The sequence below is a fragment of the Phenylobacterium sp. genome (genome assembly GCF_030646615.1).
In the GTDB taxonomy this organism is placed as follows: domain Bacteria; phylum Pseudomonadota; class Alphaproteobacteria; order Caulobacterales; family Caulobacteraceae; genus Phenylobacterium.
This window is the reverse complement of record NZ_JAUSLG010000047.1, coordinates 1-55,370: the sequence shown is the minus strand read 5'-3', so window position 1 is coordinate 55,370 and position 55,370 is coordinate 1. Positions and strand designations below refer to the sequence as shown.

Genomic DNA, 55,370 nt, shown 5'->3' with positions numbered 1-55,370 from the left:
CCGGCGGGGCCCTGGGAGGACGACGGCCGCGATCGGTGCGATAGTCCGGCCTCCAGCTGATGGGGGTCCGATGGAAAGCGATCTGATTGACCGCATCTACGAGTGCTCGGTGGCGCCGGAACTGTGGCCCTCGGTGCTCGATGATCTGGCGGAGCGTACCGAGTCCCGGGGCGGCCTGCTGTTCTCCGCCCGCAAGGCGCTCTGCTGGACCGCGTCGGGGTCCATCCGCGAGGTCTTCGAGGCCTATGTGAATGATGGCTGGTTCCACCGTTGTCCCCGCCGCACCTGCATCATGAGCCAGTCCGATCCCGCCTTCTTCGTGGAGCAGGATTTCTGGAGCGAAGACCAGATCAAGATCGATCCGATCTATCGGGACTTCTTCCACCCCCGCGGCCTGGGCTGGTCGGCCGGCACGGGGCTGCAGGTGCCCACAGGCGATTCCATTGTCTTCAGCATCGAACGGACCCTGGAGCGCGGCCCGATCGAGCCCGAACATGTGGCGATGCTCAACAGCCTGCGCCCGCACCTGGCGCGAAGCGCCCTGGTCAGCGCCCGCCTGGGCCTGCAACGGGCCCGGGGCGCCACCGAAGCGCTGAGCGGCCTGCGGCTGCCGGCCCTGCTGCTCACCGAAGGCGGCGTGGTCGTCGAGGCCAATGAATGGATGGTGCCGCTCGCCGGCGAGGTGCGGTTCGGGGCCGGAAATCGACTGGCGCTGAACGACAAGGCCGCCCAGCAGATGCTGACGGACGCCCTGAAGACCGTCGACGCCGCGCCGGGCCTGGGGCGCTGCACCTTTCCCCTGCGCGATGAGCTGGGCAGGGCGACCCTGGTGCTCCACCTCATTCCGATCAAACGCTCGGCCCACGACATCTTCGGCGAGAGCTTCGCCCTGCTGATGATGACGCCGGTCAGCAGTGAGCGGACCCCGTCGCTGAACCTCATGCGCTCACTGTTCGACCTCACCGCGGCCGAGGCGCGCGTGGCCCAGGGCATCGCCGCAGGCAAGACCCTGGAGGACCTGGCGCAGGCCGGCGAGGTCTCGATCAACACGGTCCGCAACCAGCTACGCCGGGTGCTGGAAAAGACTGGCTGCGCCCGGCAGGCCGAACTCGCCGCCCTGCTCTCCAGCGTCGCCGTAGGGGCTGCCGAATAGCCGAGGCCTGTCCGCCGGGGGCATCCGAGTTTCGCCACATTGGCGCTCTAGCTGCGTAAGGTGGAGCTTCGGGGGGTGGACGATGAGATCATTCGGCTTGACCGTAATCCTGGCGACGGCGGCGCTGCTCGTCGCGGCCTGCGCCGAACGGGCCGACGCCCCGGCCCCGCCCGTCGCTGACGCCGCGCCTCCCGAAGGAGGCCCCTATGTCCTCGCAGGAACCCAGGTCTGGACCGTGCCCGACCCGGCCTCGGGCCGTGACTACGAGGTCTTTGTCAGCCTGCCGGCCAGCTACGAAGCCGAGCCGCAGCGGCGCTACCCCACCCTCTATGTCACCGACGCCGACTACGGCTTTCCCATCCTCCGCCAGATCGCTCGCCGGGTGAATCTGGATGGGCCGGCGCTCGAGGAGTTCATCCTCATCGGCCTGTCCTATGCGAAGGGCGAAGGCGGTGCGGCGTCCCGCAGCCGCGACTACACGCCGATCCCCTGCAAGCCGGAAAGCCGCTGCGGCCTGGCCCATGGGGGCGGCGGCGCCTATCAGGCCTATCTGAAGGATCAGGTCCTGCCCTTCATCGAGGGGCGGTTCCGCGCCGATCCCGGCGCCCGCGTGCTTCTGGGCCACTCCTATGGCGGCCTGCTGGGCGCACAGATCCTGTTCACCGATCCCCAGATGTTCCAGGCCTATGTGCTGGGCAGCCCCTCCTTCTGGTTCGGCCAGCGCCACATCATGCGGATGGAGGCCGACTATGCCCGCGCGCGCACCGATCTGCCGGCCGAGGTCTTCATGTATATCGGCGGCTTCGAGACCCCCGGCCCCACCCCGCGCCACGCCTCGCGCTATGACATGGTCGGCGACATGGCCGCGATGGAACAGGCCCTGAAATCCCGCGCCTATCCAAGCCTGAGCCTGCAATCGACCGTGCTGACTGACGAAGACCACCTGACCGTGGCCCCGGCCGGCTTCACCCGCGCCCTGCTGGCTGTCCTGCCGGCCAAGCCGTGAAGCCGTAGCGGGCTGAGCGCCGCCGCTTTACACCGCCACCGGCACGGGTCCGCTGGCCCGCAGCCGGGCGGCGTCGCGGGCGGGTGGGGCGCCGAACAGGCGGGCATATTCGCGGGAGAACTGGGAGGGGCTCTCATAGCCCACCTGGAAGCCGGCGGCCTGGGCGTCGGCGGCCTGGCCGAGCATGAGGCGGCGGGCCTCCTGCAGGCGGATCTGCTTCTGGTACTGCAGCGGGCTCATGGCGGTCACCGCCTTGAAGTGATGGTGCAGGGCCGAGGGGCTCATCCCCGCCACCTGTGACACCCGCTCGATGCTGAAAGGCTGATCAAAGTTATCGCGGATCCAGGCGATGGCGCGGCTGACCTGGGACAGCCGGCTGTCCGGCGCGCCGATCTGGCGCACGATGCCCGCCTGATCGCCGGTCAGCAGCCAGTAGTGGATCTCCCGCCGGATCATAGGCGCCAGCACCGCCACATCCTGCGGCCGGTCCAACAGGCGCAGGAGGCGGGCCACCGCATCGGTGAGCTCGGGCGTGTTGCGGCTGAGATGCAGGCCCCGCGAGGTTTCGGCCCCCGCCGCGGGCGGCCGCTCGAGCATCAGCTCCCGCAGCAGGGCCGGGTCCAGATCCACCCGGACGCAGAGATAGGGCCGCTCCGCCGTGGCCTCCACCACCTGGCCGGTGAGCGGCAGGTCGACCGAGACCACCAGGTGGCTGGCCGTGTCATAGCGAAAAGCTTCATCGGCCAGCATCACCACCTTGGCGCCTTGCGCGATAATGCAGACCGCCGGCTGGTGGAGCACCGGCACGCGATCGGTGGGCGCGCCAAAGCGTATGACGGCCAGGCCGGGAACAGGCATGTCGTGCATGCCGTCCTGGGGCGCGTGACGCGCGATCAATGCGGCGAGATTCTCCATGATCCTCGCTCCCATAGGGAAGGCCTACGCGCAAGCGGCGCGGCGCCCATTCAGGAGGATCATGCAAGAACAGCGGAGGACTGGTCTACCGCCTGATCCTCCACCAGCTGCATCTCTGGTCTCGCCAAACGCAAGGAGACGGCCATGACTGAGATTGCAAACAAGGTGGTGCTGGTGACCGGCGCGAGCAGCGGCATCGGCGAGGCCACGGCTCGCGAACTGGCGGCCGCGGGCGCGACCGTGGTGCTGGGCGCGCGCCGGGTCGAGCGGCTGGAAGCCCTGAAGCGCCAGATTGAGGCCGACGGCGGCCAGGCCATGGTCCACGGCCTGGACGTCACCTCCCGTGACGAGGTGAAGGCCTTCGTCGAAGCGGCGCAGGCGCAGTTCGGCCGGGTGGACGTGATCGTCAACAACGCCGGCGTCATGCCGCTCTCGCCGCTCTCCGCCCTGAAGGTGGACGAGTGGGACCAGATGATCGACGTGAACATCAAGGGCGTGCTGCACGGCATCGCCGCGGCCCTGCCGATCATGGAGGCCCAGGGCCACGGCCAGATCATCAACATCGCCTCGACGGCCGGCCACCAGATCCTGCCGAGCGCGGCGGTCTATTGCGCCACCAAGTTCGCGGTGCGGGTGATCTCCGAGGCCCTGCGCCAGGAGACCGACAAGGTGCGGGTGACCGTGGTCTCGCCGGGCGTCACCACTTCGGAGCTGGCCGAGACCATCACCCATGCGGAGACCGCAGCCTTCATCGACGAGTACCGCAAGACGGCGATCCCCGCCGAAGCCATCGCCCGGGCCGTCCGCTTCGCCATCGAACAGCCGCCGGAGGTGGATGTCAGCGAAATCATCGTGCGGCCGACCTCGACCACCGCCTGACCCTCGCGGATCTGGCCCCTCGCCGATTTGACGAGACCAGGAACCTTCGCCATCAGGGCGTGTTAGCAGCGCGCACATGTCCCGCCTGATCATCCGCCACGAAACCCGCTACGCCTATGAGCGCCCGGTCGCCTTTGGGCCGCACCAGCTGTTGGTGCGGCCCAGGGGGGGCCACGCCCTGCGGGTGGTGAAGGGCGCCCTGACCTTCTCGCCCCGGGGCGAGACCCGCTGGCGCTACGACGCCTATGGCAACTGCGTCTGCCAGCTCAATGTCAGCGAGGAATCCGACGAGTTCTTCATCCTGAGCGAGCTGGAGATCGAACGCTTCCCCGCGCCCCTGGAGCCGCAGGAGGTGGATGATCCCCGCACCGCGACGCCCATCGTCTATCCCCCCAGCGACCGGGCGGTCCTGGGTCCCTATATCGAACCCGCCACCCTGGATCCCGAGGGACTGCTGCTGCGCTGGCTGCATGGCCTGGCGCCGACCGTCGGCGAGCCGGCGCTCGACTATGTGCTGCGCCTCAACCGGGCCATCCACCAACAGTTCGACTATGAGGCCCGCCACGAGGAAGGCACCCAGGCGCCGCACGAGACGGTGGCGCTTGGCCGGGGCACCTGCCGGGACTTCGCCTGGCTGATGGTGGAGACCCTGCGCCGGGTGGGCTTCGCCGCCCGTTTCGTCAGCGGCTATCTCTACTCGCCGGGCCTCGACGGCGTGCGCGGCGCCGGCGCCACCCACGCCTGGTGCGAGGCCTTCCTGCCGGCCTTCGGGTGGATGGATTTCGACCCGACCAACGGCCTGGCCGAGGCCGCCGACCTGATCCCGGTAGCGGTCAGCCGGACCCCGGCCGAGGCCGCCCCCATCAGCGGCTCCATCCTGGGCGATCCCGGCGCCAGCCGCATGGTGGTCAAGGTTGACGTCACCCTGGCCGCCCCTCTGGCGAGCGCCGCCTGAAGCCCCAGCTTGGCTGTTGGCCCAATTTTGGCGCGGGCGAGAAATCCGCTTTTCAGGTCGAAGGACTCTGCTAGGACGGAGCTATTGTTTTAGCAGATCATAATTTTGGGGAGCCGCCGCGCGACCCTTTGCGACCCCCGCGCGGCAGGGACGCTATTGGAAAAGATCAACGAGGAACCACCGATCGCCGATGAGGCGGTCGTGATCCATGCTGACGACGACGGCAAGACGCTGGCCGAGCGCGAAGTCGAATATGAAAAGTTCGTCTGGGCCAATCTGAAGCGCAACTATATCGCCCACTACCTGCACGGCATGCTGGGCATGACCGGCTTCCGGCTGGTCAATGCGCCCACCTTCCTGCCGGCCTATCTCTACCTGATCTCCGGCTCCAGCTTCATCGTCGGCCTGGGGCTGGCCCTGCAGCAGGTGGGCGGGATGATCTCGCCGATCTTCGGCGCCACCCAGATCGAACATCGCAAGCGGGTCATGCCGGCCGCCGTCTGGATGGGCGGCCTGGCGCGGGTCCAGATCCTGGGCATGGCGCTCGCCGGCTGGTTCCTGTCGGGCCAGACCCTGGTGGTGGCGATCCTGGCCTTCATGTTCATGTTCGGGCTGTTCATGGGCACCCAGCGGGTCGTCTTCTCCCTCCTCATGGCCAAGGTGATCCCGATCAGCCGCCGGGGTCGTCTACAGGCCTGGCGTAACGCCACCGGGGGCGTCATCGCCGCGGCGCTCGCCTGGGTGGCGGGCAAGTACTTCATCGAAGGCAATATGTTGGGGAACGGCTACGCCACCACCTTCCTGTTCGCCACCATCCTGACCTCGCTCGGCCTGTGGGCGCTGCAGTTCCTGATGATCGAGCCCGAGCCGCCGACCACCCGGGTGCAGACCCCGTTCTTCGAACGACTGAAGGACTTCCCACGGCTGATCTCGCAGGACCGGGGCTATATGTTCTTCCTGATCGTCCAGATGCTGACCATCACCGGTCGGATGGCGACACCGTTTTACATCCTCTATGTCAGCACCACGATCGAGCTGACCGGCGCCAATATCGGCCTGCTCACCCTCGCCTTCCTGGGCGCCGACACCCTGTCCAACCTGGTCTGGGGCTATCTGGGCGACAAGACCGGCTTCCGCGTCGTGTTGGTCAGCTCCCTGGTGATCTGGATCTGCGCCACGGTGCTGCTGATGAATGTGGACGGCGTGACCGCCATCTTCTTCGCCTTCTTCGGCCTCGGCGCGTCCCAGTCGGGCTACATGATGAGCGCCCAGACCATGATTCTGGAGTTCGGCTCGCGGGACGAGATGCCCATGCGCATCGCGCTGTCCTCCACCGCCGAAGGGATCATGGCCTCGGCGGGGCCCCTGGTGGGCGGCATCATGGCCGCCACCCTGGGTTATGAGAGCGTGTTCGGAACCTCCATCGCCTTCCTGGTGGCGGGGCTCCTGCTGCTGCTCTTCATGGTTCGGGAGCCGCGGAAGGACCGCCTGGGGTCGGTCTGAGGCGAAGCCAGACGCCCTATTGGGCGGCGAGGACGCTGCGCCCGCGGGCGATCCGCTCGCGGGCCATCTCGCCGGCCACCTCGTGGGTCGGGCGACGCTCGGCGATGGAGCGGTCGAGCACCTCCTGGAGGGTGAGCATCAGGCGCGAGAGCTTGCCCTCGACCCAGGCGGGATCGAAGGCCTGGCCGGCGTCCAGGGCGCGGATCTCGCCGGCCACATTGATGATGCCGCCGCCATTGATCACATAGTCCGGCGCATAGAGCAGGCCGAGGTCGAACAGGGTCTGGCCGATCACGGGGTCCGCCAGCTGGTTGTTGGCGCCGCCGGCGATGATCCTCGCGCGCAGCCGCGGCAGGGTCTCGGCGCTGATCGCGCCCCCCAGGGCGCAGGGGGCGAAGACATCGGCCTCCACGTCGAAGATCTCGTCCGGCGCCACGATCATCGCGCCGGTCTGGGCGGCCACCTGGGCCAGGGCCTCGCGGTTGACGTCGGTGATCACCAGCCGCGCGCCGGCCGCGCTCAGCTTGGCGGCCAGATAGGCGCCCACATGGCCGACCCCCTGGATGGCGACCGTCACCCCCGACAGGTCCCGGTCCATCGCCCGGCGCACGCACAGGCTGATGCCGCGGAAGACCCCTTCGGCGGTCACCGGGCTCGGATCGCCGGACGCCGCCGCATGACCCTCCAGGCCCGCCACGAAGCGGGTGTGCCGGCGGGCGTGCATCAGGTCGGTGGGCGAGACGCCCACATCCTCGGCGGTCCAATAGGCGCCGCCCACGGCCTCGACCGCCCGGCCGAAGGCCTCGAACAGGGCCGGCGACTTCTGGGTGCGGGAGTCGCCGATGATCACCGCCTTGCCGCCGCCCAGGTCCAGGTCGGCCATGGCGTTCTTGTAGGACATGGCCCGCGACAGGCGGAGCGCATCCTGCAGGGCGTCGGCCGAGGTCGGGAAGGGCCACATGCGGCAGCCGCCCGCCGCGGGGCCTCTGGCCGTGGAATGGACCGCAATGATGCAGCGCAGCCCCGTGGCCTCGTCGGAAAAGGCGTGAACGGCCTCGTGGCCATCGAAGTCGGGGGAATCGAACAGGGTCATGCGCTCACGGAATCGTTGCGTTTGAAACCAATTTCATCGGCTCTAGAGCGCGTTCCGATAGGTGGGAACCGGTTATCGGACCAAACGCGCCCAGGACTTAGGATTTAGAGCCTGATTCAACGATCAGACGGTTCCGTCTGATCGCATCAGGCTCTAGCCCGCAGGCTGCGCCGTCACAAGCCCGCCGTCGCATGCTCGGCGAGCGGCGTCCCGTCGTCGCCGCCCGGGGCGGTGGGAATGGGCGGCGCGCCGGACGGCAGCGACGCCTCGGGATCCTCGATGAAGGCCAGGATGTCGGCCATCACCGCCTGCCCCTGCAGGTCGCGGGTCAACAGGTGCCAGCCCTGGGCGTAATAGGCCGAGCGGTCGGTGGGCTTGATCCGGGCCGCGGCCTGGAAGGCCGGCCGTTCGGGAATGATCTCGTCGTTCTGGCCATAGAGATAGAGCACCGGAACCTGCAGGCGCTCGATGTCGCGCCAGGCGTTCTCCATCAGGTCCACCAGGCCATAGAGGGTGTCCGATCGCGCGCCCCAGATCATCAGCTCGTCGGCCCCCATGGCCCGCAACTCGGCCATGTTGTCGGTGGGCTTCACCCGGTCGGTGACCCAGCTCGGCGGCGTATAGACCTTCGGGCCGGTGACGTGGGCGGCGAACCACAGGGCGGTCTTGTAAGGCAAGGGCTGGGTCGACCAGCCCCAGACCGCCGGCGCCATCAGCACCAGCCGGTGGGCCGCAGGCGGCCGCTCCGAGGCGAAGGCGCGGATGGCCACGGCGCCGCCCATGCTCTCGCCGGCCACCACCACCAGGGCGTGGGGATGGCGCGCGCGGACCAGCGAGACCAGGGTCCGCAGGTCCTCCTGCAGCACGGCCTCATCGGGCCAGACGCCGCGATTGGGCGACCGGCCGAAACCCCGCTGGTCATAGGCGTAGGTGGTCACCCCGTTCTCGGCCCAGTAGGGCGCCGCCAGGTGGAAGGCGTTGGCGTAGTCGTTCATGCCGTGGACGGCGACGACCACGGCGTCCGGCGCGCCGTCCTGCGCCTCCCAGGTCGTCAGGCCCAGCCGCGCCCCATCGAAGCTGACGAAGCGGTCGCCGGCCAGGCGCGGCCCTTCGAACCCCAGGGGCGGCTCACCAGCGGTCTGGACCATGAGCGGCGTGCAGGCTCCGAGCATCAGGGCGAACAGAAGGACAGTCACACGAATCATGCGCGCAGAAGAACCTCCACCCTTTGGCGAAGATAGGGCGTGACCTCGGCCTCGAACCAGGGATTGCGCTTCAGCCAGGCGGTGTTGCGCCACGATGGATGTGGCAGCGGCAGGATGCCCGGCCCATACTCAGCCCACGCCGCCACGGTCTCGGTCATCGTGGCCTTGCGCGCCGCCCCCAGCGCCCAGGCCTGGGCATAGGACCCCACCAGCAGGGTCAGCTCGACCTGGGGCAAATGCGCCAGAAGCTGGCGCCGCCAGAGCTGGGCGCAGCGGGCCGGCGGTGGAAAGTCCCCGCCCTTAGGATTGGTCCCGGGAAAGCAGAAGGCCATGGCCGCCACGCCGATCGCCGGGTGATCATAGAAGGTGTCCCGGTCGATCCCCATCCAGCCGCGCAGGCGCACGCCGGAGGGGTCGTTGAACGGCAGGCCAGTCTCATGCACCAGCCGACCCGGCGCCTGGCCGCAGATCAGCAGCCGAGTCTCCGCCCGCACGCGCACCACCGGCCGCGGCTCGGGCACAAGGTCGCCGGCGCAGGCCCGGCAGGCGGCGATGTCGCTGAGCAGCGTCTGAAGGCCGGACGGGAAAGCCATGACGTCGATGTAGGGGCGGCAGGTCTCCGCCGCCATGTCGGGCGCTCCGAATGCGGTGCGACAACCTGCCCACCGTGATCGGCGGCGGTTCAAGCCCTGTTAACCGAGTATCCAGGCTCCTGGCCCAGGATCGCGCCATCTCCTGCTGGCGGTCGGGCGCCTGAGTCGCGATCTGAACGAGTGACATGTCGATGCTGAATACGATCAAGGGCCGCATGCGCCTCTCCTGGGGCGTGGGCATGGTCTCGATGCTGGCCCTGGCGGGGCTCAACGTCACCCTCCTGCATATGGTCGCCGAGGCCGGCGGCGGGGCCGAAGCCGACCGCATCCTGGGGATGGCCACCACCATCAGCGTCGGGATCGGCATCGCCGCCGTGGTCGGCGTGGTGCTGGGCGCCCTCTATTTCGAAAGCCTGGTGATCACCGCCCTCTCCCGCATGAGCGCCGTCATGCGGCGGCTGGCGGCCGGCGAAAGCGTCGAGGCCATTCCCGGCGCCGAGCGAGGCGACGAAATCGGCCAGATGGCCGCCAGCGTCGTGGTGTTCCGCGAGAACGCCGAGGTCCGGGCGCGGCTGGAGGACGAGGCTCAGGCGGCGCGGGGAGAACTGGATCGCCGGTTGGCCGCCGCCGAAGCGGCCTTTGAGCGCGCCAGCCAGGATCAGAAGGCGCTGGTGGAGGCCATGGCCAAGGCGCTGTCACGTCTGGCCCGCGGCGATCTGGGAGCCCGGATCGAGGTCGTGGTGGCGCAGGACTATCAGGCCCTGAAGTCGGACTTCAACGCCGCGGTCAGCCAGCTGGAAGGCGCCTTCGGCGCGATCGCCACAGCCACCGGCGAGATCCGCGCCGGCTCGCAGGAAATCGCCACCGCCGTGGACGACCTCTCCCACCGCACCGAGCGACAGGCCGCCAGCCTGCAGCAGACTGCGGCGGCCCTGGATGAGATCACGGCCACGGTTCGCAACACGGCGTCCGGCGCCCACCAGGCCAACGGGGCGATGGCTGCGGCCCGCGGCGACGCCGCCCGCAGCGGCCAGGTGGTCGACCAGGCCGTCACCGCCATGGGCCAGATCGCCACCTCGGCCCAGGAGATCAGCAAGATCATCGGGGTGATCGACGAGATCGCCTTCCAGACCAACCTGCTGGCCCTCAACGCCGGGGTCGAGGCCGCCCGGGCCGGAGAGTCCGGCCGCGGCTTCGCCGTGGTCGCCTCGGAAGTCCGCGCCCTGGCTCAGCGCTCGGCGGACGCCGCCAAGGAGATCAAGGGCCTGATCGAGGCCTCGGGCCAACAGGTCCAGAGCGGCGTCGACCTGGTCGGCCAGACAGGCGAGGTCCTCAATGGCATCGTCAGCAAGGTCAGCGAGATTTCCGAGGTCATCGCCGTCATCGCCGCCTCGGCCGAGCAACAGTCGGTGGGCCTGGCCCAGGTGAACACCGCCATCAACGAGATGGACAAGGTCACCCAGCAGAACGCGGCCATGGTCGAGGAGGCCAACGCCGCCACCCGCACCCTGGACCAGCACGCCGCAGCCCTCGCCGAGTCCGTCGATCGGTTCCAGCTCTCAGGATCGACCACCAACCCGGTCCATGCCCAGCAGGCGCGGCTGGCGGCCCTGGCCGCCGGACGCTGAGCCCCTATTCCGTGGCGGGCGCTTCGGAGGGCTCGGGATCGGGCGGCGCCAGGACGCCTGGCAGAACCTCGCCCGCGATCGGCAGGCGCAGGCGGTAGACGCCCTTGAACGTGCTGGGATCGGCCGGCTTGCCGTGGCGGGTGATCACCAGACGGCCTTCGCGGGCCAGGCCCACTGAGACCGTCCGCACCCGCGACAGCCACCGATGCCAGCCCTCGGGGTCCGCCGCCCGGGCCGCCTGTTCCGGCGAGATGGACTTGCCTGGCGCCAGCGGCGTCAAAAGATCGAAGATCGCCGTTTCGATAGGATCGGACATCAACCGCCACGCTTCAGGGTTTCGCGGGCGATGACCACCTGCTGGATCTGACTGGTGCCCTCATAGATGCGGAAGATGCGCACGTCGCGATAGAAGCGCTCAATCCCGTAATCGGCGACATAGCCGGCGCCGCCGAAGATCTGCACCGCCTTGTCGGCCACCCGGCCGACCATCTCCGAGGCGAAGTACTTCGAGGCCGCGGCCTCCATGGTCACGCTGTGGCCGGCGTCGCGCTTGCGGGCGGTCTCCATGGTCAGGGCCTTGGCGGCCAGGGCCTCGGTCTTGCAGTCGGCGATCATCCCCTGGACCAGCTGGAACTGGCTGATGGCCTGGCCGAACTGCTTGCGCTCGCTGGCATAGGTGACGCAGTCGGTGATCAGCCGCTCGGCCACGCCGACACAGACCGCCGAGATGTGCAGCCGGCCGCGATCCAGCACCTGCATGGCCACCTTGAAGCCCTCGCCCTCGGCGCCCAGGCGGTTCTCCACCGGGACGCGGACATTGTCGAAGGTGACGTCGCAGATATGGGCGCCCTGCTGGCCCATCTTCTTCTCGGGCTTGCCCACTGACAGGCCCGGCAGGTCGCGGGGCACGAGGAAGGCCGAGACCCCGCCGCCGCCCGGCTTGGACGGATCGGTGCGGGCCATCACCGTAAACAGGTGGGCCTTGTTGGCGTTGGTGATGTAGCGCTTGGAGCCGTTCAGCACATAGGCGTCGCCGTCCAGGGTCGCCCGGGTCTGGACCGCGGCGGAGTCCGAGCCGGCCTCGGGCTCGGTGAGCGCGAAGGAGGTGATGATCTCCCCCGAGGCGATGCCGGGCAGATACTTCGCCTTCTGCTCATCGCTCCCGAACATCACCAGGCCCTGGCTGCCAATGCCCACATTGGTGCCGAACGCCGAGCGGAAGGCCGGGCTGGTGCGGCCGAGCTCCACGGCCACCAGGCATTCCTCCTCCATGGAAAGGTCAAGCCCGCCGTATTCCGCCGGGATGGAGAGGCCAAACAGGCCCAGCTCCTTCATCTCGGCCACCACGTCGTCGGGCATGGCGTCGGTCTCCGACACCTGAGCCTCCAGGGGGCGCAGCCGTTCGGTGACGAAGCGGCGGACGGTGTCGATCAGCTGGTCGCGAGTTTCGGCGTCGAGAGCCATGGTCTTCGTCTTTCCTGGAAGGTCTTAAGCTTGGCCTGGAAGGTCTTAGGCTTTGGCCAGGGCCAGGGCCGAGCCCTGGCCGACGCCGACGCACATGGTGGCCAGCGCCCGGGCGCCGCCCCGCTCGTTCATCGCCCGCGCCGCCGTGAGCGCGATGCGTGCGCCCGACGCGCCCAGAGGATGGCCGATGGCGATGGCGCCCCCGTGCGGGTTCACATGCTCGGCGTCGTCGGCCAGCCCCCAGGCCCGGGTGCAGGCCAGGGCCTGGGCGGCGAAGGCCTCATTCAGCTCGACCACGTCGAAGTCCTTGGGGCTGAGACCCAGGCGGCCGCACAGCTTCTCCACCGCCGGCACCGGGCCATAGCCCATGACCCGTGGCGGCACGCCGCCTGAGGCCCCGCCCTCGATCCGGGCCAGCGGCTCGAGGCCCAGCTTCTGCACCATCTCGGCCGAGGCCAGCAGCAGGGCTGCGGCGCCGTCATTGACGCCGGACGCATTGCCCGCCGTCACCGTGCCGTCGGGACGGACAATGGGCTTCAGCCCCTGGAGCGCCTCCAGCGTGGTGTCGGGGCGGGGGTGCTCGTCCTTGGAGACCACGGTCTCGCCCTTGCGGTCCTTCAGCGTGATCGGCGCGATCTCGCCTTCGAAATAGCCGCGGGCTTGCGCTGCCCCATAGCGCTGCTGGCTGCGAGCGGCGAAGGCGTCCTGATCGCCCCGGGCGATCTGATAGTCCGTCGCCACATTCTCGGCGGTCTCCGGCATGGAGTCGACGCCGTAGTCTTTCTGCATCTGGGGGTTCACGAACCGCCAGCCGATGGTGGTGTCGAAGATTTCCGCCGAGCGGGAGAAGGCCGAGTCGGCCTTGCCCATGACGAAGGGCGAGCGGGTCATGCTTTCGACCCCGCCGGCGATGATCAGCTCGGCCTCGCCCACCGCGATGGCGCGCGCCCCTGCGATGACAGCGTCGAGACCCGAGGCGCAGAGCCGGTTGACGGTCAGCCCTGGGACCGAGCTCGGCATGCCGGCCAGCAGCAGCGCCATGCGCGCCACATTGCGGTTGTCCTCGCCGGCCTGGTTGACGCAGCCATAGACCACCTCGTCCACCTCTTCCCAGTCGACGCTGGGCAGGCTGGCCATCAGGGCGCGGATCGGATGGGCGGCCAGGTCGTCGGCGCGCACCTTGGCCAGCGCCCCGCCATAACGGCCAATGGGGCTGCGCAGACCTGCACAGAGATAAACGGTCCGGCCTTCCATGGTCGCGCCTCGCAGACTTTGGTTTCAGAGGGGTGGAAACTAGTGACAGAGGCGACGCCGGGCAAACCCTTCGGCGCCATTCCGGAATGGACGCGCGGGCCGCGGCGACAAATGAGTCCTTTCGCCCCGGGCGGGGCGGCGGTTAAGGAGCGGCGGGTTCGATCTTTCTTTTACGGGGTAGACGCATGGATGGCGGCGGCGAAGCGCAGAACGGCCTGGTGACCGAAGGCGAATGGGCCGGCTGGCGCACCTGGGAGGGCTCCGACCCCTTCGAGGATCATGCCGGGCCATTCTATTTCCGCCACGACCCCGACGGCGCGCCCCGCTGCGCCTTCCGGGCGGAAAAGAAGCACATGAACGGCGGCGGCTTCATGCACGGCGGCTGCATCATGACCTTCGCCGACTACTGCCTGTTCGTGATCGCCCGTGAGGCCCTGCAGGGCAACCACTCGGTGACCGCCACCCTGAACGGCGAGTTCGTCGGCGCCGTGCCGCTCGGCGCCCTGGTCGAATGCACCGGCGAGGTGGTCAAGGCCGCCCGCTCCATGGTCTTCGTCCGCGGGCTCATCACCACCGGCGGCGAGAACGTCATGAGCTTTTCCGGGGTCATCAAGAAGCGCGGGCCCAGGACCTGAGCCTTGTGTCCCATCGCCGCGACGCCATGTTGAGAGCCTCGCCCATCCGTCAGGAGTTCCCATGAGCCAGCCCGCCAAACGCAATCTGGGCCAGATCGCCATGGGGGCGGCGCTCGCCCTGCTGGCTGGCCCTGTGGCCCTGTTCAAGGCGTTCGAGCTCGCCTTCTTCCTGACCGGCGTCGCGCCGCGCCAGTGGATGACATCGGCCGAGCCCACGGCCATGCCGGTCTCCATCGTCGTGCTGATCTTCGCCGGCCTCGTCGCCGCCTATGGCGTGCGCATGGTGTTCCGCGAGCTGAAGACGCCCACCTCGTGACGCGGCTTTCGGTCCTCGACCTCTCGCCGGTGGGCGCGGGCGTCACCCAGGCCCAGGCCGTCCGCCAGACGCTGGAGGTGGCCAAGGCCGCCGAGCGGCTGGGCTATGACCGGTTCTGGGTGGCCGAGCACCACAATATCGAGGGCCTCGCCTCCCCCGCGCCGGAAATCCTCATCGCGGCCCTGACCCAGGTCACCTCCACCATCCGCCTGGGTTCGGGCGGGGTGATGCTGGTCAACTATTCGCCCTTGAAGGTCGCCGAGGTGTTCATGGAGCTGGAGGCCCTGGCGCCGGGGCGGATCGACCTGGGGGTAGGCCGGGCCCTGGGCGCCGACGGCCGCACGGGGGCGGCCCTGCGTTCGGCCTCGTCGGAAGCCTTCCCGCATTATTTCGCCCTGCTGAACGCCTGGCTGCTGGATGCGTCAGGCCAGGAGCTGATCGGCCCCGATCATCCGGCGCGGGAGATCCGCGCCCACCCCAGAGGGCCATCGCATCCGGACCTGTTCATGCTGTGCTCGTCGCCCGACAGCGCCGACTTCGCGGGGCGGGCGGGTGTGGGGATGGTGTTTGCGGAATTCATCGCCCGCGCCGACGGGGCGCCGGCGGTCGAGGCCTACCGGCGCGCCTTCACCCCTTCGCCCTTCCGGCAGACGCCCATGGCCGCCATCGCCACCATCGCGCTAGCGGCGGAAACCGAGGCCGAGGCCCTGCGGCTGGACGCGCCGCGGCGCGCCTCGACGCTGGCCACCGCCCTGGGGCGACGTCAGCGCTTCCCGGTCATCCCCGAGGCGCAGGCCTTCCTGGCCGAACACGCCGGCGATCCGCGCCTTGTGGACATCGAGACGCGTAGCATCGCCGGCTCGGCCGAACAGGTTCGGGCGCGTCTGGCGGACAAGGCCAGGGCCAGCGGGGCCGACGAGATCTTCGTCATGGCGTCCGGACCCAGCCTGGAAAGCCGCATCCGGTCGCTGGAACTGATCAAGCCCGCCTGAACCTGGCGCTAGAAGAGTCCGGCGCGCTGGGCGATGACCACCAGGGCGATGACCACCAGAAGGGCCTGGATGATCCCGTTCAGGGGGCCCGGGATGGGCAGGAGGCGCACGGCGTAGAGGGCGAGGCCGAGCACGACGAGGATGATGACGATGGTGATGAGCAATGACATGCCATCCTAACCTCTGCCTTGGGGAAAGGTTCCGGTCGCCCCCTCGCAATCTCAGACTGGCGAACCGCGGGTTTGCAGCCTAGCTTGTCGGCCATGGCCAGTCTCAACAACAACACCAGCCGCGAACGCCTCAACGACGCCAATTTCGGCAAGCTTCCGGGGCATTTGGGGCTTGAGATTCTCGAGACGGACAACGGCCGCGTGGTGGGTCGCTTCCGCGTGCGCGAGGACCTGGTCGCCCACACCGGATTCCTCCTGGCCGGCGCGGTGCTCACCGTCGCCGACATCCTCTGCGCCTATGGAGTCTCCACCGCCTGGCCCGAGGGCGCCAGCGGCTTCACCACCGCCGAGGTGAAGTGCAACTTCGTCGGCACCCTGCGCGAGGGCGAGGTGCTGTGCACCGCCACCCTGCTGCACGGCGGCCGCACCACCCAGGTCTGGGACGCCCGGGTCGAGGACGCCGCCACCGGCAAGCTGATGGCCGCCTTCCGCTGCACCCAGATCATCCTCTACCCGCGGGCCTGAGCCTCAGTCGGCGATCCGGTAGTCCATGGCCACCACCTGGCGGACGCTGCGCCAGGACTTGATGTCGTCGGCGATCACCAGGCGCCGGGGCCCTTCCCGCTCGGGCAGCGGCTGACCATCGAGGGTGTCGGCCAGGATGGCCACGTCCTTGTGCAGGTCCTTGTCGGCCTCGACGGCGGACACCACGGCGGCGTAGCCGTCGGCGCCGCGGACCACGAGATAACCCCGCATCGGGTCCCCGTGGGCGCGCATGCCCACCGGCAGGCCGGCGGCGCGCATCACATAGGCCAGGGGCGGACCTTCATAGAGGCTGGGGCCGGCGTCGCCGGGCACGGTCACCTGGGCCCGGGGCAGGTCGGCCAGCGCCGCGGCGCTGAGGGTCACCTGCGTCCCGTCAGCCTTCGAGATGGTCACGTCCTGGGCGGCTGCGGGCGCGGCGAAGGCCAGGAGCAGGCCGGCGAACAACAGGGATTTCATAGGGCGGTCTTTACTGAGTCACGGGTGCGCATGGCCTCAAGCCAGCGGTTCACATGGGTCAGGTCCTCCGGCGGGCGGAACTTGATCATGCGGGCGAAGTCGATGGAGGCGAAGGCGACGATGTCGGCGATGGTCAGGCGATCGGCGGCGATCCATTCGCTCTCGGCCAGGCGGCGGTCGAACAGCTTCAGGGCCCGGGTCCCGCTCTGGGCGTTGGCCTCGCCGATGGCGGGATTCTGTTTTTCGAGCACGCCCAGGGCCGGGTGGGTGTGGCGTACGGCCATCATCAGCGGCGTGGCCACCATCATCTCGGCCCGCCTGGTCCACATCTCGATGATCGCCGTCTCCTTGGGGTCGCGCCCCATCAGGTTCGGCTCGGGATAGACGCTCTCCAGGTAGCGGCAGATGGCCAGGGACTCGGTGATGCAGGTGCCGTCGTCCATCTCCAGCATCGGCACATTGGCCAGGCCCGCCTTGGCCAGGTAGTCCGGCTGCTTGTGGGCGCCTTCCAGCAGGCTGACCGGGACGATCTCGACGTCCTCGATGCCCTTTTCGATCATGAACAGGCGAACCCGGCGGGGATTGGGCGCGCGCTGGGTGTCATAGATCTTCATGGCGACTCCTCCTGGATGGTCAGGCGTCGAAAAGAGGCGCCCTGACGCCGCGGCGGTCAAGCGGCGGACCTTAAAGGCCGAACAGCTCCCGGGGCATGGCCCCGACCACGGCGGCGGTCATGCAGGTGGCCAGGAAGCCGGCCAGCAGGGCCTTCCAGACCATGCCGATGATCTCGGCCCGGCGCTCGGGCATCAGCACCCCCATGCCGGTGACGGTGATCCCCACCGAGCCGATATTGGCGAACCCGCAGAGCGCATAGGTCATGATCATCCGGGTGCGCTCGCTCATGGCCTCGGCCGGCACGCCGCCCAGCTGGATGAAGGCGATGAACTCGGTGAGCATCAGCTTGACCCCCAGCAGGTAGCCCGCCTGGGGCGCCTCGGACCAGGGCACGCCGATCAGCCAGGCCAGGGGGGAGAAGACCACGCCCAGCACCCGCTCGATGGTCAGGGGCGCCCCCAGCACATCGGGAAAGGCGCTGAGCAGGCCGTTGCCGATGGCTACGAAGGAGACGAAGACGATCAGGATGGCCGAGATGTTCAGGGCCACGGTGAGGCCGTCCATCGTGCCCTTGGAGATGGCGTCGATGGAGCTGTCATACTTCAGCAGCGAGCCGTAGTCGGCGAAATAGCCCCCCTGCCCCTTCTTCTCCGGCACGATGATCCTGGCCAGCAGCACGCCGGCCGGGGCCGAGACGATGGAGGCCACCAGCACATGGGCCGCCGCATTGGGCAGCACCTCGCGCAGGATGGTGGCGTAGGCGACCATGGTGGAGCCGGCGACGGTCGCCAGGCCGACCACGATCATCAGGAAGACCTCCGAGCGGGTCAGCTTGTCGAGATAGGCGCGGATCACGATCGGGCTTTCGATCATGCCGAGGAAGATGTTCACCGCCACCGCAAGCGCCGAGGCGCCGCCCAGGCCCATGGTCTTCTGGAACACGAAGCCGAAGCCCTGGGTGATCCACTTCAGGATCTTCCAGTGCCACAGCAGGGCCGACAGCGCCGAGATCACCAGGATCAGCGGCAGGACCTGGAAGGCGAAGACGAACAGGGCGCCCGGATCGGTGACCGGATAGGGCTGGGCCCCTCCGGCCATGTAGCCGAACACGAACTGGGTCCCCTGGGCGGTGGCCGCGGCCAGGCCATCGACGCCGGCATTGATCCCACGGACCACCGAGCGCGCGCCCGGCAGGCCGAACAGGCCCAGGACCAGCAGGATCTGGACGGTCAGGGCCCCCAGGGCCAGGCGCCAGGGAAAGCGCGAGCGGTCCTCCGACAGGGCCCAGCAGACCACGAGGACGAGAACGAGGCCCAGAAGGCTCTGGGCGTTTTCCGGTCGGAACATCAAGCCTCCCCAGCCCGCGCCCGAGTCGTGGCGCCGTCGCCATGTCCTTGAAGAGCAAGGCCTTGTCCGGCGCAAGGGATGACACGTCGCAGAAAGTCCGGCGCCTCCCCTTGAAGCATATTAGATTGTACACAATCTAATTGTCTGAGATTGAAAAGGAGCTTCCCATGTCCCACCTCTATGAAACCAGCGCCCGCGCCGTCGGCGGCCGTGACGGCCACGTCGAGACCACCGATGGTCAGTTCAAGGCCGACCTCGCCATGCCCAAGGCCCTGGGCGGCAACGGCAACGGCGCCAATCCCGAACAGCTGTTCGCCGCCGGCTACGCCGCCTGTTTCGAGAGCGCCGTGCGCCACGTCGCGCGCCAGCAGAAGCTTGGCCTGAAGGACGCCGCGGTGACCGCCACCGTCCAGCTCTACCCCAAGGATGGCGGCGGTTTCCGCCTGGGCGTGGCCCTGGCCGCCGAGATCGAGGGCCTGGACGAGGGTCCGGCGCGCGAACTGGTGGAGACAGCCCACCAGGTTTGCCCCTATTCCAATGCGGTGCGCGGCAATATCGACGTGCAGCTGACCACGACGGTGCGGTGAACCAGGACGCCACCAGACAGGACAAGGCCCCCAGGGTCGCAGGAGGCGAAGGGGTCAACCCCCTTCGCCTCGACCTGCAGCTCTGCTTCGCCCTCTATGGCGCCAGCAACCGGGTGACGCGGCTCTATCGCACCCTGCTGGCGCCCCTGGGCCTCACCTACCCCCAGTACCTGGTCATGCTGGCCCTGTGGGAGACCGCGCCGCGCAGCGTCGGCGACCTCGGCCAGGCCCTGGACCTGGATAGCGGCACGCTCACCCCCCTGCTCAAGCGGCTGGAGGCCCAGGGCCTTGTGGATCGCGCCCGCGATCCCAGAGACGAGCGCCGGGTGATCATTTCCCTGACCTCGGAGGGCGCAGCCCTGCGGGATAAGGCCCAGCCCATCCCAGGCGAGGTGGTCTGCCGTCTCGGGGGCGACCTCGGGGAACTCGGCGCCCTGCGCGAGGCGCTCGGCGCGCTGCAGCAGCGGCTGGATGCGGTCCCGGCGCGGCGGAAGGCGTCCGGCCCTTAGTCCGAGGCCGCCTGCGCCCGTCACTGGCGCCCGGCCAAGCAAGACGCCCGAAACGGGCGGCCTTTAACCCGCTGACAGATTTTGCCACTAGAATGCCACGACGTCCGGCCATGCCCGCGCCAGACGTCTACGGGAACCCGATATGGAATCCATGCTTGAGCCGGTCGCGGACTTCATCCGCGTCAATCACGGTTGGGCCGGCCTCGTGCTGGGCCTGTTCATCATGCTGGAATCCATGGTGATTCTCGGCGCCTTCATTCCGGCGACGCCGATGCTGGTGCTGACCGGCGGCCTGTTGGCGACCGGGGTTCTGGATCCGGTGTCGGTGTTGCTGGGCTGCATCACCGGGGCGATCATCGGCGACGCCATCTCCTATTTCATCGGCCGCAGGCTGGGGACCCGAGTGCTGCGCCACCGCTGGCTGAGGCGCCACCGCCGGCAGTTCGCCCTCACCCGCCTCTATTGCCGGCGATTTGGCGTGATCTCGGTCTATGCCGGCCGATTTATCGGCCCGATGCGCGCCTTTGTTCCGGCGGTGCTGGGCATCATGCAGATGCCGGTGCGCCGGTTTCAGATCGCCAATGTGATCTCAGCGGTGATCTGGGTCTTCGCCGCCCTGGCGCCGGGCTATCTCACAGCCAAGGGCCTGGAGCAGTTGGACATCCTCGACCACGTCGATCCCCTGACCCTGGGCCTGATCGCCCTGGTCGTGGCCGGCACGGTGGGAACGCTCGGCTGGCGGCTGCTGCGCAAGCGCGCCAAGCGTCGCGTGCCGGTGCTCAACGCCCCCGGGGTCTGAGGGCCCCTGCGGACGGGGCCAGGCCCCGCCCGCAGACCTCGCCTCAGCGGTCCAGCAGTTCGTCCAGCAGGCCGGTCAGGCCATAGACCTTCTCCAGGGCCTCGGTGGCCGCCGATGTGGCCGCCACGACGGTGCGGTTGATGGTCCCGTCATAGCCGTAGTCGCCGCCCAGGGAGTGGATGTTGCCGTCGAAGGCCGCGCCCAGCACCTCGCCCTGCGCATTGACCACCGGCGAGCCGGAATTGCCGCCGATGATGTCGTTGGTGGTGACGAAATTATAGACCGTGTCGGGGTTCAGCTGGTCCTGCGCGGCGATCCAGCGAGGCGCCAGGGCGTAGGGCTCGGCGCCCGTGGCCCGTTCATAGAGCCCTGAGAAGCTGGTGGTCGCCGGGATGGTGCGGCCCCGATGGGTCCAGCCCTGAACCTGCCCATAGGACAGCCGCAGGGTGAAGGTGGCGTCGGGATAGACCGCGTCCCCATAGGCGGCGAAGCGGGCCGCGGCCACGCGTTCGGCGGCCCGCGCCGTCGGCGCCTCCACCTGCGTCTCCCAGGTGTCGCGCAGGGTGCGCGCCATGGGATCCATCCGCAGGGCCAGCCGGATCAGCGGATCGTCGGAGGCTTCGATGGCCGCCATCCCGCCGCTCCACAGGGCCTGGCGCACCGCCGGGTCATCGAGCTTGGATCGGGCGACCAGCCGCTCGGCCAGACCTTCGGGGCTGTCCTTGCCCAGCAGCAGTTGGGTCGCCGGGTCGTCGGTGGTCAGATATTCGCGGGTCTTGGACAGCCAGAAGCTGAGATACATCTCCTCCAGCGGCTTATCGATCGGGCGGACGTCCAGCAGCCGCTTCTCCAGGAGCGGCAGGCGAGCATCGGCGAATTCCGCCAGACGCTCGGTATTGGGCTTGGTCCGCTCCTGGGCCGCGCGCACCAGGGTGCGGGCATAGCCAAACAGGCTCGAGCCGCCGCCGGCGGCGGCCTCCATCTGACGATAGGGCAGGTAGGCCTCCGCATAGGCGGCCTGGACGGCCTCGATCTCGCTCCAGGGATCACCGATCTCGCGGGCCAGGGCCGGGTCGGCGGCGACCTTGGCCTTCAGCTCGGCCTCGGCGGAGCGCTTGTCGGCCATGAAGGCCGGATCGTTCAGGGCGAACTGGCGGCCGAAGAAGACCTTGAAGCTGTTCTCCACGCCAAACAGCGGATCGGTGGCGATGCGCTTGTTCTCCGCGCTCTCCTCCGAGAAGCGGATCAGCCGGCCGCGCAGCTCGGCCCGCTGCAGCTGGCTCACCGGAATGGCCAGGTCCCGCTGGCTCTCCAGCTGGGCCACGGTCAGCAGACGATCGGTGGAGCCGGGATTGCCCGAGACGAAGGTCGGTTCGCCCTCCCGCGGGGCGCGGGCGACCCAGGTCAGATGCTCGGGGGTCTCGACCACCTTGCCGTCCTCATAGAGGCGCAGGAAGGCCATATCGAGGTTGAAGCGGGGGAAGTTGAAATTGTCCGGGTCGCCGCCGAAGAAGGCCGTGGCGATCTCCGGCGCGAAGACCAGGCGCACGTCGGCGTAGCGGCGGTACCTGTAGAGCTTGTACTGGCCGCCGCGATACAGGCTCACCACCTGGCAGCGATAGCGCTCATCGCCAGCGCAGGTCTCCTGCTCCAGCCTGGCCACGGCGGCGTCACGGGCGCGGTTGAAGGCCTGGCCCGACAGACCCTCGCCGGCGGTGCGGATGGTGTCGGTGACGTCGGTGATCTCGGTCAGGATCTCGGCCTGCTGGCCGGGGCAGGTGCGCTCCTGCTCGCGGCCGGTGGTCAGGAAGCCCTCCTGCACATAGTCGGTCTGCGCGCTGGAGAGGTCCTGGACGCAGGAGACCACGCAGTGATGGTTGGTCAGCACCAGGCCCTGGTCGGAGACCACCGAGGCCGAGCAACCGTTGGTCAGGCGCACGGACGCGGCCTGCACCCGGTCGAGCCAGGCCTGGTCGATGGTCACGCCATAGGCGGCCTGGACCTTGTCGGCGGGGAAGTTGTCGAAGGTCCACATGCCTTCGTCGGCCTGGGCCTGGCCGGCGCTCAGGGAAAAAAGGGCGCCACAGGCGCTGGCGGCGAGAAGAGCTGCTTTCATCGTCCTCGGGTCTCTTTGGGCGTCCCGGGCCCTTAAGGGCCCACCTGTAACCGCCGTAACAGGGCAAGCCCTGATTGGCTACGCCAGCCGCCTCGCCTTACCTCGAATTAACTTGGGTTGCAGCCCCGGCCCGGCCACTCCTTCCAGGCGAGGAGGACGGGCATGTCACTGGCTCTGGCCACATTGATCTATGAATGGCGCCGCTATCTGGCGGCGGTGATCGCGCTCGCCTTTTCGGGCCTGCTGATCCTCGCCCAGGTCGGCATGTTCACCGGGATCGTCCAGGCGGCCACCGCCACCATCGACCGGTCGCGGGCCGAGCTCATGGTCCTGCCCGCCAAGTCCGAGAGCCTGATCAATTCCGGCTCCAATGGCCTGCCCAGGCGTTTGGCGCCGGAGATGTACCTGCATCCCGAAGTGGTCCAGGTCGCCAGCCTGGACGGATCGGGCGGGCGCTGGATGAACACCCCTGAGGCCGGCGAAAAACAGGTCACCCAGTGGATCCAGCTCGACATCGTCGATCCGATCCCTGGCGCAGTCACCCTGCCGGTGGACTATCCCGAGACGGTGCGCATCGCGCTGCTGGAGCCCTTCGCCGCGGTGATCGACCGCAGCGCCCAGGCCCGGCTCGGCGTCGCCCTCAATGACAAGGCGACCATCAACGGCAAGACCGTCACCATCCGCGCCTTCCTCGACGGCTATCCCTCGATCAACCAGCCCTCCGTCGTGGTGTCCCGCGACACCCTGCGGCTGCTGGGCATGGCCGACGACGGCGAGAAGGTCGGACCGCTGATGGTTCAGATCAAGGACGCCGCCCGCGCGGTCCAGGTCCGCGACGACCTCAACGCGGTGGCGGACGGGCGCTACCGCGCCTGGACTCGTCAGGAGCTGGCCCAGGCCAATGAGGGCGCCCTGATGAAGGAGCAGATCATCGGCATCATGCTCGGCTTCTCGGTCTTCCTCGGCTTCCTGATCGGGGTCGGCATCACCTCCCAGACCCTGCGCGGGGCGATCATGGCCAATATCAAGGAGTTCGCCAGCCTGCGGGCCCTGGGCGTCTCCATGGGCGCCCTGCGGCTGATCGTGCTGGAGCTGTCCTTCTGGGTCGGCCTGGCGGGCCTGGCGGCCACGGCGGTCTTCACCTTCCTGGTCTCGCTGCTGGCCAAGGGCGCGGGGCTGCCCATGGGCTTCCCCATGGGCTGGGTGGTCGGCGTGGCCATCCTGCTTCTCGTCATCTCCCTGGCCTCGGGTCTGATGTCCCTGGGCGTCCTGAAGAAGAGCCAACCGGCGGACCTGCTGCGATGACCTCTGCGCCCCATCCGAAAGACGCCATCCGCGCCACGGGCCTCTCCAAGCGCTTCAAGACCGGCCGGTCCTATATTGAGGTGCTCAAGTCGGTGGACTTCGACGCCCGCCACGGGGACCTGACCATGGTCATGGGACCGTCCGGCTCGGGCAAGTCGACCCTGGTGGCGGCGCTCTCGGGCCTGCTGCGCCCGGACGCCGGCCAGGTGACCGCCCTGGGCCAGGACCTCTGGTCTCTGCCCACCGGCCGGATCGACCGCTTCCGGCTGGACCATTGCGGCTTCATCTTCCAGGGCTTCAACCTGTTCTCGGCGCTCAGCGCCATGGAGCAGGTGACCACCGTCCTCAAGCATACGGGCCTGTCCAAGGCCGAGGCCCGCCAGCGGGCGACCGTGGCGCTGACGGAGGTGGGCCTCGGCCACCGGCTGAACCAGCGTCCGGCCGAACTCTCCGGCGGCGAGAAGCAGCGGGTGGCGATCGCCCGGGCCCTGGCCAAGGATCCGAAACTGCTGTTCGCCGACGAACCCACCTCGGCCCTGGACGGCGAGAACGGCCAGATCGTCATCAAGCTCCTGCAACGGGCCGCCAAGGACCATGGGGCGGCGGTGATCTGCGTCACCCACGACCCGCGGCTGGAGGCCTATGCCGACCGCATCATCCATATCGAGGACGGCGAGATCCTGGACGACCGGCGGGTGACCCCGGACGGCGCCGCCCGCCAACCTCAACTCACCGAGGCCTGACCCATGACCGCCCTGCTCCGCCGCCCCGCCCTCTGGATCGCCGTCGTCGCCGTGCTGGCGCTGGGCGGGGGCGGCCTGTTCCTGAAATCCCAGTCCGACGCCAGGAAGGCGGCCGAGGCCGCCGAGGCCAAGGCCGCGCCGGTCAGTCCCTATGTGGCGATCGCCAACGGCAAGGCTGACGTCGAAGGCGGCCTCATCCAGGTCGCCGCCCGCAGCGCCGGCGTTGTCCGCGAGGTCCTGGTCCAGGAAGGCGACCAGGTGACCGAGGGCCAGATCCTCGCGCGTCTGGAGGACGATGAGCCTCGCCTGGCCGCCGCCCGCGCCCGGGCGGAGGTGGAGCAGGCCCGCGCCCAGATCGCGCTCACCGAGGTGGAGATCTCCACCGCCAACCGGGAATATGAGCGGCTGCAGGCCCTGGCGCCGTCCAACTTCGTCGCCGGCCAGCGCCTCGACCAGGCCCAGGACGGCATGCGCCAGGCCCAGGCGAGGCTGCGCGCCCAGCGGGCCGCCGTCGCCACCGCGCAGGCGCGTCTGGCCGAGGCCGGCTATAATCTGGAGCTCACCATGATCCGCGCCCCGGTCAACGGGGTGATCGTGCGCCGCTACGCCAATCCGGGCTCAGGCGCCTCGACCCTCAACGTCTCCAACATGTTCGACCTGGAACCGGCCGGGGAACGGATCGTCCGGGCCGAGATCGCCGAGGGCGCCCTGCCCCACGTGGCCATCGGCCAGACCGTCGAGATCGCCTCGGAGGCCGACCCCTCCAAGAGCTTCAAGGGCCTGGTCCTGCGCCGGGCGGCCGTGTTCGGCGCCCGCAAGCTGGTCTCCGATGATCCCACCGTGCGGGCCGACGAGCGGGTGGTCGAGGTGGTGGTCAGCGCCGACGGCGCGCCCTTCCTGGTCGGCCAGCGGGTGCTGGTGAAGTTCCTGAGGCCCGCCCAGGCGGCCTCGACAGCAGCCGTTCCGGCCGCCTGAGCCGCGCACCAACGCCTTGACGGAGAAGGGGTCAGCCGCGCACAACGCCGGCAATTCCTTCAGCTGACTTTGGGAGACTTCCATGGCGGACATCCGCTTCGACGGCAAAGTGGCCATTGTGACCGGCGCGGGCGGCGGGCTTGGCCGTCAGCATGCGCTGGAACTGGCCCGGCGCGGCGCCAAGGTCGTGGTCAACGACCTGGGCGGTTCGGTGGACGGTTCGGGCGGCTCCTCCAGCGCGGCTGACGCCGTGGTCGAAGAGATCAAGGCCGCCGGCGGCGAAGCCATCTCCAACGGCTCGTCGGTCACCGACGACGCTGGCGTCGCGCACATGATCAAGCAGACCATGGACCAGTGGGGCCGCATCGACGTCATCGTCGCCAATGCCGGCATCCTGCGCGACAAGTCCTTCGCCAAGATGGAGATCGCCGACTTCGAGCTGGTGCTGAACGTCCACCTGATGGGCACGGTCAAGCCGGTCAAGGCCGCCTGGGAGATCATGCGCGAGCAGAACTACGGCCGCATCGTGGTGACCACCTCGTCCTCGGGCCTCTATGGCAACTTCGGCCAGTCCAACTATGGCGCCGCCAAGCTGGGCATCATCGGCTTCATGAACACCCTGCGTCTCGAAGGCGCCAAGAACAACATCCACGTCAACGCCATCGCCCCTGTGGCCGCCACGCGGATGACCGAGAACCTGATGCCGCCGGCCGTGCTCGAGCGCCTGAAGCCCGAATATGTCACCCCGGGCGTGGTCTATCTCTGCTCCGAAGAGGCGCCCACCGGCGCCATCCTCACCGCCGGCGCGGGCGCCTTCGCCCTGTCGCGCATCTATGAGACCGAAGGCGTCTATCTCGGCGAGGGCGGCCTCTCGGTCGAGGAGGTCCGCGACAACTGGTCCAAGATCTCCGACCCCGAGGGCCAGCAGGCCTACGCCGCCGGCGGCGAACAGAGCCAGAAGTTCTTCCGCAAGATGTCCGGCGGCTAAGCCAACCAGATAGCCTCGAAATCAAGCGACGGGCGGTCCCTGCGGGCCGCCCGTTCTGCTTTCTGCCCAGGCCTGCGGAAAGGCCTTGCCTTGACCTAGGTGAACGCGCGTAACCTAACGATCAGGACAACGCCCGCCAGAGGCGTCGCCGACCAATGGGAGATACGCCAGAGTGGCACAGACCGACGCGGCCGCGCCCGCCCCTGCGCGACAGCTCAAGCTGTCGACGATCCTCGCCTTCGCCTGCACCAGCCTGCCCCTATCGGCCTTGACCATCGCCATGTCGGTCTATCTGCCGCGGCATTTCGCGAGCGAGATCGGCATCAGCCTGCTGGCGGTGGGCTCAGCCTTCGCCCTGGTGCGCATGATCGACATTCCCCTTGATCCGCTCCTGGGCATGGCCATGGACCGGACGCGGACCCGGTTCGGCCGCTATCGCCTGTGGACCATGATCGGCGCGCCGATCCTGATGCTGGCCATCTTCATGCTCTTCATCTCGCCATCCGGCGGGGTCGGCGGGCTGATTTTCTGGCTGCTGATCCTCTATGTCGGCACCTCGATCCTGCACCTGTCCCACGCCGCCTGGGCCGCGACGCTGGCGCCTCGCTACAATGATCGGTCCCGCGTCTTCGCCATCATGACGGCGGTCGGCGTCATGGGCGCCCTGCTGGTGCTGCTGATGCCCTTCATCGTGGCCGCCCTCGGCATGCCGGAGTCCGAAGGCGTGCCGGCCATGGGCTGGTTCGTGATGATCCTGACGCCCCTGGCGGTCTGGCTGGTGGTCTCCCTGACGCCGGAGAAGATCTCGCCCGACGTGCCGGGCCAGCAGAAGTTCCAGCTGAAGGAATACTGGCGGCTGATCGCCCGGCCCTCCATGGGCCGGATCGTCCTGGCCGACCTGTGCCTGTCGCTCGGTCCCGGCTGGATGAGCGCGCTCTACCTGTTCTTCTTCACCGACTCCCGGGGCTTCACCACCAGCCAGGCCAGCGCCCTGCTGGCGGTCTATATCGTCGCCGGCTTTGGCGGCGCGCCGCTGCTGGGGCGCCTGGCCATGCGGATCGGCAAGCATCGCGCCGTGATGGTCGCCACGACGGGCTATGCTGCGGCCCTGGTTGCGCTGCCCTTCCTGCCCAAGGGCGACATGATGATCGGCGCCTTCCAGATGTTCACCGCCGGCTTCCTGGCGGCCGGCTTCCAGGTGCTGACCCGCGCCATGACCGCCGACGTCGCCGACGAGGTCCGCCTGGAACAGGGCAAGGAGCGCTCGGGCCTGCTCTACGCCATCACCACCCTGACCTCGAAGATTTCGGGCGCCTTCGCCGTCTTCCTCACCTTCACCGTCCTGGATCGCGTGGGCTACAACGCCACCGACGGCGCGGCCAACTCCGCCGAGGCCGTGCGCGGCCTGGAGCTGGCCTTCCTGATCGGCCCCATCTTCTTTGTCGCCCTGGGGGGCCTCTGCTTCATCGGCTACAAGCTGGGCGAGGAGCGCCACAGCGAAATCCGCCGGGAATTGGACGAGCGGGACGCCTTCTACGACAACGCCCCGGTGATCGAGACCCTGGCCAGTGAGCCGTCCATTCCGACGCCCCTGGTCGAACCCCGGCAGAGCTGAAAAGTAACCGCTGTTATATCTTTCCCGCCCGCTTGCGCCCCGCCGCAAGCGGGCGTTTGCTTGACCACATAATCGCGCAGCCAAGCTTGCGCCAAAATCATAGATTTGGAGACGTTCCAGTGAGTGCTTCAACCCTGGGCGCGGCTGCGCCCCGCGGCGGTGGCCGTCTATCCCTCGTCACAGTCCTGGCCTTCTCGAGCACCGGCATTCCGCTGGCCGTGCTAGCCCTGGCGCTGGGCGTCTTCCTGCCGCGCTACTTCGCCGGCGAGATCGGGATCAGCCTGATCGCCGTGGGCGCGGCCTTCACCATCGTGCGGCTGATCGACATCGCCTTCGACCCCATCGTCGGCGCCCTGATGGACCGCACCCGCACCCCCATCGGCCGCTACCGGCCCTGGGTGATCGGCGGGGTGCCGATCATGATGTTCGGGGCCTACAAACTGTTCAATCCGCCGGTCGGGGCGGGCGAAGGCTATCTGATCCTCTGGCTGCTGGTGATCTATTCCGCCCTGTCGATCGTGACCCTGGCCCATGCGGCCTGGGCCTCGGCCATCGCCACCAGCTATGATGAGCGCTCGCGGGTCTATGGCTGGATGCACGCCGTGGGCGTGGCCGGCGCGGTCGGCCTGCTGCTGTTGCCCGCCCTCACCGGCGGCGCCATCGAGCCGGGCTCTGCGGCCAGCATGCCGGCCATCGGCTGGATCATCATCATCGGCATTCCGCTGACCACCGCCTTCTGCGTGCTGCTCTCGCCGGAAAAGGTCGCGCCCAGGAGCGCCGCCGAAACCTTCGACCTGCGGGAATACTGGCAGGCCCTGAAGCGGCCGGAAATGGTCCGCCTGATCCTGGCCGACCTCGCCCTGGCGCTGGGTCCCGGCACGACGGCGGCCATCTATGTGTTCTTCTTCCACGACGCCAAGGCGTTCAACTACGCCCAGGTCTCGATCCTGCTGGTGCCCTTCATCGGCGCCGGCCTGCTGGGGGCGCCGGTCTGGGCCAAGCTCGCCCAGCGCTTCGGCAAGCACCAGACCCTGATGGGCGCGACGGTGGCCTATGCGGTGTTCCAGACGATCCTGATGGTCATTCCCAAGGGCCTCTTCCTGCCCACGGCCCTGGGCATGTTCGCCGTCGGCTTCACCGCCAGCGCCTTCGTCGTGCTGGTCCGCGCCATGGTCGCCGATGTGGGGGACGCCATCCGACTCGAGCAGGGCAAGGAGCAGACCGGCCTGCTCTACGCCATGGTGACCAGCACCCAGAAGGTCGGCGCGGCCATCTCCGTGGGCATCATCTTCCCGGTGCTGTCCCTGGTGGGCTACAACGCCGCCGACAATGTCACCAATACGCCGGACGCCATCTTTGGCCTGGAGATGTGCTACCTGTTCGCGCCGATCATCTTCGTCCTGATCGGCGGGGCCTGCTTCTTCGGCTACGGCATGAACGCCGAAAAGCACGCCGTCATCCGCGCCGCCCTGGACGCCCGCGACAACGCGGCGGCCTGACGCCCCGCCTGGAGCGCGTTCCGATAAGTGGGAACCGGTTATCGGAACGCGCTCGAGTCTTAGAATTTAGAGCCTGGTTCAACGATCAGACGGTTCCGTCTGATCGCCAGGCTCTGGCCCGCCCTACCCGCGGGCCAGGCCCAGGCGGGTGCGCAGCATTTCGGCCACCTGGCGGAAGGCCCTGGCCGGGCCGCTGTCGGGGGCGGTGACCCCCAGGGGCCGGCCGTCGTCGCAGGCCTGGCGCAGGGCCACGTCGATGGGGATCTGGCCCAGCAGGGGCACGCCCAGGCGTTCGGCCTCGGTCGCGCCGCCGCCCTGGCCGAAGATCGGGATCGGCACGCCCGTGGCCGGATCGGCGAAATAGGCCATGTTTTCGATGACGCCCAGGATCGGCGTGCCGGTCTTCTGGAACATGGACGCCGCCCGCCGGGCGTCGATCAGGGCGATCTCCTGAGGCGTGGTGACGATGATCACCCCGTCCAGCTTCATCTTCTGGATCAGGGTCAGCTGGATGTCGCCGGTGCCCGGCGGCATGTCGACCACCAGCACGTCAAGGGGCGCGGCCTCCTCGCCCCAGGCCACCTCGTGCATCATCTGGCGCACGGCCGAGGACGCCATGGGACCGCGCCAGATCATCGGCGCGCCCTCATCGACCATGAAGCCGATGGACATGACCTTGATCCCCCAGGCCTCCAGGGGGATCAGCTTCTTCTCGGGATGGTATTCCGGATCCCCGTCCACCCCCAGCATCCGCGGGGCTGACGGCCCGTAGACGTCGGCGTCCAGCAGGCCGACCCGCAGGCCCAGGCCCGACAGGGCCGCGGCCAGGCTGACCGAGACGGTGGACTTGCCCACCCCGCCCTTGCCGCTGGCCACGGCGATCACCCGCCGCACATGGGCCGGTCGCGTGGCGTTGGGCGGCGGCGAGGGCGCGGCCTGGGGATCATTGGCCAGCCGCGCGCCCTTGCGCACCCGGGTCACGCCTGGCGCCGGCGGCGCTTCGGCGGTCGTGTTCGTGGCCGGCGGCGTTGGCGAAGCGCCGCTGGGCCCATCGAAATTGGTCAGCACCACCTGGGCCTGCTCGACGCCGGGCGCCTGGCGAAGCGCCTGCTCGGCCTGGGCGCGGACCGGTTCGTAGAGCTCCAGCAGCCCCGGCGCGACCTCCATCATGAAGCCGGCCCGACCGGTCCGCACCGAGAGCCCCTGGACCAGGCCCGCGCTCACCAGCCCCTTGCCGCTTCGGGGGTCCAGCACCCCGTCGAGGAGCGCCAGCAGGGCGTCGCGGTCAGGCAGGCGTGATGTGTTCATGTCGGCTTCGGCTTGCGTTGGCGGCTTGGCCGTCTCATATCCGGCTGTAAGCGCCGGTTTACAAGTCCGCCCTGGCGGACCCAAGATCGCGGCCGCGCCGAGATACGCCGACACACCCGACGTCCCCCGACGACGCGACCCAGAAAGACGACGCACAAAAAGAATGCCCTGGAATGACAACGTAAACCCCGGCCCCTGGGGAAATCCGCCGCAGCAAGGCGGCGGTTCTGGTGGGTCGGGCGGTCCGGGAGGCCCAAGGCGCCCCGGATCCGGCGGTGGCCCTCGTGGACCCCGTGGCCCCCAGCCCGACCTCAACCAGTTGCTTGAGCGCCTGATGGCGCGCATGCGCAACTTCCTCGGCGGCCCCGGCGGCGATCAGATCCGCCCTGGCGCGGTCGCCGCCGTGGCGGCCATCGCCTTTGCGCTCTGGGCGCTGTCGGGCCTCTATCTGGTCCAGCCCAATGAACAGGCGGTGATCACCACCTTCGGCGCCTATTCCCGTTCGGCGGGTCCAGGCCTGAACTACCGGCTTCCCAGCCCCATCGAGCGCGTGGAGAAGGTGCCTGTCACCTCCCTGAACCGTATCGACATCGGCGGCACGTCCGAGGCGGCGGACCCCGAACAGAGCCTGATGCTGACGGGGGATGAGAACATCATCGACCTGAAGTTCAGCGTCACCTGGCGGGTGGCCGACGCCCCACGCTTCATCTTCACCATCCGCGACCCCGAGGAGTCGGTTAAGGCCGTCGCCGAAAGCGCCATGCGCGAGGTCGTCGGGCGCTCACAGCTCGACTACATCCTGACCCGCGGCCGTGGGCCGGTGCAGGCCCAGGCGGCTGAACTGATGCAGCAGACCCTGGATTCCTGGGGCGCCGGCGTGAGCGTGGTGGAAGTGCAGATCCGCAATGCTGACCCGCCGTCGGAAGTGATCGCGGCGTTCCGCGATGTCTTCAACGCCAGCCAGGACGCGGAATCGGCCCGTAACGAATCCGAGGCCTACTTCAATCGGGTGGTCAACGAGGCCAAGGGTGACGCCGCGCGCATCACCCAGGCCGGCGAAGCCTATCGCGAACAGGCTGTCCGTGAAGCCACCGGTGAGACGTCGCGCTTCGACCAGATCTACGCGGAGTATCGCGCAGCCCCGGCGGTGACCCGCGAGCGCCTCTATATCGAGACCATGCAGCGCGTTCTGCAGAACTCGAACAAGGTGATCGTCGATTCCGACGGCGCCAGCGCCCCGATCATCCTGCCGCCTGATGTCTTCCGGCCTCGCACAAGCGCCCCTGCGGCCACCGCGACGCCAGCGGAAACCGGTTCAGCTGCCCCGGGCGTGAGGAGCAGCCAATGATGAACCGCCGCTATATCCCCTACGCGATCGCCGCGGTGGTCGCCCTGATCGTCCTGGCCAACACCTTCTTCGTGGTGGACCAGCGCGAACAGGCCATCGTGGTCCGCCTGGGCGATCCCGTCCGGGTCGTGAACGCCGGTCCGGAAGCCACCGCCGGGCTCAAGGTCAAGGTTCCGTTCATGGAACAGGTGCTGCGCTTCGATAAGCGCAACATCGCCCTGGAGACCGAAGAGGAAGAGGTCATCGCCGCCGATCAGGAGCGCCTGGTGGTGGACGCCTTCATCCGCTACCGGATCAGCGAGCCGCTGCAGTACTACCGCACCCTGCGTGACGACCGGACAGCCAGCGACCGCATCCAGCGGCTGGTCAATTCGTCCCTTCGCCAGGTCCTGGGTTCGGCCACGTCCAGCGACATCATCTCCGGCGCCCGAAGCGGGGTGATGGCCAACACCCTCGCCGACGTCCGCGCTCGGGCGGCGTCCTCGCGGCTCGGCATCGAAGTGATCGACGTCCGCATTCGCCGCGCAGACCTGCCGCAGGAAAACATGGCGGCGACCTATCGTCGGATGGAGACGGCCCGCCAGCAGCAGGCCGCCCAGATCCGCGCCGTCGGTGAGCAGCAGAAGCGCGAGCGGATCGCCGAGGCCGACAAGGAAGTGACCATCACCCTGGCCACCGCACAAGAAACGGCTGACCAGATCCGAGGCGAAGGCGATGCGCAGCGGACGCGCATCTATGCCCAGAGCTTCGGCCGCGATGCGAGCTTCGCCTCCTTCTACCGCTCGATGCAGGCCTATGAGGCCTCCATCGGCCAAGGGGATGCGACCATGGTCCTGTCGCCGAACAGCCAGTTCTTCCGCTACTTCGAGCGGGGCCCGGGCGGGACGCGATAAGCCTCGGCTAAGCCAGACAGATCAGCCCTCGATCCCTAGCCGGATCGGGGGCTTTTCATTTGCGGACCATCACCGCCAGCAGGTCGCGGACCTCGTGCAGGTCCTGGGCGATGCGCACGCACAGACCCCGCATCTCATCATTGGGCTCCAGCATGTCGGGCACCATGATGGTCATCATGCCGGCCGCCGCCGCTGCGCGGACGCCATTGTGGCTGTCCTCCAGGGCGATGCAGTCGCGGGGATCCATGCCGAGCGCTGCGGCGGCCTTGAGATAGGGCTCGGGGTGCGGCTTGCCGTGGGTGACGCTCTCGGCGGTGATGAAGGCGTCGAACCGCGACAGCAGTCCGGCCTGACCCAGATGGGTCTCCACCGATCTCATGCGCGACGAGGTGGCCACCGCCCGCGGCGCGCCGACCGCGTCCAGGTGGTCCAGCATCTCGATCACGCCGGCCTTCAGGGCCACCCCAGCCTTGTGCGCCTCGACAAACCGCGCCCGCACGTCCGCCACATAGTCGTCGAGCACGAAGCCCTCACCGAAGTGGTTGATGAGGATGCCGTCGCTCGCCGCATGGGTCAGGCCGACCATGCTCTGGAACACCGGGAACGGCAGCTCCTTGCCCATGGCCAGGGCCGCGCCGCCCATGGCCTCGAGCATCAGGCGTTCGGAATCGATCAGCAGGCCGTCCATGTCGAACACGACGGCGGCGCAGGGGCGGGGAAGCGTCATGGCAGGCTCATAGTCCGAGGCGCCCCCGATGCGAAATCAAGGTTGGCTTCAGTCGGTGACAAAGTCGCTCGCCGCATAGCCCTGGAAGTAGAGCAGCGCGGTCAGGTCGGCGTGGTCCACCTTGGCGTGGGCCTGGGCCGCCACCACCGGCTTGGCCCGATAGGCGACGCCCAGGCCGGCGGCCTCGATCATCGCCAGGTCGTTGGCCCCGTCGCCCACCGCCAGGGTCGCCGACAGCTCCAGGCCATGGGCGGCGGCCTCTTCGCGCAGGGCTGAGAGCTTGGCTTCCCGGCCGAGGATCGGAACACCCACCTCGCCCGCCAGGACCTCGCCGGCCTCGATCAGGGTGTTGGCCCGCTGGGCGTGGAAGCCCGCGGCCTGGGCCACGCGGGTGGTGAAGAAGCTGAAGCCGCCGGAGACCAGGACGCAGCGGGCGCCGCTTCCGGCCATGGTGCGCACCAGGGTCCGCGCGCCGGGATTGAGCGCCACCCGCTCGTCATAGGCCCGCTGCAGATCCGACAGCGGCAGCCCCTTCAGCATGGCCACCCGCTCGCGCAGGGCGGCCTCGAAGTCCAGTTCGCCGCGCATGGCCCGCTCGGTGATCTCCGAGACGAGATCCTTGACCCCGGCGAAGTCGGCCAGTTCGTCGATGCACTCGCAGCCGATGATGGTGGAATCCATGTCAGCGATCAGCAGCCGCTTGCGCCGCCCGGCCCAGGGCTGGACGCAGACATCCACCGGCATCTGCGACAGGGCGGCCTGGGCTGCGGCGCGCACCGGCGCAAGCGCCTCCGCCTCCACCGACAGGTCCACCGCCCCCGGACCCAAAGGTCGCGGTTCCTTGACGCGGGCCTGCGCGCCTGCGAGCGCTTGGGTTAGTTGGACGGCGGCCGCGGCAAGGGCGGCCTCCTGCGGACTGACAAGGGTGAGCGCGATTTCCATGGAGCCCCGCATCTGGCTGATCGGCGGGCCGACGGCAAGCGGCAAGACGGCGATCTCCCTGCGCCTGGCCCGGGAAATCGGCGGCGAGATCGTCAACGCCGACTCCATCCAGCTCTATGACGACCTGTCGGTCCTGAGCGCCCGCCCGACGCCCGAAGAGATGGCCGAGGCGCCGCACCACCTGTTCGGCGTAGCCGACGGAGCGCAGGCCTGGTCCGTCGGCGCCTGGCGTCGCGCCGTCCTGCCGATCATCGCCGGGATCCGCGCCCGCGGCGCCAGCCCGATCCTGGTGGGGGGAACAGGCCTTTATTTCCGCAGCCTCACCCACGGCCTGGCCGACATTCCCGCCGCCGCACCGGACATTCGGGCCCAGACCGGGGCGCAGTTCGACGCCCTGGGCGAGGCCGCCTTCCGGGCGCGCCTGGGCGAGATCGATCCGGCGGCTGCGGCCCGGATCGCGCCGGGCGACCGCCAGAGGCTGGTGCGGGCCTGGGAGGTCTATCTGGCCGCCGGTCGCTCCCTGTCCGACCTTCAGGCGGCCACCACCGCGCCTCTGGCCCCCGGGGACTGGCGGGGTGTCGTCGTCGAGCCGCCGCGTGACGCGCTCTATGCCCGCTGTGACGCGCGGCTGGCCGCCATGTTCGAGGCCGGCGCGGTCGAGGAGGTTTCGGGCCTGATCGCCCGGGGGCTTGATCCCGACCTGCCGGTGATGAAGGCCCTGGGTCTGCGAGAGGTCGCCGCCTGGCAGGCCGGCGAGATGACCCGGGGCCAGGCGCTCGCCGCCGCCCAGCAGGAGACCCGCCGCTACGCCAAGCGCCAGGCCACCTGGTTCCGCAACCAGACCGCGGACTGGCCGCGGGTTTCAGCCACGACCCCGGAAGACCAGTGGAGGCAGTTTCTTGCTCTAGGCGCGCCTTGACGCCCTGGCGGGGGCATGCCATGAGCGGGAAATCTTATATCTGGAGAACGCGCATGCGCGTCCGCACCGTACTTGAGTGGCGACCTTAGACGGGCCGATTTCGATCGGCGCGAACGAGGTCGCTTGCACCAAGGCCCCCCGAGGGCCTTTTTTATTGCCCTGAAGGCCAGCCTAAAGAAGGCCACTGCCATGACCGCCCACCAGACCATCACCGCCCCCGAGGCCGCCGACACCGAATTGATGAGCGGCGCCGAGATCGTCGTCCGCTCGCTCCTCGACCAGGGCGTAGAGGTTCTGTTCGGCTATCCGGGCGGGGCGGTGCTGCCGATCTATGACGCGCTGTTCGCCGAGCCGCGCCTGCGTCACATCCTGGTCCGCCACGAGCAGGGCGCGACCCATGCGGCCGAAGGCTATGCGCGCTCCACCGGCAAGCCCGGCGTCGTCCTGGTCACCTCCGGCCCCGGCGCGACCAATGCGGTCACCGGCATTGTCGACGCCCTGATGGACTCCATCCCCCTGGTGGTCATCACCGGCCAGGTGGCCACCCACCTGATCGGCACCGACGCCTTCCAGGAGTGCGACACGATCGGCATCACCCGCTCGATCACCAAGCACAACTATCTGGTCAAGAACGTCGACGACCTGCCGCGCATCATGCACGAGGCCTTCCACATCGCCACCTCGGGCCGCCCGGGTCCGGTGGTCATCGACATCCCCAAGGACGTGCAGTTCGGCAAGGCGGCCTATCAGGGGCCGAAGGCCGTCACCCACGCCCATGACTATCGCCCGCAGGTCAAGGGCGACGCCGGCCGGATCGCCGAGGCCGTCACCCTGATCGCCCAGTCGCGCCGGCCGATCCTCTATACCGGCGGCGGCGTGATCAATGCCGGCCCGCGGGCGGCAAAGCTGCTGCGGGAGTTCGCCGAGCTGACCGGCGCACCGGTGACCTCGACCCTGATGGGCCTGGGCGCCTTCCCGGCCTCGGACGCCAAGTGGCTGGGCATGCTGGGCATGCATGGCAGCTATGAAGCCAACCATGCCATGCACGACTGCGATGTCATGGTCGCCCTGGGCGCCCGCTTTGACGACCGGGTCACCGGGCGGCTGGACGCGTTCGCGCCCACCTCGCGCAAGATCCATGTGGACATCGACGCCTCGTCCATCGGCAAGAATGTCCGCTGCGATGTCGGCATCGTCGGCGACGCTGCCAGCGTGCTGGAGGACATGATCGCCGCCTGGAAATCCATGCGCCTGTCGGTGGACAAGACCGCGCTCGACGAATGGTGGAAGCAGATCGAAGCCTGGCGGGCGCGGGACTGCTTCGCCTACACGCCGGACTCCAAGCTGATCAAGCCGCAGCAGGCGGTCGAGCGGCTGTACCATCACGCCAAGGACAAGGACGTCTACATCACCACCGAGGTTGGCCAGCACCAGATGTGGGCCGCCCAGTATTTCCGCTTCGAAGACCCCAACCGCTGGATGACCTCGGGGGGCCTGGGCACCATGGGCTATGGCCTGCCCGCCGCCGTCGGCGTGCAGATCGCCCATCCGGACTCGCTGGTCATCGACATCGCCGGCGACGCCAGCGTCCAGATGACCATGCAGGAGATGGCCACGGCCATTCAGTATGACCTGCCGATCAAGATCTTCATCCTGAACAACGAATGGATGGGGATGGTCCGCCAGTGGCAGCAGCTGCTGCACGGGGAGCGCTATTCCCACTCCTATTCGGAAAGCCTGCCGGACTTCGTGAAGATGGCCGAGGCCTTCGGCGCCGTCGGCCTGCGGGCCGAACATCCGGGCGAACTGGACGACAAGATCGCCGAGATGATCTCCGTGCGCCGCCCGGTCCTGTTCGACTGCCGGGTGACCAAGGAAGAGAACTGCTTCCCCATGATCCCGTCGGGCAAGGCGCACAACGAGATGATCCTGGCCCAGGAAGCCCGCGACCTCGGCTCCATCATCGACGACGCCGGCAAGCGGCTGGTGTGAAGCCTTGCGGTCTTTGAGGCGTAGACATCGAAGTTGACCTCCTCGCTCCCTCCGGCAGACCGGGAACGAATGAGAAACATTTCGGCAGTCCGTGCGTCCTTCGAGGCTCGCTTCGCTCGCACCTCAGGATGAGGAGGTTGGGCGAGGCGGCTATGCAGGGCGTAGCAGTCGCCCTCATCCTGAGGCGCCCGCGCCAAGAAGGAAGCCCTGATCTCCGGCGACTGGACCACCGTAAGCGCGCTGAGCCGTCGTCGAAGCGGCCAGCCGCCGGTTGCCCCTGAGCCTCGCCTGTGACACCTGAACGGCCGAGCCTAGAGAAGAGACCTTGATGCCCGATCCCCAGCCCGCCTCCGTCTATGACCTCGATCACAAGGCCGAGGTGGAGAACCTCGCCACCTTCGCCGTGCTGGTGGACAACGAGCCGGGCGTGCTGCACCGGCTGGTCGGGCTGTTCGCCGCCCGGGGCTATAACATCGAGAGCCTGACGGTCGCCGAGACCGACCGCAACGCCCATACCAGCCGGGTGACCATCGTCACCCGGGGCACGCCCCATGTGCTGGGCCAGATCGAGGCCCAGCTGGAGAAGATGGTCTCCACCCGCCACGTGCAGGACGTGACCCGAGATCCCAACGGCCTGGAGCGCGAGCTGGCCCTGGTGAAGGTCAAGAGCCTGGGCGCCGAGCGGGTCGAGGCCCTGCGGGTGGCCGACATCTTCCGCGCCCGGGTGATCGACACCACCCATGAGAGCTTCGTCTTCGAGATCACCGGCGCGCCCAACAAGATCGACAAGTTCGCCGAGCTGATGCGGCCGCTGGGCCTGGTGGAACTGTCGCGCACGGGCGTGCTTTCCATCACGCGGGGCGCAGACGGCATGTAGGAGGCGCAGATGGCGGCGATCACGATGCTACGGGTCGCCCTGGGGTTGGCCCTCAGTCTGATGGCCGCTGCGCCGGGCCTCGCCCAGACGCCGGCGGAAGGATCGCCGGGCGCAGCCTGGCCCTATCCCCCGCCCGATCCCCGGGCGTGGTGGGAGGCCGAGCGCCCGGCTCCGCGCGACGCCGCCGATCCCATGGCCCGCAGGCGCCTGCCCCGCAGCGGCCCCGCGCCCGTCACGACCCCCATCGAACCTACCCTCTATCGCCTCTGGGGCCTGCCGCCCCTGCAGACCCAGGTGGTCTATGGCGGGGAGGCGATCCTGGAAGTCTGGCGCAGGCCCTCCAACAGCGTCGAGCAGATGGTCATCCGCCTGACCGCCCGGCGGGACGGCAAGGCCTTCGTCCAGGTCCGCGCCGGCCGCGCCTGCTGCGAGCCCGATATCGCAAGGCGCGTCGGGTTCGACGCCGAACTGCCCGCCGGCTACCGCAGCCGCATCCTTGAGCTGGTCGAGGCGCAGGCCTGGAACAGCCCCCGGGACGCCGTGGCCCAGGAGGGGAGCGCCAGCGTCGGCTCCATCTGTCTCGACGGCGTGTCCTATGATCTGGTCCGGCTGACGGAGCGCGCCGGAGGCGCCCTGCGGCGCGACTGTGATCCCGCCGAGGTGGGTGAGGTCGCCGACCTGCTCGAGACCGCCATCGGCGCGGCCATGGGCCACGAGCCGCGGATCGATGTCCTGCTCCCCCGGGGCGCCGACTTCTCGCGGGAAAGGGCGGCCTATGAGGCGCTGATCGCCGGCGGCGGCCGTATCAAGCCGGCCGACCGGCCGCCAGCCTCGTAGGACCTCGACGCGAAAGCCCTTCAAATCCGCTGGGCGCCGCCCTATATTCAATCTGTCCGGTTCGCCGGACTATGGAGATAAACGCGCACGTCATAAGCGGACTGGACCCGGGTGCGATTCCCGGCGGCTCCACCAAATCCTTCCCCGGGTATCGCCGGGAAGTCTGGGGCCGATCAGCATCGACAGACGTCTAAAGGTGTTGCTTTCTCTCGGCTTGGCCCACCGTTTCGGGCCTTAATCTAAATGCGAACGATAACTTCGCTGAAGAAGTCCGTCTGGCTGCGTAAGCGGTCCGATAGATGTCGACCTAAACTCCTAGTGTCTTAGCAGCGCTAGGCGGGGCCGGGAGGGGGCCTTGCAACAGAACCCCTCCACCTTCCCTCATTTGTTTTCTGGCCGCCCTATCCCGTGTCGCGGGCGCGTCAGATCGCCCGGATCTCGCGCTTGGCGCGTGCGCCGCCTTGCGCCCGGCGCGCCACGCGCTAGTTTCTCACCTTTGCAGCGCCCACCCCGGAGACCCCATGGCTCAGGAGCCGCCGGCCCAAGACCAGATGCACTATGAGGCGATGGCCCAGGAGGCCCTGCGCGGGGTGGTCAAGGCCGCCCTGAAGCGCGCCGCCTCGCCCGAAGGGCTGCCGGGCGCGCACCATTTCTACGTCACGTTCAAGACCGACGCGCCCGGCGTGTCCGGGCCTGTGGACCTGCTCTCGAAATATCCCGACGAGATGACCATCGTCCTGCAGCACCAGTACTGGGACCTGGCGCCGGGGGAGACCTTCTTCTCGGTGACCCTGAAGTTCGGCGGCCAGCCCAAGCGGGTCTCGGTGCCCTATGCGGCGGTGACGCGGTTCTACGATCCGAGCGTGCAGTTTCTGCTGCAGTTCGAGGCCGGCGCCGACGGCGCCCAGCCCGCGGCCGGCCTCAAGCCCGCCGATCCGGCGGCCGAGGGCGAACCTACCCCGCCGGACGAGCCCGTCGATCCGGCCGAAAAGGTCATCTCCCTCGACCAGTTCCGCAAGAAGTAAGGACCTCTATGACCGACGTCGCCCCCGAGGCCGAAGCCCTCACCGACGAGGCCATACTGGCGCGCTTCCTGCGCACCAAGAACCAGCCCACCGGCTCCCAGACCCTGGGGTTCCGGATGGTGGCGGTCAGCCAGGCCGAGAAATCGGTGGAGGTCGCCTTCGACGCCAAGGCCGAACTGCTGCTCAACCCCATGAAACAGATCCAGGGCGGCTATCTCTGCGCCATGCTGGACGAGGCCATGTCGGTGGCCTGCATGGTGGCCTCGGGCATGACCCATGTGGCGCCGACCCTGGAAATGAAGACCAGCTTTCTGCGCCCGGCCATGCCCGGAACCATCAAGGGCGTCGGCAAGGTGGTGAAGTGGGGCCGCAGCATCGCCTTCACCGAGGGCGAACTCTACGATCCCGAGGGCCGGCTGCTGGCCAAGGCCACGGGGACGGCTCTGCCCACCCCCTTCAAGTCCTACAAGAGCTGACATGGCTCGCCAGCGCGCAGGTCTGATCGTTCAGATTTGCGCCCTGGCCATGGGGCTCGCCTTCAGCCTCGCCCCGCCCGCGCGCGCCGAGGGCTCCAGCCCCTTTGACGCCTGGGCCGTCGTGGTGGTCGCCGGCGACTGGCGCGGGGCCGGCGGCGGGCCGACCAAGGCCTTTGACAACGCCCGCCGCGACATCGCCGCCCGCCTGTCTGACCGGGGCTTCGACCCCGGGCGGATCAGCCAGTTCTCCGTGAAGCCGGAATCGGCGCTCGCCCGCCAGGCCACGGCCAAGGCCATCTACGAGACCTTGAGCGCCCAGTCGGCCCTGGCGCCGGGCTGCATGGTCTACCTCACCTCCCATGGCGATCCGCAAGGCGTCCTGGTGGGCGACCTGATCCTGCCGCCGGACATACTGGGCCTGATGATCGACCGCAGCTGCGGCGCCAAGCCGACAGTCGTGGTGGTCTCGGCCTGCTTTTCAGGCGTCTTCGTCCCGGCCCTGGCCAAGCCCAACCGGATGATCCTGACCGCCGCGCGACCTGATCGCACCTCGTTCGGCTGCGGGGAATCCGACACCTATCCCTACTTCGACGACTGTTTCCTGCAGGTGCTCAAGGACGCCGCCCATTTCGCCATCCTGGGGCCAGGCGTGCGGGCCTGTGTGGCCGCACGCGAAATCCAGGAAGGGGTGACCCCGCCGTCTGAGCCGCAGGTCTGGATCGGCGCGCAGCTTCGACCGCTTCTGCCCCTGATGCCCTTCGCCGCCGTAACGCACCAGCTTGGAGCCTCCGGTTCGGCGCCCTAGAAGGGGCCTTCGGGGAATTCTGACAGTGAGTCCTGCTTGATGCGCATCTTGCCCAAGGCTGCGGCCGCCGTCCTCATGGCGAGCCTGTGCCTCCCCATGGCCAGTGGGGCCCAGCAGCTGCCCAGCGCGCCAATCCCCTATGAGACGCTGAACCCCAAGGCCGCGCCGCGGGCGCCGGCCCGTCCACGCCCGGCGGCCCGGCCGCCGTCTGTCCCGACCACGGCGACGGCAGGGACCGGCGTGGCCGGCGAAACGCCTGAGGGGCTCGCGGCCCCCACGCTCGCCCCGGAACAGCTGGAGGCCTATCTGGATGGGGTGATCGGCTCGGCCATGGCCCGGGACCGCATCGCCGGCGTCACGGTCTCCGTCGTCCAGGGCGGACAGGTCGTCCTGAAGAAGGGCTATGGTCACGCCAGTCTCAGCCCGGCGCGCCTGGTCGATCCCGACCGTACGCTCTTCCGCATCGGTTCGATCTCCAAGACCTTCACCTGGATCCTGTTGATGAACGAGATCCAGGCCGGGCGCATCCGCATCGACGCCCCGGTCAATCTCTACCTGCCCGAGACGCTGCAGGTCCGCGACCAGGGCTTCGCCCAGCCGGTGGAGGTAGCCCATCTGATGGACCACTCGGCCGGCTTCGAGGACCGCACGCTCGGCCAGCTCATGGAGCGCGACTTCAACCGCGAGCGGCCGATCGCCCAGTATCTGCGCCAGGAACGCCCCCGCCGGGTGCGCGAGCCTGGCCTTTTCCCGACCTATTCCAACTATGGCGTCGGCCTGGCGGGCCAGGCCCTGACCTATGTGACCGGCCAGCCGTTCGAAGAGCTGGTCGAGACGAGGATCACCCAGCCCCTGGGGATGACCCGCACTACCTTCCGCGAGCCCCACCCGCCGCGGGCGGGCATCCCTGCCCCCATGCCCCAGGCCCTGGCCCAGGACGTTTCGGAGGGTTTTCGCTGGACGGCGGCCGGTGGGTTCGAGGCCCGGCCCTTCGAGTATCTCGGCCATCTGGCGCCGGCGGGATCGGCCTCGTCGACGGCCGCCGACATGGCCCGCTACATGATCGTCCTGCTGGATGACGGCGCCTACGGCGAGAGCCGCATCTTCAGCCCTGCCACAGCGCGGGCCTTCCGCACGCCGCTGCGGCCGAACGAGGCCGGGGTCAATGACTGGCCTCACGGCTTCATCGCCTATGCGCTACCCGGTGGCCGCAAGGGCTATGGGCATGCGGGCGGCACCCTGTCCTTCACCTCCAACATGGTGGTGGTCCCCGATCTGGACCTGGGGGTGTTCGTCAGCGTCAACACCGAGAACGGCGCCGAGTTGGCCACCCGCCTCCCTGGGGCCGTGGTCGGCCAGTTCTTCGGCCCCGACCAGGCGCCGGCCCAGCAAGGAACCCCGGAGCTGGCGCGGCTGGGCGCCATGTACAACGGCCATTTCCTCGGCACCCGACGGGCCTATGTGGGCCTGGAGCGCTTTGTGGGCTTCATCCTGGCGGGCGTGAGCGTCCGGGTGACCCCTGACGGTCGGCTCACCACCAGCGGCCTCGCAGGAACCCAGACCTGGGTCCCGGACGGCGACCCGGCCGCGGGACGTTTCGTCTCCACGACCGGCTCCCAGCGCATGGCCTTCATGATCGAGAACGGCAAGGCCCACAGCTTCCGCGGCACGTTCAACGATGCGCGCTTCCAGCGGGTCGGCCTCTGGAGCCAGCCACAGGCGCTGGCCTGGCTGGCGGCGCTGACCATTCTGGCCGCCGTGTCCACCCTGGTTGGCCTGGCCCTGCGCAACCGACGCGATCTGCGCCAGACCCAGATCCAGAGCCAGGCCAGCCTCATCCAGACGATCCAGGCGGTCCTCTGGCTCCTGGCCATCGGCCTCTTCGTGTCGTGGGTCTCAGGCGCCGGCGACACCGCCAAGGTGGTCTATACTTGGCCGGGCGTCCGCATGATCCTGGCCTCGGCCTGCGCCCTGGTGGCCTCGGCCCTGACGCTGGCCACCCTCGCGTCGTTGATCAGCATCTGGCGCGGCGGCCGACGCCTGGACAGCTGGCCGGTGCTTCGCAAGGTCGGCTTCACGGCGACGACCCTGATCTATGCCGCCTTCGCCGTCGTGCTCCTCCACTGGGGGGCCTTGACCCCCTGGAGCAGCTAGAGCGCGTTCCGATAGGTGGAAACCGGCGGCGGGTGCGACATCGCGTCCCGCCGTCTTTCTCGCCGTTAAGCCTCGCAAGCCGCACTCTTAAACGCCGCGTTTACCATCAACTGGGTAAATCCTGCCTAGCGGGCGGCGCAGTTTGGGCGCCCTCCGCACCGTTTTGGGGTTGGACGCGCCTTGAACCAGTTTGTTGGGGCCCTGCAGAGATTCGGGATCGGCCGTCTGGCGGCCATCCTCGGCATCGGCGCGGGCGTGGCCGCAGCCCTGATCGCCCTGACCATGAATCTGGGCCAGCCCAAGGCCCTGCTCTATTCCAATCTGGACATGCGCGAGGCGGGCTCCATCACCCAGGCCCTCGAACAGGCCGGGGTGAAGTATGAGGTCAAGGGCGATGGTTCGACCATTCTGGTCAACCGCGACGAAGTGGCCTCCACCCGGCTCTTGCTGTCGAGCCAGGGCCTGCCGACCGCGGGCTCTGTGGGCTATGAGATCTTCGACAACTCCAACGCCCTGGGCCAGACCGACTTCGTCCAGCAGCTGAACCGCCAGCGCGCCCTGGAAGGCGAGCTGGCCCGCACCATCCGTAGCCTGGACGGGGTCACCTCGGCCCGCGTCCATCTGGTCCTGCCCAAGCGCCAACTGTTTGAAGAGGCCGCCGAGGAGCCCTCGGCCTCGATCACCATGGGCGTCGGCGGCCGCGCGCCAACCCCGGAACAGGTGCGCGCCGTCCAGAACCTGGTGGCCGGCGCCGTGCCGCGCATGACGCCCGCCCGGGTCACCGTCGTCGATCAGCACGGCAAGACCCTGTCGGCCGGCGGCGAGAGCTTCGCGGGCGAAATGGCCGACAGCCGCAAGGGCGAGGTCGAGCAGCGCATCGCCAAGACTGTCAAGGCCCTGGTGGAAAGCGTCGTCGGCCCCGGCAAGGCGCGGGTGAACGTCACCGCCGAACTCGATCTGGCGCGGGTCACCCTGCAGGAGGAGACCTACGACCCCGACGGTCAGGTGGTCCGCTCCGAGCAGACGGTCGAGGAGAGCGCCAACGAGAACGAGGCCAACAACAACGGGATGGTGACCGCCGACGCCAACATCCCCGGGGGCCTGGGCGGACCCGAGGCCGGCGCCCTGGCCTCAGCCAGCGGCCGGACGGAATCCACCACCAACTACGAAATCTCCAAGACCGTCCGCACCGAGGTCAATGAACCCGGGAAGGTCCAGCGCCTGTCCGTGGCCGTGGCGGTCGACGGCGTCCGCCCGGTGGGCGCGGACGGCGCGCCCGGCGAGTACGCCGCGCGCAGCGAAGAGGAGATGGCCCGCATCGAGCAGCTGGTCCGCACCGCCGTCGGCTATAATGAAGAGCGCGGCGACCAGGTGACCGTGGTCAATATGCCCTTCGACGCCCCCGCCGAGCTGGGCGGGGTCGAGGCGTCCAATCCGCTCACTGATTTCGACAAGAACGACATCATGCGGGCGATCGAGCTGGCCATCCTGGCGATTGTCGCCCTGCTGATTGTCTTCTTCGTGGTCCGCCCGCTGCTCAAGAATGCGGGGGGCGGCTCAGGCGGCCTGCCAATGCAGACCATCACCCGCGTGGTCACCACCACCCCGGATGGCCAGACCGTCCAGTTGGGGGTCGATCCCGAGACCGGACAGCCCCTGGCCCTGGCCGGTCCCGGCGAGCTGGAGCAGAAGATCGACATCGCCCGCATCGAGGGCCAGGTGAAGGCCTCCTCCGTGAAGCGGGTCGCCGACTTTGTCGAAACCCATCCGGAGCAGTCGGTTTCGATCCTGCGTAGCTGGCTGCACGAATCCGCATGAGTCTCGTGGTGCGTGGCGGCGGCCGGAGCAAGTCCATCACCGACACGGCCCAGCTGACCGGGCCGGAAAAGGCCGCCGTGGTCCTGCTGGCGCTCGGCGAAGACCACGCCACCATCTGGCAGAACCTGGACGAGGAGGAGATCAAGGAGGTCTCCCAGGCCATGGCCAGCCTCGGCACCGTGGCGGCCAATGTGGTGGAATCCCTGCTGGTGGAGTTCGTGTCGGGCATGTCCGGCGCCGGCACCATCATGGGCTCGTTCGAACAGACCCAGAAGCTGCTCCAGGCCTTCCTGCCCTCCGACAAGGTCGAGGCCCTGATGGAGGAGATCCGCGGTCCGGCGGGTCGGACCATGTGGGACAAGCTCGGCAATGTGAACGAGGCCGTCCTCGCCAACTATTTGAAGAACGAATACCCGCAGACCGTCGCCGTCATCCTGTCCAAGGTGAAGGGCGAGCACGCCGCCCGGGTCCTGGCGGCCCTGCCCGAGGACTTCGCCCTGGAATGCGTCACCCGCATGCTGCGCATGGAGCCCGTGCAGCGCGAGATCCTCGACAAGATCGAGCAGACCCTGCGGACGGAGTTCATGTCCAACCTGGCGCGCACCTCCAAGCGCGACAGCCACGAGAGGATGGCCGACATCTTCAACTCCTTCGACCGCCAGACGGAGTCGCGCTTCATGGCCGCGCTGGAGGAGCGCAACCGTGAGAGCGCCGAGCGCATCCGCGCCCTGATGTTCGTCTTCGAAGACCTGTCCAAGCTCGATCCCGGCGGGGTTCAGACCCTGTTGCGCGGCGTCGAGAAGGATCAGCTCGGCCTGGCGCTCAAGGGCGCGTCCGACGCCCTGCGCGAGATGTTCTTCTCCAACATGTCCGAACGCGCGGCCAAGATCATGCGCGAGGACATGGAGGGCATGGGCCCGGTCCGCCTGAAGGATGTCGATCAGGCGCAGATGAAGATGGTCCAGGTGGCCAAGGACCTGGCCGCCAAGGGCGAGATCATGCTGGCCGGCGCCGGCGGCGATGACGAGCTGATCTACTGATGACCAGCCCGACCCCCCGCAAATTCGACTTCGACACGGTCTTCGATGACGCCGGCGCCGTGGCCCAGGCCTCGGCTCGGCCCAAGCGCATCTATCCCCTGGAAGAGGTCGAGGCCATCCGCGCCCAGGCCTATGCCGAGGGCGAGCGCGCCGCCATGGCCCGGGTGGAAGCCCAGCAGGCCCAGGCCCTGGCCCATCTGGCCCAGGCCTGCCAGGCGGCCCTGCCCCGCCTGGCCGAGGTGGCCCACGACCATCGGGTCGGATCGGCCGAACTGGCCCTGGCCTGCGGCCAGGCCATTGCGGATGCAGCCCTCGACGCCTTTCCCCGCGCGCCGCTGCAGGCGGCGCTGGACTCCCTGGCCCGGGAAATCGAAAGCGTCCCGCGCCTTGTGGTGACGGTGTCGCCGGCCCTGGCCGATGGCCTCGAACCCCTGCTGGCGCAGGCGGCGCAATCCATCGGCTTCGCCGGTCAGATCCAGGTGCGCACCGATCCTGGCGCAGCGCCGGCCGCCTTCGGCCTCGACTTCGGCGACGGCGCCGCCCGCTTCGATCCCGCCGCGGCGGCCCAGAGGGTGGCCGAGGCGCTGCATGCGGCCCTGGCGTCGGAGGGCCTGCACGCCGAACCCCTCATTCCCGGCGGCGACGCCTGACCGGAGAAAGGACTAAGTCATGTCGGATCATGAACTGAAACTCGAAGAGCTGGGGCCGGGCGACCAGGCCCTGCCCGACTTCGGGCACGAGGTTGAGGAAAAGGCGGCCAGCGATCTGGCGCCGGTCTTCGACGTGCCCGTCAGCATCTCGGCGGTTCTGGGGCGGGCGCAGATGTCGGTCGCCCAGCTGCTGCAGCTGTCTTCGGGCAGCGTGCTGGAGCTGGACCGCAAGGTCGGCGAGGCCATCGACATCTATGTGAACAACCGCCTGGTGGCCCGGGGCGAGGTCGTCATCGTCGACGAACGCCTGGGCGTGACCATGACTGAAATCATCAAGGACGGCGACACGCAGGCCTAGGGCGGCCTGACGCGTAAGGAGATTTGAACATGCGGCTTCTGGTCGTCGGAAAACTGGACGGACAGCTCTCCTCGGCGGTGAAGATGGCGATGAGCGCCGGCGCCAAGGTGAGCCATGTGGAAACCATCGCGCAGGCCACCCACGCTCTACGGGCCGGCCAGGGGGCCGACCTTCTGCTGGTGGACTACGAGCTCGACATCGCCGCCCTGATCGCAGCCAACGAGGCCGAGCGCATCCGTGTTCCGGTGGTGGCCTGCGGGGTCGGGGCCGAGCCGGCCAAGGCGGCGGCGGCCATCCGCGCCGGGGCCAAGGAATTCATCCCCCTGCCGCCGGACGCCGAGCTGATCGCCGCGGTCCTCGCCGCCGTCGCCGACGACAACCGCCCCATGGTGGTCAGCGATCCGGCCATGCAGGCGGTGCTGAGGCTGGCCGACCAGGTGGCGGCCTCCGACGCCTCGATCCTGATCACCGGCGAAAGCGGCTCGGGTAAGGAGGTGGTCGCCCGCTACGTCCACCAGAAGTCCCGCCGGGCCACCAAGCCGTTCATCTCGGTCAACTGCGCCGCCATCCCCGAAAACCTGCTGGAAAGCGAGCTGTTCGGCCACGAGAAGGGCGCCTTCACCGGCGCCCTGGCCCGCCGCATCGGCAAGTTCGAGGAGGCCAATGGCGGCACCCTGCTGCTGGACGAAATCTCGGAGATGGACGCCCGCCTGCAGGCCAAGCTGCTGCGGGCCATCCAGGAGCGCGAGATCGACCGGGTCGGCGGCGCCAAGCCCGTCCGCGTGGACATCCGCATCCTGGCCACCTCGAACCGCGACCTGGCCCAGGCGGTCAAGGACGGGACCTTCCGCGAAGACCTTCTCTACCGTCTGAACGTGGTCAATCTGCGTCTGCCGGCCCTGCGCGAACGGCCGGGCGACATCCTGGTCCTGGCCGAGTTCTTCGCCAAGAAGTACGCCGCCGCCAATGGCATGCCCGAAAAAGCCCTGTCGGACGAGGCGCGCCGTCGCCTGGTCGCCCACCGCTGGCCGGGCAATGTCCGTGAGCTGGAAAACGCCATCCACCGCGCCGTCCTGCTTTCAGTGAGCGACGAGATCACCGAGGAGGCCGTGCGCCTGCCCGATGGTCAGCCTCTGGCGCCGGCCGATATCGGGGCCCGCACCGCCCAGGCCGCCAGCTTCGCCGCCGAGGCCGCCCAGCGCAGCTTTGTCGGCCAGACCGTGGCCGAGATGGAGCAGCAGCTGATCCTCGACACCCTGGAGCACTGCGCCGGCAACCGGACCCATGCCGCCAACATCCTGGGCATCTCGATCCGGACCCTGCGCAACAAGCTCAAGGAATACACCGAGGCCGGCGTCGCCGTCCCGGCGCCGCAGGGCGCCAGCGCCAACGCCGCCTAAGCCGCGCGCCTGAGTAAAGAGAACCGCTGATGGCCGACATTCCCGGCGCCCGCGCCCCGGCGCCCACCGCCCGCGACGTGCTGGGCTGGCTGGCCCGTGGGGAAGTGGCCCTGGCGCTGGGCGCCGTCAGCATCATTGTCCTGCTCATCCTGCCGATCCCGGCAATACTGCTTGACGCCCTGCTGGTGCTGTCGATCACCAGCTCGGTCCTGATCCTGATGACCTCGCTGCTGATCAAGAAGCCGCTGGAGTTCAGCGCCTTTCCGACCGTGCTGCTGGTCACCACCCTTTATCGCCTGGGGCTGAACATCGGCTCCACCCGCCTGATCCTCGGCCACGGCCATGAGGGCACGGAGGGCGCCGGCAAGATCATCGAGGGCTTCGGCAACCTGATGATGGGGGGCAACTTCGTCATCGGGGTGATCGTCTTCATGATCCTGGTGATCGTGAACTTCGTGGTCATCAGCAAGGGGTCGGGCCGGATCGCCGAGGTGGCGGCCCGCTTCACCCTCGACGCCATGCCCGGCAAGCAGATGGCCATCGACGCCGACCTCTCGGCCGGCATGATCGACGAGGTCGAAGCCAAGCGCCGGCGTAAGGAGCTGGAGCAGGAGTCCACCTTCTTCGGGGCCATGGACGGCGCCTCGAAGTTCGTCCGCGGCGACGCCATCGCCGGCCTGATCATCGTGGCCGTGAACATCCTTGGCGGCATCCTGATCGGCGTGCTGCAGCATGGGATGCCCGTCGGCCAAGCGGCGGCCTCCTATACGATCATGACCATCGGCGATGGCCTGGTCAGCCAGATCCCGGCCCTGATCATCTCCATCGCCGCGGGCTTTCTGGTCTCCAAGGCTGGGGTCGAGGGCTCGGCCGACAAGGCCCTGGTGGCCCAGCTGGCCATGAATCCCGTGGGGCTCGGCATGGTGGCCGCCTCATCCGGCGTGCTGGCGGTGATCCCGGGCATGCCGGTCCTGCCCTTCGCCGCCGTGGCCATCGCGGCCGGCGCGCTCGCCTACTACCGAGGCCGGAAATCCCTGGAGCCTGAGCCTCAGCCTGTGATGGAGCAGGCGACCGAGCCCCAGGAAGAGCCGATCAGCGAGAGTCTCGCGATTGACGAGATCAAGATCGAGCTGGGCTATGGCCTCTTGCCCCTGATCAACGATCTGGAGGGCCGGCGCCTGACCGACCAGATCCGCGCCCTGCGCCGGACGCTGGCCTCGGAATATGGCTTCGTCATGCCCTCGGTCCGCATCCTCGACAACATGCGGCTCCCCTCCCAGGGCTACTGCATCCGCATCAAGGAGCTGGAGGCCGGCGAGGGCGAGGTGCGCCTGGGCTCGCTGATGGCCATGGACCCCCGCGGCGGCCAGGTGGAGATCCCCGGCGAGCACATGCGCGAGCCGGCCTTTGGCCTGCCCGCCACCTGGATCGACGACGGCCTGCGCGAGGAGGCCACCTTCCGCGGCTACACCATCGTCGATCCGGCCACGGTGCTGACCACGCACCTGACCGAGATCCTGAAGGAAAACATGCCCGACCTGCTCTCCTATGCGGAGCTGCAGAAGATGCTGAAGGACCTGCCGGCCGAGCAGAAGAAGCTGGTGGACGACCTGATCCCGGCCACCGTCACCGCCACCACCGTCCAACGGGTGTTGCAGGCCCTATTGCGCGAGCGGGTCTCGATCCGCGACCTGCCGGCCATCCTGGAGGGCATCGGCGAGGCCGCCCGCACACCAACTCCGTGGCCATGCTGGTGGAGCAGGTGCGCGGCCGGCTGGCCCGCCAGCTCTCCTACGCCTATCGCGGTGACGACGGCGCCCTGCCCATCGTCACCTTGTCGCCGGAATGGGAAAACGCCTTCAGCGACGCCCTGATCGGGCCTGGCGAGGAAAAGCAGCTCGCCCTGGCGCCGTCCCGTCTGCAGGAATTCATCCGCGGGGTCCGCGAGGTCTTCGAACGGGCCGCGCTGTCGGGGGAGTCGCCGGTCCTGCTCACCAGCCCCGCCATCCGGCCCTATGTGCGCTCGATCATCGAGCGCTTCCGCGGCCAGACCCCGGTGATGAGCCAGAACGAGGTCCACCCCCGCGCCCGTCTTAAAACCCTCGGCACCATCTGAGACGCGACCCCAGCGCCACGGCGGCGCTTTTCCAAAGTTGCCGGGAACGCCTTCGGCTGGTAGCGGTTTGCCGCCGGGACGCGATCAAGTCCTGAAATGCGTGGATGACGAATGGCCAGCAAATCCCGATCGAAGCGCGGCGCCGGCGCATCCCTGTTCTGGGACCTCCTCACCTTCGACCGGCTGATGACCAATACGGTCATCCACCTGATCTATTGGGCGGGCCTGGGCGTCATCGCCCTGGGCGCTTTCGGCACGATCGGCGCGGCCGTGGGCGTGGCCCTGCGCGAAGACAGCGTCATGGGCCTGATGCTGGCCATCCCGGTCCTGGTGGCCGGGCTGCTGGTAGTGGGCGCCCTGGTGCTGCTGTGGCGCTCGTTCTGCGAATTCTATGTGGCCATCTTCCGCCTGAGCGATGACCTGCATGTGCTGCGCCAGCAGGCCGACGCCGAACGGGCCGCTCCGGCCCGCCCGAGCCCGCCGCGTCCGCCCCAGCCAGGAATGTAAAAAGCTCGGCAGGCTTCGGGTCAGACGCCGATCTGCTGCGCCCAGGCTGCGGCCGCCGGCTTCGGTTCCCCCGAGGCTGTGAACGGCAGCGGCGTGTCCCCGGCGTCCTCGCGCTTGAGCCAGGACTCGCTGTCGCGCAGCCCCCAGAAACTGAAGGCGAAACGCTGCTGCGGCGGCAGGGCCATGAAGGCCTCGGCGGCCTCGGCGTAGAGCGCGGCCTGACGGCGCTCCAGATCGGCCCGGTGGGGGATCAGACCCTGGGCCCGGCTGATCGAAACATCGAACTCCGAGACGTGCACCAGCAGGCCGAACTGGGCGAGCTCGGCCACCGTGCGCGCGATCTCGCCCGGGGCCTGGTCGGCGGACACATGGGTCTGGGTCCCGACCCCGTCGATCGGCGCGCCCGCCGCCAGCAGCCGCTCCACCAGCCGCAGGAAGGTGGCGCGCTTCTTCGGTATCCATTCGAGATTGTAGTCGTTCAGGAACAGCCGCGCATTGGGATCGGCCTCCCGGGCGTTCTGGAAGGCCAGCACCATGTGGTCGAAGGCGCCCAGCCGCTGGCTCCACAGGCTGTCGCGCCAGCCCTCGCCGTCCTCGGCCACAGCCTCATTGACCACGTCCCAGCCCACGGCCTGACCACGATAGCGGCCGACCACGGCGTGGATATAGTTGCGATAGGCCTGGGCGAAGCTCACCCGGCCCTCGTCCAGCCGCTCGAAGGCCGGGGAGGTCTGGGCGTACCAGACCAGGGTGTGGCCGAAGAGCCCCAGCCCGTTGTTCCGCGCAAAGGCGGCGATGGCGTCCGGCGCCTCGAAGCGGAAGGTCCCGTCGTCGCGGACGATGTACTCCATCTTCATCTCCCACTCGGGCGTGAGCTGGGAGGCCTGGGCGGCGATCAGCCGGGCCAGCGCCGGGTCGTTCAGATGCATCGCCTGGACGGCGGTTCCGACGGGAAAGGGCGCGATGGATTTCAGCGGCGGCAGGTTGGTGACCGGCGTCTGCGACTGGGCCGCCGGCTGGCAGGCGCCGAGCGCCAGGGCCGAGCCCAGAAAGCCCCGCCGGCTGAAGCCATAGAGGGAGGACGGCAGGATCACCGCCCGCCCGCGGCCCGGCGCAGGCCCATCTCGTCCATGACGGCTGAGTCCCGGCGGGCCAGATCACGCAGGCGCGTCAGCCGGATATCCTCGGCCACCTGCTCGTACTTCTTCTGCTCTTCGAAGGCGCCGTTGAGCGCGTCGCGGGCGCCCTGCTCCTCCAGGGCCAGGGCGGCGAGCTCGGCCAGGATGGCGGCGCGGCGGGCGCGGAGGCCCTCCTGGAAGCCGATGTGATACATGCCGGCCTCGGCGCTGGCCCGGGCGTTGGCGGCCTCGGCCTCGCCCTCGGCCTCCAGCATCAGCAGGCGCATCTCGGCGTCGTGGCGGCGCTGGGCGATCTCGCCCATCCGCTTCTGCAGCACCTCGACCTCATAGGTCGACAGCTTGACGAGGGACTGGGCCCAACTCATGCGGCGGCGCCTTCCAGAATGTGCGCCAGGGCCGCGAAGGAGTCATCGAGGCTGGTGGTCTCGTCCTTGTCCTGGCCGAGAAAGGCCTCGAGGGCGGGATTGAGGGCGATGGCCATGTCCACCTGCGGATCGGAGCCTGGCCGATAGGCGCCGATACGGATCAGCTCTTCCATATTGGCGTAGGCCGAAAGGGTCTGGCGCGCGGTGGTGACGATCTGGCGCTCATGCGGCTGGTGACAGCCGGGCATGGTCCGGCTGATGGACTTCAGCACATTGATGGCCGGGAAGCGGCCGCGCTCGGCGATGGCGCGCTCCATGACGATGTGGCCGTCCAGGATCCCGCGCACGGCGTCGGCGATGGGTTCGTTATGGTCGTCCCCGTCCACCAGCACGGTGAAGAGCCCGGTGATCGGACCCGCCCGGGTGCCGTCCGGCCGGATGGGGCCTGGGCCGGCCCGCTCCAGAAGCTTGGGCAGCTCGGTGAAGACGGTGGGGGTATAACCCTTGGTGGTCGGCGGCTCGCCGGCGGCCAGGCCGATCTCGCGCTGAGCCATGGCGAAGCGGGTGACGGAGTCCATCAGGCAGAGGACTTCCATATCCTGGTCGCGGAGATATTCGGCGATGGCCAGCGTCATATAGGCCGCCTGGCGGCGCTTCAGGGCCGGCTCGTCGGAGGTGGCGACCACGACGATGGCGCGCTTGAGCCCCTCCTCGCCCAGGGTCTCCTCGATGAATTCGCGGACCTCCCGGCCCCGCTCGCCGATCAGCCCGACGACGACGGCGTCGCAATCGGCGTTGCGGGCCAGCATGGAGAGCAGCACCGACTTGCCGACGCCGGAGCCGGCGATGACGCCGAGGCGCTGACCGCGGCAGCAGGTGGTGAAGACGTTCATGGACCGCACGCCCAGGTCCAGGCGCGCGCCGACCCGGTCGCGGGCGTGGGCCGGCGGCGGCGGGGCGCGGAGGGGATAGGCCGCCAGGCCCTGGGGCAGCGAGCCCTTGCCGTCGATGGGCTGGCCGAACGCATCGACGATGCGGCCAAGCCAGGCCTTGGTGGGACGAACCGTGGAGCCGCCGGGCTCGATGCGGATCTCGGCGCCGGGCGCAACGCCCTCGACGGCGCCAAAGGGCATCAACAGGGCGCGGGCGTCGCGGAAGCCGACCACCTCGGCCGGCAGGGGCGTATCGCCCCGGCGTTCGATCTCGGCTCGGGCGCCCACCGCCAGACGCGTCACCCCGCCCCGGGCCTCAATGAGAAGCCCGTTCACGGCGGCCACACGGCCCGAGACGGTCAGAGGATCGATACGCTCGACGGCGGCGACGAGACTGCGCAAGGTTGGCCCCCGGAAATCACTGATCTCCAGGGTCGCCGGTCGGGCTTAATCTCTCGTGAAGATTGGTGAACGCCGAGGCTTAACGGCCACCGTCCAAGCGCTTCACCGAAGGGCGCCGGCCAGGCGCAAAGCCTTACGGGGATGGCGCACGGCGAGTTTGGCCGTGGTCAGGGGACGGCGCATGGCCGCCCGTGCGACCACAGGACGCGCCACCTTGGCGGCCAAGGGACGGGCGTTGCGGGCGATCGGCCCTCGGCCGAGATAGGCCGCGGTGGCGAGCAGGGCGAGCGCCCCCACCCCGAGAACCAGGCCGGGGTGCTGCTGGGCGCGGGTGTAGACGCTGAAGCGCCGGCCGCCATAGGCGTCGGTCCGCGAGCGCCCGTCGACGCCGGCCTCATAGAGATTGTCGCGCACCGGCTTCTCGCCCTTGCGCTTGGAGAGCTTCGGAATGGCGAAGGCGAACAGCTTGTCGGCCAGGC

53 protein-coding genes, 1 other RNA gene and 2 pseudogenes are annotated in these 55,370 nt (G+C 68.8%); 37 read left to right on the top strand and 19 right to left on the bottom strand.

Annotation, left to right across the window (positions count from 1 at the left end):
* Positions 1-70 precede the first annotated feature (70 nt).
* Together Q7S93_RS07915 and Q7S93_RS07910 are read left to right on the top strand one after the other, a co-directional pair.
* Positions 71-1,153: a helix-turn-helix transcriptional regulator gene (locus tag Q7S93_RS07915; protein ID WP_304713336.1), complete on the top strand. Its 1,083-nt coding sequence runs from the start codon at positions 71-73 to the stop codon at positions 1,151-1,153.
* A gap of 97 nt (positions 1,154-1,250) precedes the next feature.
* Entirely contained in the window at positions 1,251-2,159 is a 909-nt protein-coding gene (locus Q7S93_RS07910; RefSeq protein ID WP_304713335.1) for an alpha/beta hydrolase, read from the top strand.
* 27 nt (positions 2,160-2,186) lie between these two features.
* Here Q7S93_RS07910 and Q7S93_RS07905 read toward each other — a convergent pair whose 3' ends face one another.
* Positions 2,187-3,074, bottom strand: coding sequence for an AraC family transcriptional regulator (locus tag Q7S93_RS07905; protein WP_304713334.1), 888 nt, complete (start codon positions 3,072-3,074; stop codon positions 2,187-2,189).
* 144 nt (positions 3,075-3,218) lie between these two features.
* Between Q7S93_RS07905 and Q7S93_RS07900 the strand changes: the two genes are divergently transcribed.
* The 3 genes from Q7S93_RS07900 (at position 3,219) to Q7S93_RS07890 (ending at position 6,411) form a co-directional block, all read left to right on the top strand.
* Positions 3,219-3,953, top strand: coding sequence for an SDR family oxidoreductase (locus Q7S93_RS07900; RefSeq protein WP_304713333.1), 735 nt, complete (start codon positions 3,219-3,221; stop codon positions 3,951-3,953).
* A gap of 76 nt (positions 3,954-4,029) precedes the next feature.
* The gene (locus Q7S93_RS07895) at positions 4,030-4,908 is read left to right on the top strand and encodes a transglutaminase family protein (RefSeq protein ID WP_304713332.1); all 879 of its coding nucleotides are present in this window, start codon (positions 4,030-4,032) and stop codon (positions 4,906-4,908) included.
* A 201-nt stretch (positions 4,909-5,109) separates the two neighbouring features.
* The gene (locus tag Q7S93_RS07890; protein WP_304713331.1) at positions 5,110-6,411 is read left to right on the top strand and encodes an MFS transporter; all 1,302 of its coding nucleotides are present in this window, start codon (positions 5,110-5,112) and stop codon (positions 6,409-6,411) included.
* A 16-nt stretch (positions 6,412-6,427) separates the two neighbouring features.
* Here the strand turns inward: Q7S93_RS07890 and Q7S93_RS07885 are convergent, their stop codons facing one another.
* The 3 genes from Q7S93_RS07885 to Q7S93_RS07875 form a co-directional block, all read right to left on the bottom strand.
* Complete coding sequence (locus Q7S93_RS07885) at positions 6,428-7,504, bottom strand: Leu/Phe/Val dehydrogenase (RefSeq protein WP_304713330.1); 1,077 nt, start codon at positions 7,502-7,504, stop codon at positions 6,428-6,430.
* 173 nt (positions 7,505-7,677) lie between these two features.
* Entirely contained in the window at positions 7,678-8,709 is a 1,032-nt protein-coding gene (locus Q7S93_RS07880) for an alpha/beta hydrolase (RefSeq protein ID WP_304713329.1), read from the bottom strand.
* Positions 8,706-9,302 carry a uracil-DNA glycosylase family protein gene (locus tag Q7S93_RS07875; RefSeq protein ID WP_304713455.1) on the bottom strand — a complete coding sequence of 199 codons (597 nt, stop codon included), beginning with the start codon at positions 9,300-9,302 and terminating at the stop codon, positions 8,706-8,708. Before Q7S93_RS07875 ends, Q7S93_RS07880 begins: the two co-directional genes overlap by 4 nt.
* A gap of 185 nt (positions 9,303-9,487) precedes the next feature.
* On the opposite strand from Q7S93_RS07875, the gene Q7S93_RS07870 reads away from it, so the two are divergent.
* Positions 9,488-10,930, top strand: coding sequence for a methyl-accepting chemotaxis protein (locus Q7S93_RS07870; protein ID WP_304713328.1), 1,443 nt, complete (start codon positions 9,488-9,490; stop codon positions 10,928-10,930).
* A gap of 4 nt (positions 10,931-10,934) precedes the next feature.
* On the opposite strand, the gene Q7S93_RS07865 is transcribed toward Q7S93_RS07870, so the two are convergent.
* From Q7S93_RS07865 to pcaF, 3 genes are read right to left on the bottom strand one after another with little or no spacing between them, the layout of a single operon-like run.
* Positions 10,935-11,246, bottom strand: a complete 312-nt coding sequence (locus tag Q7S93_RS07865) for a DUF3253 domain-containing protein (protein ID WP_304713327.1) — start codon at positions 11,244-11,246, stop codon at positions 10,935-10,937.
* The gene (locus tag Q7S93_RS07860) at positions 11,246-12,394 is read right to left on the bottom strand and encodes an acyl-CoA dehydrogenase family protein (protein ID WP_304713326.1); all 1,149 of its coding nucleotides are present in this window, start codon (positions 12,392-12,394) and stop codon (positions 11,246-11,248) included. Before Q7S93_RS07860 ends, Q7S93_RS07865 begins: the two co-directional genes overlap by 1 nt.
* 45 nt (positions 12,395-12,439) lie before the next feature.
* Complete coding sequence (gene pcaF / locus Q7S93_RS07855) at positions 12,440-13,648, bottom strand: 3-oxoadipyl-CoA thiolase (RefSeq protein ID WP_304713325.1); 1,209 nt, start codon at positions 13,646-13,648, stop codon at positions 12,440-12,442.
* A 185-nt stretch (positions 13,649-13,833) separates the two neighbouring features.
* Here pcaF and Q7S93_RS07850 point away from each other — a divergent pair, with 185 nt between their 5' ends.
* From Q7S93_RS07850 to Q7S93_RS07840, 3 genes are all read left to right on the top strand, one after another.
* Complete coding sequence (locus Q7S93_RS07850; protein ID WP_304713324.1) at positions 13,834-14,283, top strand: PaaI family thioesterase; 450 nt, start codon at positions 13,834-13,836, stop codon at positions 14,281-14,283.
* 61 nt (positions 14,284-14,344) lie between these two features.
* Complete coding sequence (locus Q7S93_RS07845) at positions 14,345-14,599, top strand: hypothetical protein (RefSeq protein ID WP_304713323.1); 255 nt, start codon at positions 14,345-14,347, stop codon at positions 14,597-14,599.
* The gene (locus tag Q7S93_RS07840; RefSeq protein WP_304713322.1) at positions 14,596-15,591 is read left to right on the top strand and encodes an MsnO8 family LLM class oxidoreductase; all 996 of its coding nucleotides are present in this window, start codon (positions 14,596-14,598) and stop codon (positions 15,589-15,591) included. Before Q7S93_RS07845 ends, Q7S93_RS07840 begins: the two co-directional genes overlap by 4 nt.
* Before the next feature lie 8 nt (positions 15,592-15,599).
* Here the strand turns inward: Q7S93_RS07840 and Q7S93_RS07835 are convergent, their stop codons facing one another.
* The gene (locus Q7S93_RS07835) at positions 15,600-15,761 is read right to left on the bottom strand and encodes a hypothetical protein (RefSeq protein WP_304713321.1); all 162 of its coding nucleotides are present in this window, start codon (positions 15,759-15,761) and stop codon (positions 15,600-15,602) included.
* A gap of 93 nt (positions 15,762-15,854) precedes the next feature.
* On the opposite strand from Q7S93_RS07835, the gene Q7S93_RS07830 reads away from it, so the two are divergent.
* Positions 15,855-16,286 carry a PaaI family thioesterase gene (locus Q7S93_RS07830; RefSeq protein ID WP_304713320.1) on the top strand — a complete coding sequence of 144 codons (432 nt, stop codon included), beginning with the start codon at positions 15,855-15,857 and terminating at the stop codon, positions 16,284-16,286.
* Positions 16,287-16,289: 3 nt separating this feature from the next.
* Here Q7S93_RS07830 and Q7S93_RS07825 read toward each other — a convergent pair whose 3' ends face one another.
* The 3 genes from Q7S93_RS07825 to Q7S93_RS07815 form a co-directional block, all read right to left on the bottom strand.
* Positions 16,290-16,763, bottom strand: a complete 474-nt coding sequence (locus tag Q7S93_RS07825) for a molybdopterin-dependent oxidoreductase (RefSeq protein ID WP_304713319.1) — start codon at positions 16,761-16,763, stop codon at positions 16,290-16,292.
* The gene (locus tag Q7S93_RS07820; RefSeq protein ID WP_304713318.1) at positions 16,760-17,377 is read right to left on the bottom strand and encodes a glutathione S-transferase family protein; all 618 of its coding nucleotides are present in this window, start codon (positions 17,375-17,377) and stop codon (positions 16,760-16,762) included. The genes Q7S93_RS07825 and Q7S93_RS07820 overlap by 4 nt, the downstream gene beginning before the upstream one ends.
* Positions 17,378-17,447: 70 nt before the next feature.
* The gene (locus tag Q7S93_RS07815; protein WP_304713317.1) at positions 17,448-18,725 is read right to left on the bottom strand and encodes a NupC/NupG family nucleoside CNT transporter; all 1,278 of its coding nucleotides are present in this window, start codon (positions 18,723-18,725) and stop codon (positions 17,448-17,450) included.
* Positions 18,726-18,892: 167 nt separating this feature from the next.
* On the opposite strand from Q7S93_RS07815, the gene Q7S93_RS07810 reads away from it, so the two are divergent.
* The 3 genes from Q7S93_RS07810 (at position 18,893) to Q7S93_RS07800 (ending at position 20,620) form a co-directional block, all read left to right on the top strand.
* Positions 18,893-19,312 carry an organic hydroperoxide resistance protein gene (locus Q7S93_RS07810; protein ID WP_304713315.1) on the top strand — a complete coding sequence of 140 codons (420 nt, stop codon included), beginning with the start codon at positions 18,893-18,895 and terminating at the stop codon, positions 19,310-19,312.
* The gene (locus Q7S93_RS07805; RefSeq protein WP_370652100.1) at positions 19,309-19,821 is read left to right on the top strand and encodes a MarR family winged helix-turn-helix transcriptional regulator; all 513 of its coding nucleotides are present in this window, start codon (positions 19,309-19,311) and stop codon (positions 19,819-19,821) included. Before Q7S93_RS07810 ends, Q7S93_RS07805 begins: the two co-directional genes overlap by 4 nt.
* Before the next feature lie 151 nt (positions 19,822-19,972).
* On the top strand, positions 19,973-20,620 hold the full coding sequence (locus Q7S93_RS07800) for a DedA family protein (protein ID WP_304713314.1): 648 nt from the start codon (positions 19,973-19,975) through the stop codon (positions 20,618-20,620).
* 43 nt (positions 20,621-20,663) lie between these two features.
* Here Q7S93_RS07800 and Q7S93_RS07795 read toward each other — a convergent pair whose 3' ends face one another.
* Positions 20,664-22,736 carry a S46 family peptidase gene (locus Q7S93_RS07795; RefSeq protein ID WP_304713313.1) on the bottom strand — a complete coding sequence of 691 codons (2,073 nt, stop codon included), beginning with the start codon at positions 22,734-22,736 and terminating at the stop codon, positions 20,664-20,666.
* A 162-nt stretch (positions 22,737-22,898) separates the two neighbouring features.
* On the opposite strand from Q7S93_RS07795, the gene Q7S93_RS07790 reads away from it, so the two are divergent.
* From Q7S93_RS07790 to Q7S93_RS07765, 6 genes are all read left to right on the top strand, one after another.
* Positions 22,899-24,041 carry an ABC transporter permease gene (locus tag Q7S93_RS07790; protein WP_304713312.1) on the top strand — a complete coding sequence of 381 codons (1,143 nt, stop codon included), beginning with the start codon at positions 22,899-22,901 and terminating at the stop codon, positions 24,039-24,041.
* Positions 24,038-24,784: an ABC transporter ATP-binding protein gene (locus Q7S93_RS07785; protein ID WP_304713311.1), complete on the top strand. Its 747-nt coding sequence runs from the start codon at positions 24,038-24,040 to the stop codon at positions 24,782-24,784. Before Q7S93_RS07790 ends, Q7S93_RS07785 begins: the two co-directional genes overlap by 4 nt.
* A 3-nt stretch (positions 24,785-24,787) precedes the next feature.
* Positions 24,788-25,759 carry an HlyD family secretion protein gene (locus tag Q7S93_RS07780; protein WP_304713310.1) on the top strand — a complete coding sequence of 324 codons (972 nt, stop codon included), beginning with the start codon at positions 24,788-24,790 and terminating at the stop codon, positions 25,757-25,759.
* An 82-nt stretch (positions 25,760-25,841) separates the two neighbouring features.
* Complete coding sequence (locus Q7S93_RS07775; protein WP_304713309.1) at positions 25,842-26,747, top strand: SDR family NAD(P)-dependent oxidoreductase; 906 nt, start codon at positions 25,842-25,844, stop codon at positions 26,745-26,747.
* A 172-nt stretch (positions 26,748-26,919) separates the two neighbouring features.
* Positions 26,920-28,362 (top strand): MFS transporter, encoded by a 1,443-nt coding sequence (locus tag Q7S93_RS07770; RefSeq protein WP_304713308.1) that lies wholly within the window; start codon positions 26,920-26,922, stop codon positions 28,360-28,362.
* Between the two features lie 119 nt (positions 28,363-28,481).
* Positions 28,482-29,861: an MFS transporter gene (locus tag Q7S93_RS07765; protein ID WP_304713307.1), complete on the top strand. Its 1,380-nt coding sequence runs from the start codon at positions 28,482-28,484 to the stop codon at positions 29,859-29,861.
* A gap of 123 nt (positions 29,862-29,984) precedes the next feature.
* Here the strand turns inward: Q7S93_RS07765 and Q7S93_RS07760 are convergent, their stop codons facing one another.
* Positions 29,985-31,169: an Mrp/NBP35 family ATP-binding protein gene (locus Q7S93_RS07760; RefSeq protein WP_304713306.1), complete on the bottom strand. Its 1,185-nt coding sequence runs from the start codon at positions 31,167-31,169 to the stop codon at positions 29,985-29,987.
* A gap of 334 nt (positions 31,170-31,503) precedes the next feature.
* Here Q7S93_RS07760 and hflK point away from each other — a divergent pair, with 334 nt between their 5' ends.
* Both hflK and hflC read left to right on the top strand, forming a co-directional pair.
* A complete protein-coding gene (hflK, locus tag Q7S93_RS07755) occupies positions 31,504-32,517 on the top strand; it encodes an FtsH protease activity modulator HflK (RefSeq protein ID WP_304713305.1) in 1,014 nt (337 codons plus the stop codon).
* The gene (gene hflC / locus Q7S93_RS07750) at positions 32,517-33,410 is read left to right on the top strand and encodes a protease modulator HflC (RefSeq protein ID WP_304713304.1); all 894 of its coding nucleotides are present in this window, start codon (positions 32,517-32,519) and stop codon (positions 33,408-33,410) included. Before hflK ends, hflC begins: the two co-directional genes overlap by 1 nt.
* Before the next feature lie 55 nt (positions 33,411-33,465).
* On the opposite strand, the gene Q7S93_RS07745 is transcribed toward hflC, so the two are convergent.
* Together Q7S93_RS07745 and serB are read right to left on the bottom strand one after the other, a co-directional pair.
* Positions 33,466-34,137 carry an HAD family hydrolase gene (locus Q7S93_RS07745; protein WP_304713303.1) on the bottom strand — a complete coding sequence of 224 codons (672 nt, stop codon included), beginning with the start codon at positions 34,135-34,137 and terminating at the stop codon, positions 33,466-33,468.
* 48 nt (positions 34,138-34,185) lie between these two features.
* Positions 34,186-35,079, bottom strand: a complete 894-nt coding sequence (gene serB, locus Q7S93_RS07740; protein ID WP_304713302.1) for a phosphoserine phosphatase SerB — start codon at positions 35,077-35,079, stop codon at positions 34,186-34,188.
* Between serB and miaA the strand changes: the two genes are divergently transcribed.
* The 16 genes and pseudogenes from miaA (at position 35,078) to Q7S93_RS07660 (ending at position 52,053) form a co-directional block, all read left to right on the top strand.
* Positions 35,078-35,998, top strand: a complete 921-nt coding sequence (gene miaA / locus Q7S93_RS07735; protein WP_304713453.1) for a tRNA (adenosine(37)-N6)-dimethylallyltransferase MiaA — start codon at positions 35,078-35,080, stop codon at positions 35,996-35,998. The genes serB and miaA overlap by 2 nt on opposite strands.
* A gap of 189 nt (positions 35,999-36,187) precedes the next feature.
* Positions 36,188-37,990 (top strand): acetolactate synthase 3 large subunit, encoded by a 1,803-nt coding sequence (locus tag Q7S93_RS07730; RefSeq protein WP_304713301.1) that lies wholly within the window; start codon positions 36,188-36,190, stop codon positions 37,988-37,990.
* Between the two features lie 328 nt (positions 37,991-38,318).
* Entirely contained in the window at positions 38,319-38,867 is a 549-nt protein-coding gene (gene ilvN, locus Q7S93_RS07725; RefSeq protein WP_300577834.1) for an acetolactate synthase small subunit, read from the top strand.
* Between the two features lie 9 nt (positions 38,868-38,876).
* Complete coding sequence (locus tag Q7S93_RS07720) at positions 38,877-39,704, top strand: hypothetical protein (RefSeq protein ID WP_304713300.1); 828 nt, start codon at positions 38,877-38,879, stop codon at positions 39,702-39,704.
* Positions 39,705-39,719: 15 nt separating this feature from the next.
* Positions 39,720-40,080: a transfer-messenger RNA gene (gene ssrA, locus Q7S93_RS07715) on the top strand.
* Positions 40,081-40,225: 145 nt separating this feature from the next.
* Positions 40,226-40,729 carry an SspB family protein gene (locus tag Q7S93_RS07710; RefSeq protein WP_304713299.1) on the top strand — a complete coding sequence of 168 codons (504 nt, stop codon included), beginning with the start codon at positions 40,226-40,228 and terminating at the stop codon, positions 40,727-40,729.
* Between the two features lie 8 nt (positions 40,730-40,737).
* The gene (locus tag Q7S93_RS07705) at positions 40,738-41,205 is read left to right on the top strand and encodes a PaaI family thioesterase (protein ID WP_304713298.1); all 468 of its coding nucleotides are present in this window, start codon (positions 40,738-40,740) and stop codon (positions 41,203-41,205) included.
* A 1-nt stretch (position 41,206) separates the two neighbouring features.
* Entirely contained in the window at positions 41,207-42,010 is an 804-nt protein-coding gene (locus Q7S93_RS07700) for a C13 family peptidase (RefSeq protein WP_304713297.1), read from the top strand.
* A gap of 39 nt (positions 42,011-42,049) precedes the next feature.
* Entirely contained in the window at positions 42,050-44,164 is a 2,115-nt protein-coding gene (locus tag Q7S93_RS07695) for a serine hydrolase domain-containing protein (protein WP_304713295.1), read from the top strand.
* Between the two features lie 180 nt (positions 44,165-44,344).
* Positions 44,345-45,982 carry a flagellar basal-body MS-ring/collar protein FliF gene (fliF, locus tag Q7S93_RS07690; protein ID WP_304713293.1) on the top strand — a complete coding sequence of 546 codons (1,638 nt, stop codon included), beginning with the start codon at positions 44,345-44,347 and terminating at the stop codon, positions 45,980-45,982.
* A complete protein-coding gene (gene fliG / locus Q7S93_RS07685) occupies positions 45,979-47,022 on the top strand; it encodes a flagellar motor switch protein FliG (protein WP_304713291.1) in 1,044 nt (347 codons plus the stop codon). The genes fliF and fliG overlap by 4 nt, the downstream gene beginning before the upstream one ends.
* Positions 47,022-47,672, top strand: a complete 651-nt coding sequence (locus Q7S93_RS07680) for a flagellar assembly protein FliH (protein WP_304713289.1) — start codon at positions 47,022-47,024, stop codon at positions 47,670-47,672. The genes fliG and Q7S93_RS07680 overlap by 1 nt, the downstream gene beginning before the upstream one ends.
* Positions 47,673-47,691: 19 nt before the next feature.
* Positions 47,692-48,030, top strand: coding sequence for a flagellar motor switch protein FliN (fliN, locus tag Q7S93_RS07675; RefSeq protein WP_304713287.1), 339 nt, complete (start codon positions 47,692-47,694; stop codon positions 48,028-48,030).
* 29 nt (positions 48,031-48,059) lie between these two features.
* The gene (gene flbD / locus Q7S93_RS07670; protein WP_304713285.1) at positions 48,060-49,430 is read left to right on the top strand and encodes a sigma-54-dependent transcriptional regulator FlbD; all 1,371 of its coding nucleotides are present in this window, start codon (positions 48,060-48,062) and stop codon (positions 49,428-49,430) included.
* A gap of 29 nt (positions 49,431-49,459) precedes the next feature.
* A pseudogene (gene flhA / locus Q7S93_RS07665) lies at positions 49,460-51,546 on the top strand (flagellar biosynthesis protein FlhA).
* Positions 51,547-51,657: 111 nt separating this feature from the next.
* Entirely contained in the window at positions 51,658-52,053 is a 396-nt protein-coding gene (locus tag Q7S93_RS07660; protein ID WP_304713283.1) for a DUF4282 domain-containing protein, read from the top strand.
* A 20-nt stretch (positions 52,054-52,073) separates the two neighbouring features.
* On the opposite strand, the gene Q7S93_RS07655 is transcribed toward Q7S93_RS07660, so the two are convergent.
* The 4 genes and pseudogenes from Q7S93_RS07655 to Q7S93_RS07640 form a co-directional block, all read right to left on the bottom strand.
* Positions 52,074-53,147 (bottom strand): endo-1,4-beta-xylanase, encoded by a 1,074-nt coding sequence (locus Q7S93_RS07655; RefSeq protein WP_304713281.1) that lies wholly within the window; start codon positions 53,145-53,147, stop codon positions 52,074-52,076.
* The gene (locus Q7S93_RS07650; protein ID WP_304713279.1) at positions 53,144-53,557 is read right to left on the bottom strand and encodes a flagellar export protein FliJ; all 414 of its coding nucleotides are present in this window, start codon (positions 53,555-53,557) and stop codon (positions 53,144-53,146) included. The genes Q7S93_RS07655 and Q7S93_RS07650 overlap by 4 nt, the downstream gene beginning before the upstream one ends.
* Positions 53,554-54,891, bottom strand: a complete 1,338-nt coding sequence (fliI, locus tag Q7S93_RS07645) for a flagellar protein export ATPase FliI (protein ID WP_304713277.1) — start codon at positions 54,889-54,891, stop codon at positions 53,554-53,556. Before fliI ends, Q7S93_RS07650 begins: the two co-directional genes overlap by 4 nt.
* 102 nt (positions 54,892-54,993) lie before the next feature.
* Positions 54,994-55,370 (bottom strand): annotated as a pseudogene (locus Q7S93_RS07640) (hypothetical protein); the annotation flags it as partial.

Bases quoted from the DNA above. Each gene is read 5' to 3' on its own strand.
- Q7S93_RS07915 (WP_304713336.1), top strand. From the start codon at position 71: ATGGAAAGCGATCTGATTGACCGCATCTACGAGTGCTCGGTGGCGCCG.
- Q7S93_RS07905 (WP_304713334.1), bottom strand. From the start codon at position 3,074: ATGGAGAATCTCGCCGCATTGATCGCGCGTCACGCGCCCCAGGACGGC.
- Q7S93_RS07900 (WP_304713333.1), top strand. From the start codon at position 3,219: ATGACTGAGATTGCAAACAAGGTGGTGCTGGTGACCGGCGCGAGCAGC.
- Q7S93_RS07895 (WP_304713332.1), top strand. From the start codon at position 4,030: ATGTCCCGCCTGATCATCCGCCACGAAACCCGCTACGCCTATGAGCGC.
- Q7S93_RS07885 (WP_304713330.1), bottom strand. From the start codon at position 7,504: ATGACCCTGTTCGATTCCCCCGACTTCGATGGCCACGAGGCCGTTCAC.
- Q7S93_RS07880 (WP_304713329.1), bottom strand. From the start codon at position 8,709: ATGATTCGTGTGACTGTCCTTCTGTTCGCCCTGATGCTCGGAGCCTGC.
- Q7S93_RS07875 (WP_304713455.1), bottom strand. From the start codon at position 9,302: ATGGCTTTCCCGTCCGGCCTTCAGACGCTGCTCAGCGACATCGCCGCC.
- Q7S93_RS07870 (WP_304713328.1), top strand. From the start codon at position 9,488: ATGTCGATGCTGAATACGATCAAGGGCCGCATGCGCCTCTCCTGGGGC.
- Q7S93_RS07865 (WP_304713327.1), bottom strand. From the start codon at position 11,246: ATGTCCGATCCTATCGAAACGGCGATCTTCGATCTTTTGACGCCGCTG.
- Q7S93_RS07860 (WP_304713326.1), bottom strand. From the start codon at position 12,394: ATGGCTCTCGACGCCGAAACTCGCGACCAGCTGATCGACACCGTCCGC.
- pcaF (WP_304713325.1), bottom strand. From the start codon at position 13,648: ATGGAAGGCCGGACCGTTTATCTCTGTGCAGGTCTGCGCAGCCCCATT.
- Q7S93_RS07850 (WP_304713324.1), top strand. From the start codon at position 13,834: ATGGATGGCGGCGGCGAAGCGCAGAACGGCCTGGTGACCGAAGGCGAA.
- Q7S93_RS07845 (WP_304713323.1), top strand. From the start codon at position 14,345: ATGAGCCAGCCCGCCAAACGCAATCTGGGCCAGATCGCCATGGGGGCG.
- Q7S93_RS07835 (WP_304713321.1), bottom strand. From the start codon at position 15,761: ATGTCATTGCTCATCACCATCGTCATCATCCTCGTCGTGCTCGGCCTC.
- Q7S93_RS07830 (WP_304713320.1), top strand. From the start codon at position 15,855: ATGGCCAGTCTCAACAACAACACCAGCCGCGAACGCCTCAACGACGCC.
- Q7S93_RS07825 (WP_304713319.1), bottom strand. From the start codon at position 16,763: ATGAAATCCCTGTTGTTCGCCGGCCTGCTCCTGGCCTTCGCCGCGCCC.
- Q7S93_RS07820 (WP_304713318.1), bottom strand. From the start codon at position 17,377: ATGAAGATCTATGACACCCAGCGCGCGCCCAATCCCCGCCGGGTTCGC.
- Q7S93_RS07815 (WP_304713317.1), bottom strand. From the start codon at position 18,725: ATGTTCCGACCGGAAAACGCCCAGAGCCTTCTGGGCCTCGTTCTCGTC.
- Q7S93_RS07810 (WP_304713315.1), top strand. From the start codon at position 18,893: ATGTCCCACCTCTATGAAACCAGCGCCCGCGCCGTCGGCGGCCGTGAC.
- Q7S93_RS07800 (WP_304713314.1), top strand. From the start codon at position 19,973: ATGCTTGAGCCGGTCGCGGACTTCATCCGCGTCAATCACGGTTGGGCC.
- Q7S93_RS07795 (WP_304713313.1), bottom strand. From the start codon at position 22,736: ATGAAAGCAGCTCTTCTCGCCGCCAGCGCCTGTGGCGCCCTTTTTTCC.
- Q7S93_RS07790 (WP_304713312.1), top strand. From the start codon at position 22,899: ATGTCACTGGCTCTGGCCACATTGATCTATGAATGGCGCCGCTATCTG.
- Q7S93_RS07785 (WP_304713311.1), top strand. From the start codon at position 24,038: ATGACCTCTGCGCCCCATCCGAAAGACGCCATCCGCGCCACGGGCCTC.
- Q7S93_RS07780 (WP_304713310.1), top strand. From the start codon at position 24,788: ATGACCGCCCTGCTCCGCCGCCCCGCCCTCTGGATCGCCGTCGTCGCC.
- Q7S93_RS07775 (WP_304713309.1), top strand. From the start codon at position 25,842: ATGGCGGACATCCGCTTCGACGGCAAAGTGGCCATTGTGACCGGCGCG.
- Q7S93_RS07760 (WP_304713306.1), bottom strand. From the start codon at position 31,169: ATGAACACATCACGCCTGCCTGACCGCGACGCCCTGCTGGCGCTCCTC.
- hflK (WP_304713305.1), top strand. From the start codon at position 31,504: ATGGCGCGCATGCGCAACTTCCTCGGCGGCCCCGGCGGCGATCAGATC.
- hflC (WP_304713304.1), top strand. From the start codon at position 32,517: ATGAACCGCCGCTATATCCCCTACGCGATCGCCGCGGTGGTCGCCCTG.
- Q7S93_RS07745 (WP_304713303.1), bottom strand. From the start codon at position 34,137: ATGACGCTTCCCCGCCCCTGCGCCGCCGTCGTGTTCGACATGGACGGC.
- miaA (WP_304713453.1), top strand. From the start codon at position 35,078: ATGGAGCCCCGCATCTGGCTGATCGGCGGGCCGACGGCAAGCGGCAAG.
- serB (WP_304713302.1), bottom strand. From the start codon at position 35,079: ATGGAAATCGCGCTCACCCTTGTCAGTCCGCAGGAGGCCGCCCTTGCC.
- Q7S93_RS07730 (WP_304713301.1), top strand. From the start codon at position 36,188: ATGACCGCCCACCAGACCATCACCGCCCCCGAGGCCGCCGACACCGAA.
- ilvN (WP_300577834.1), top strand. From the start codon at position 38,319: ATGCCCGATCCCCAGCCCGCCTCCGTCTATGACCTCGATCACAAGGCC.
- Q7S93_RS07720 (WP_304713300.1), top strand. From the start codon at position 38,877: ATGGCGGCGATCACGATGCTACGGGTCGCCCTGGGGTTGGCCCTCAGT.
- Q7S93_RS07710 (WP_304713299.1), top strand. From the start codon at position 40,226: ATGGCTCAGGAGCCGCCGGCCCAAGACCAGATGCACTATGAGGCGATG.
- Q7S93_RS07705 (WP_304713298.1), top strand. From the start codon at position 40,738: ATGACCGACGTCGCCCCCGAGGCCGAAGCCCTCACCGACGAGGCCATA.
- Q7S93_RS07700 (WP_304713297.1), top strand. From the start codon at position 41,207: ATGGCTCGCCAGCGCGCAGGTCTGATCGTTCAGATTTGCGCCCTGGCC.
- Q7S93_RS07695 (WP_304713295.1), top strand. From the start codon at position 42,050: ATGCGCATCTTGCCCAAGGCTGCGGCCGCCGTCCTCATGGCGAGCCTG.
- fliG (WP_304713291.1), top strand. From the start codon at position 45,979: ATGAGTCTCGTGGTGCGTGGCGGCGGCCGGAGCAAGTCCATCACCGAC.
- Q7S93_RS07680 (WP_304713289.1), top strand. From the start codon at position 47,022: ATGACCAGCCCGACCCCCCGCAAATTCGACTTCGACACGGTCTTCGAT.
- fliN (WP_304713287.1), top strand. From the start codon at position 47,692: ATGTCGGATCATGAACTGAAACTCGAAGAGCTGGGGCCGGGCGACCAG.
- flbD (WP_304713285.1), top strand. From the start codon at position 48,060: ATGCGGCTTCTGGTCGTCGGAAAACTGGACGGACAGCTCTCCTCGGCG.
- Q7S93_RS07660 (WP_304713283.1), top strand. From the start codon at position 51,658: ATGGCCAGCAAATCCCGATCGAAGCGCGGCGCCGGCGCATCCCTGTTC.
- Q7S93_RS07650 (WP_304713279.1), bottom strand. From the start codon at position 53,557: ATGAGTTGGGCCCAGTCCCTCGTCAAGCTGTCGACCTATGAGGTCGAG.